Here is a 53,374-nt window from a genome sequence, read left to right as displayed (position 1 = left end):
CCAACCTGCCCGCCATCTTAAGGAGCCGGGGCATCGCGGCGGCGATCTTCACGCGTGGCCCCGGCCCGGAGGTCTCGGCGCTCGGCGATTTGTTCTGCTGGCGTGCTCCTGGCGGCGAGGAAATCACCGCGCACCGCCAGCCCATCGGTTACGGCCTGACCCTCTCGCCCGACCCGGAAGCGGCCCGTTCGCAACTCCGGACGGCGCTGGAAGAACTTCAGGCCGAAGCCAACAGCCACGAGTTCCTGCTGCAACTCGGCTCGGACCACAGCCGCCCGCAGCCGTTCGTGCCGGACCTCATCAGCGAGGTCGGTGCTCCGTTCGTCTTCTCGGACCACGACGCTTACCTGGGGGCGGTGCAGGCTGAGCACTTGACGCTGCTGAGCTACCAGGGCGAGCTTCGCAGCGGGCAGAGCCATCCGCTGCTGAGCGGCACCCTCTCGGCGCGGCTGTACCTCAAGCAGCGCAACTACGCGCTGGACGACCGATTGCGTTTCACGATCGAGCCGCTACTGGCCCTGGCCCGGCCCTACGGCGCGGCCCCGCCGGAAACGTATCTGCGCCGCGCCTGGACGCTGCTGATCCGCAACCACCCGCACGACAGCATCTGCGGGTGCAGCATCGACGAGGTGCACGACGAGATGGATGTGCGCTCCCAGCAGGCCGAGAGTGTGGCCGAGGAACTCGGGCGTGACGCGCTGGAGAGGCTCGGTCAGAGCGCCTTCGCGGGCTGCTTGCTGGTACTCAGTCCGCAGGAGGGGGATCGCCGCCTCACCACCGAGTTGCTGCTGGCCCGGCACGAGGTCACGGCGGGTGCCTTAAGGCTCGGCGCTCAGCCGGCCCAGTTCCGGGTGCTCCGCTCGGCCCTGGTCAGCACGCTGGCCGGCCTGGTCGCCGAATTGCCCCAATGGCTCGAGCAGCTTGGGGACCGTCACCCGATTCGTTTTCTGAGTTGGACCGTGCGGGACACGCATCTGGAAGGCGAAGTGGATGAGGGAGCGCGCGCGCCCGACTGCCCCCCGCCGGACACCCTGATCGCCGAGGCCATCGCTGCTGGCGTGCAGACAGTGGAGCTGCGGGTCTACCAGACTCTGGTGCAGCTCTCTGTAGACCACCTTCCCGAAGGAGAGGTGGCGGCGCTAAAGTTGCAGGTGGCCGAAGCCGGCGTCCAGTCACCTCCAGAGCAAGTGCCCGGCCTCGCCAACGGTCAGCTCTCGGTGGAGGTCAACCGTGAAGACGGCACCCTGAGCGTCACCGAGCACGCCTCGGGACAGACCTGGACGGGTCTGCACGCGCTACGCGATGTGGGTGACCGGGGCGACACCTACACCTTCAGCGCCGTGCCGGGAGCGCCAATCAAATCGCGACTGCTCAGGACCGAGCCCGGCGAGCCCGGCCCGGCATTCGGCAGCCTAAACCTTACCTACGAACTGACCTTGCCCCGGCAGCTCACCCCGGGGCGTGACGCCCGCAGCCCCGACACGGTGACAATGCTGATCCAGACGCGGGTGGTGCTGTGGAATTCGGCGCGGCATCTGGAATTTCAGACCACCTTCACCAACACGGCGCTCGACCACCGCCTACGCGTGGGATTTCCCGGCGATGGGGCTGGCAGCTTGGCCGACAGCGCGGGCGTTACGGTCATCCGGCCCGAGTTGCGGCCCGGCCCTGAAACGGCAAACTGGGCGGAGCAACCCGCTGATGCCCACCCGCTGAACCACTGGGCCGCGAAGCAGAGCCCGGCGGGCGTCTGGGGAGTGGCGTCGCGGGGGCTGAGTGAGTACGGTCAGGAAAGCGGTCTGAGCCTAACGCTGGTGCGCTCGGTCGGCTGGCTCTCCCGCGACGACCTGCCGGAGCGCCCCAGCCAGGCCGGTCCCCCCTATCCGGTGCCCGGTGCCCAGTGCCAGCGGATAATCCAGGCCGAGTACGCCTGGTTCGCCGCCTATCAGACGGCCGAACAGCTCGGCGCGGCGGCGCTGGCCTACGTGCATCCGCCGCGTGGCTGGCTGGTTCCCACTTCACCGCAATCCCCGAGCGCAGAGGGCTGACCCGAGTGCCCCCGCCTGTACGCACGCCGTGAGCCGCAGCGAAGCAGACTTCCTCAACGCCCCATTCCTTGGCTTACGCGAAACTCAGGGATGGATTACTTCTTGATCTGCGAGAGCTGGTCAGCCAGGATGGTGTTGGCCGTTTTATTGAGAGTGTCGAGCGTGGTCTTGACCGCCGCGCCATTCATGATGGCCGTCATGCTCTTCTCAATTTCAGCACGTACTGCGTCGTAGCCGGGCACAGCAGGTTCAGCCTGGGCGTAGCGCAGCAGCGCGAAACCGTTTTTAGAGGCAGGGTTAGCAGTAAAATAATCGTTCATCTTGGCAGCCACGCTCTTGCGGGTGGGAAAGTAGTTGGTGCCCTTGGCCCACTGCGCCTGTACATCGGGACTGGACCAGTACTTGACGAACAGCCAGGCGGCCAGCTCACGCTTGGCGTCACCCGTATCCACCAAACTGACGCTCGCGCCGTAGAGGTCGGCGGTGGGCTTGGTGGTGGTGTGCGGCAACGCGGCCACGTTCCAGGTAAAGGCCGCTCCCTTATCCACGGCATCCTTGTAAAACGGTAGGCCGCTGCTTGAGCCAATGGAAAACAGTAGCTTGCCCGCGCCGAAGTCGGTCTGATCGCCGTAGTTTTCGCTGACGATCTTGGCACAGCCGTCTTTGAACAGGCCCTGCAAAAAGGTCATGGCCTGCACTGAGCCGGGGTTATTAAGGGTAAACCTGCTGTCTTTCTCGTCGTAAATATCGCCACCGAAGGCAAAGCTCCACGAAGCGAAGCGCGAAGCGTCCACGCTCAGCTCGTAGCCGATGCTGGAGCCTTTGGCCTTGCTAAACGGGGTCTTGGAGGCTTTGCAGGCCGCCGACTTAAACTGTTCGGGGCTGCTGGGCGCGGACTTGATGCCGAGTTCCTTGAGCCAGGCCGAGTTGTAATACATCACTTCCGCTGAGCGCTGCACCGGAAAGCCGAGCCGCTGCCCCCCGAACACCGGAAACACGTCGGCTTTGTAGATGCCAGGGTAAAAGTCGTTGATCTCCACCGGACTTAGCCCCCACTTGCGGCTCTTAATCAGCGGGTTGAGGTCAACCAACGCGTCGGCGAGTTGGTAGGTGGCGGCCTGGTTACTATAAGCCACCGTCAGATCCGGCAACGCCGGGGTGCCCAGAAGCGGCACAATTTTCTGGTAAATCTGTGTGTAATTGCCCTGAAACTGGCCCTTGACGGTGATGCCGTAGGGATTGGTCTTGTTGAAGCTGGCGATGAGCTGATCCATCACCTTGACACTGTTGCCGGTGAGCTGGTGCCAGAAGTTGATGGTCTGGCCTTTGGGACTCACCGCGTCCCAGTTGGTGCTCTGGGCAGCAGCCACTGGCAGGACAGAGCCAGCGCTGAGAAGAGAGACGGTTAGGGCAAGGCGTGCAAGTTTGGTCTGGGTCATGGAGACTCCTGGAAAGCAGCGAGAAGGCGTCGGAACTGGCTTCAGCTCAGCGCGGGAGTGTCAGGGCCAAGTCATCCCTTCAGCCCGCTGGTGGCCACGCCCTCGGTGAACTGGCGCTGGGTGAGGAGGTAGATGATCAATACCGGCACGATGGCAATCACCGATCCGGCCATTAGCAGTTGGGTTTGTGGCCCGGCCTCGCTGATAAAGCTCCACAGCCCCACCGTCAGGGGCCGCCACCTGGGCGTGAAGGTGACCAGCAAAGGCCACAGAAACGAGTTCCACGAAGCCACGAAGGTCAGCAGCACCACCGTCAGCACGGCTGAGCGGCTCAGCGGCATCACGATCCGGGTCAGAAAGCGCAGGTGGCCCGCGCCGTCAAGCTGCGCAGCGTCCCAGAGTTCATTCGGAATGCGGGCGAAGAACTGGCGCAGCAAAAAGATGCTGAAGGCGTTGGCCATGAACGGCACCGTCAGGGCAGGCAACATATCCAGCCAAGTGCCGCCGGGCAACGGCACGATGCTGCCGCGCATGATCAAGAAGTTCGGAATAAACGTCACGGTTTCGGGAATCATCAGTGTCGCCAGCAAGACCACGAACAGCGCATCACGCCCAGGAAAGCGCATCCGGGCAAAGGCGTAGGCGGCCAGCGACGAGGTGGCCACCAGCCCCACAATGGTTAAAGCGCTGATCAGCACACTGTTGACAAAGTAGCGGTCAAAGCCGCCCTGCACCCAGGCCTGAGTGTAGTTATCAAACTGCGGTGAGGCAGGCAGCCACTGGCGGTTGATGGTTTCACCCAGGGTCATCAGCGAGGTCGTGATCATGTACAAAAAGGGCGTCAGCGCGAAGAGTGCGCCGACCGTCAGGAAGAAGTAGATCGGCAGGTGGCTGACATGAAAGATGTAACCTCCAGTCTGCACCCGTCCGGCATCGGTACCTTGCGCCGTCAAGGGATCAGCCATAAAACACCTTGCGCCCAAAGAAGCGGAACTGAAAGAGGGTGATCACCAGAATCAGGAAAAACAGCACGAACGACTGCGCGGCGGCCAGACCATAGTTGTTGGCCTGGTAGAAAGTGTCAAAAATGGTGATGCTGGCGGTGTCCAGCGTGCCCTGCGCCGAGGGAACCCGCATCACGTAGAGGTGATTAAAAGCTTGCAGCGCTCCGATGAAGCCCACCAGCGCCACGTAAAAGATGACTGGTGACAGCAGCGGCACAGTGATGTAGAAAAACTGCGGCACTGGCCCCGCGCCGTCAATCTCGGCGGCTTCGTAGAGGTCTTTGGGGATGCCGGTCAGTCCTGCCAGAAAGATCACGACGTTGTAGCCGACAAAGGTCCAGATGCCGAACAGCGCCACGGTGAAAAGGGCCATACTCGGCCCGGCCCACAGACCCGGCAACTGCCAGCCGAACATCACCTGACTGAGCGGACGCGGATCAAACAGCCACTGCTGCGGCGCGATATGCAGCCAGCCCAGCACGGTATTGGCCAAACTGCTCTCACGCGGGCTGAAGATGGCCCGGAACACGGCGGCCGTGGCGACGACCGGCATCACGTAGGGCAAAAAATACACTGAGCGGAAAAACCCCTGACCTTTGAGTCTGCGAAACAGGAAGGCGGCCAGAATCAGCGCCAGCACGATCTGAAGGGGAATGCTGAGCACGGCGTAGTACATAGTGACGACCAGCGATTTGAGGAACACCGGGTCACCGCTGCGGGTCATCATGCCCCAGCCGAGTGAGAGGGTCACCCCTGCACCCATCAAGGCCAGTGCGCCGAGCAGCCGCAGCCAGCCGAGCCGCGACTGTGACGCACCTGTCCACAGCCAGTGGGCCACCAGAATCAGAACCAGACCACCTAAAAAGGCCAGTGGGCCGCCTACATTTCCCAGCAACTGATGATAATTGGCCAGGCCCACAAAATCGCCCTGCCTGACCCGCCAGTTGTAGAGGCTCATATAAAGCGAGTAGGCAATCGGAAATAAACCGAAGAGGCCGATCAGCAGCAGTGCGGGCAGGATGAAAAGGTAAGCGGTGCCCGCCTCACCTAACTGGGCCAGCCATTTTTTGTGTGCTGGGCGGACACTGCGCGGCGGAGTGACAGCACTCATGCGTGATGATCCAGGAGAACATCTTCGAAGACTGGCGTTCGCACCTGGTCAGCATAAGGCGATCTTGTCAGAGGAAGATGGATCTTGACCAGCGCCATTTTTCGGTGTGGTCCGGTTTGTGATGCCGGCGGGTCACACTGGTCAGGTGCTGCTCGGCGTACTCGACATGCTGCTGACTTGATGGCGGATATTCGTGAACTCCTTTGTTCCAGGAGTCGACCCGAAATTGATGTTGATATGGCATTCTAAATATGAATGAGGTCGTGAGGGTTGTGTTGCCTTAGCTGGGCCCGCAGCAAACGGCAGCAGCGGTTGCAGGAGGTTGGCCTGCCCGATGAACAGGACTTCGATGAGTTCAAGCACTTCAGCCTGGACAGCGTCGAATGCCTCTTTGGGCACGCGCTGACGACCGTTTGATTGCATGCCGGTGAGGAGCATCAGAACATGTGGAACCCGGTTCTCAACAAACAGGTCGAAAATCGTTTCGAGCCTTCCCAGCTCCTGCGCCGAAATGAGCAGGCGGGACTTCAAGGGCTTCAGAGCGCCGCCGGGGTCGCTACTCACCATCCTCCCACCCCCAGCACGCGGTCGTCACGTAGGCTGCTGAGTCGCGCGCCCGGCATAAGCTGATCGACCTCGGCCACCCGGGCGTAGAGGCTCTTCTCAATCCAGACGTTGTTGGTTTCGAGCAGGATCAGCGTTTTTCCGGCCGTGATGAACGCGCCTCGTGAGGCATCCGGGTCGATGTGGATCATCCGGTCGAGAACCTGGGGCAGCTCAAGCTGAGTGACCTTTTGCAAGGCAATGGCGGCCTGCGCGGATACCCCATACCGTCTCTCGGCCTTCAGGCGCAGCGGCGTCGGCAGAAGAATGCGGCCCCCCAGGTGCGCGGCCAGCGTCTCGTTGTGCATCCGGAAGGTTTCCGGCCCCGTGAAACTCCATTGCGCCCGCAATTCCTTGTCCACGCCCGACCGCTGGATGAAGATGTGGCCCAGCTCATGGGCAAGCTTCTGGCGCTCTTCTTCCCTGCTCAGGCCGTAAGGAAGGGTGATGATCGACGGCGGTCCCTTCGTCCCACCTGGCGTTTGCCCGTAAACGATTCTGACCCTGATGTCCTGAGCGAGTCGGCGGGGGGCCGGGTAACCCAATTCATCCAGGCGGCGCTCAGTTGAGTGGATCAGGTCCTGAATCGGATCGTCGCTGCTCACTCTTCTCCGGGCCTGACATTGGACTGCTTCAAAGTCAAGAACAGTTCGGCCCAGCCCTCCGGCGAAAGATCATTACCGTCGTAGAAGTCAAAGGTATTCAGGTAGTCGCGCCAGTGCGGTGTCGCCATCTCCCGGTACCGTGCCCGGTCCCCGTACTCCTCAATCGCCAGCGCCAGATTCGGCCACAGCTCCCGAGCAGGCTGGGCGGGCTTAGGGTCAAGGATGAGTGGCGAATCGCCTGCAAGCAGCGTACCTTCAAAAAGATCCATATCGATCAGCAACTCATCTCGGCTTGACCAGCCCAGTGCTTTGGCAAAAGTATCCAGCGTGGCAGGCTGATCAATCAGCATTCTGCGAAGCGTTTTCCGGGGGTCAGCAAATAACTCCTGGCTTGCCCAAGCCCGGCTTTTACCAAATATTCGAGCGGCATCAGCTTGGCTGAGCTTATTGCTGTGCAAACGACGGCGAAGCAAGACCCCAGGCTCTTCTTTGGCGTTATCGAAGCTTCCCATGTTCACCAGAACTGTACTACGTTCAAGAATCATAGACAAATTATAGCCAGAAATGGTTGACAAGACCCTTGCTGGATCCCATAATGTTCAGCAGAGGTGAACGCATGAAGCCAAGCTTAGGGCGGCGTATCGCAATGGCGCGGGTAGGAGCTGGAATGACTATGCAAGCCCTTTCAGATGCACTTTCACGCGCGAAATCCACGATCAGCCACTGGGAGAACGATCTTGCCGAGCCTTCTTTAGAGGACATAAGCCGTATCTCATCTACCCTCTATGTAAACCAGAACTGGCTAGCATTCGGAGAGGGATTGATACATTCTGCACCCACCCATGCAGTCCGACCCGCGTCCACCGAAGCCCTTGAGGTGCAGCCCGCATGACCCTCCGCCTCGCCTACACCTACGACGAAGCCGCCGAGCTGCTCGGTGTGGGCAAGTTGCTCATTCGCTCGCTGGTGGACAGCGGTGAGCTGATCGCCATTTGCATCAGTAGCCACGAAGACGCCCGCAGCAAGCGCATCAGCCACCACGAACTCACCCGCTTTATTGCCGCCCGCGAAGCGTTGCAGCGCCACAAATTCGCGGGCCTGACCCTCGGCGGCGTAAGCCAGAGCGCCTGACAGCAAAACCCCCCACGAGTTCAGCCGACGAAGCGACTCAGTGGGGGGCAAAGGAGACCCCAATATGTTACAGCCGATTCCCACGCAAACCAAGCCCCACCTCCTCAAAGCCCACGCCGAGCGGTGTCGCCACTGTGGCCGCGCCCTGACCCACCCCGGTACCGTCATTCCCTTCGTCGGCGTGGTTGGCCCGGAGTGCCGCCACAAGTTCGGTTCGCTGCTGGCCCTGGTGGCCGACGTGGAAATGCTCCAGTTCGACATTGACGATCAGGGCAGCCAGCGCCTGGCGAGCAGCATCTGCGCCACGTTGCGTCAGATCGGCTTCGAGGTGCAGAAGAACGTCAACCTGAACACGCGCGTGCTGTGGCTGGAAATCGGCAGCCGCCGGGTGACGCGGCGCGGCGACGCCATGATTAAGACCTGGGAGCAGGTGCGCGCCGAGTTCGAGACTCGCCTCAAGCTGGCCGCCGCTGAGCGCGATGAGGCCGCCCCTTACGTCCCCACCGAGCCGGTTCACAGGTGGGGCATTTCCCGCTTCCGGGGCCAGCTGAAGTTCCTGACCGGGCGCGGGCTGATCGACGAGGCCAATGCGCTGAGCGCTGCCTACCTCAACGGAGGCGCGGCGTGAGCAGCATCTACGCGAGTCCGCCCGCCGAAGTCCTGCGCCTCGAAAGCGACCCCTACGCCGAGATGCACCAGCCTGATCGCCCTTTCCGCATCGCGCTGTTCGCCCCGGAGATGAACGTGCTGGATGAAGACGTCAGCCGCGCCGTCATCAACCTGAGCCGCGCCGAGCTGTTCAAGCTGCACGTGATCAGCGGTGAGCTGCTGACCAACAGCGCCGAAGAAGCCGGTGAGCGCGGATGAGGGTGATCTTGTTTGAAAGCGAATGCGGCACCCTGCGGATTGAGCCGTCCACAGAAGGCCTCGTCAAGGTCACGACATTCGCTGCCAACGGCACTGAGGGCGAACAGCTCTGGTTTTCTGGTGATGAGATTAGCGAGGTCGCTGCCGCCTTGCAGGAATGCGCCGACACAGCCGCGCTTCTTGACGCTGAAGCGGGTGAGCGCGGATGAAGCCTCTGCACCTGGTCACGCACCGCGCCCAGCGCCGCCTGTGCCTCTCCCTGGCCCGCCTTTCCCGCGACCTCAGCCGCCGCAATACCCAACCCCGCTGCTGGAGCTGCCGCAACCAAGTGGCGGCCAGCAGCGTCCAGTGCGCCGGATGCTCGGTGCGAGCGGAACTGCCATGACACGACTGCTCCCGGCCATCGGTTCCGGCTATCACCCCACCGCCTGGTGCGCCAACTGCGGTGACCCGTACCCCGTCGAGAGTGTCTGCCCCTGCGTACTCGAAGACGAGGCCAAAGCCAGCATCACCCATTTCATTCACGACCTGCTCAACGCGGCCAATATCCGCCGCCGCACCCTGGCGCTGCTGGCCGAGCGCTACGGCCCGAAATGCACAGACTGTGGCCAGCCTGCCGCATTCAACATCTGCGCTTCCTGCCTGGGGAAACGGGTGTGAAGTGGCTCCTGCTCCTCGCCGCCTACCTGCTGGGCCTGCTGGTGTTCCGGCAATGCTGCGACCTCCTCACGTTTGAGCAGGCCATCGCCGTCTCAGTGCTCCAGGCCGTCCTGATGCTGGCCGTCGTCTGCGCCTTCTTCAAGCCACATTCCACTGAGGTCGACCATGAAATTGAGTGATGTCTCCAAGCGCTTCCAGGCTCCGCTTCCTGCCAGGGAGATTCACTGGAAACCGGCCAGCTTCAACCGCGAGCGCACCCGCGCGCTGCTGCTGGCCCACATCGACGCCCGCGCCGTGCAGGACCGGCTCGATACCGTCTGCCCCGATGACTGGCATTTCGAGATGGAGATCGTTACCGGCGCAGCGCGGCCCACCGTCAAGGGCCGCCTGGTCATCCTCGGCGTGGTCCGCGAGGACATCGGCGAGGCGGGCGAACCGGGCACCTTCAAAGCGGCGGCAAGTGACGCGCTCAAGCGGTGCGCGGTGCAGTTCGGCATCGGGCGCTACCTCTACGACCTGCCCAAAACCTGGGACGAATGGGACGACACCAAACGCGCCCCGGTCCGGATACCCGAATTGCCCCAGTGGGCCTTGCCGGACCATGAGCGCAGTCCCGGTGGGATGCACCTGGTGCAGGCCCTTGAGCAGCTCAAGTACGAGTTGCCCGACGACATGGGGGTGCAGAGAGAAATCTACAAACACCTGAAGGCCGCGCTTCAGAGTCTGCACCCGGTGGCCAGCCATGGCTGACCCTCTCCAAGCCGAGCGAACCCACACGTGCATGTCCTGCTTCGGCACCTTCACCTCTTCGCGCCCGGCCTATGCCTGCCACGGGGGCAGTGCGTGTCCATTCGACGAGCCGGATAACTGGGAGAGCTACGAGCCGGACCCAGTGGCTGACTGGGGACCATATGGAGCTGATCCCAATCCAGTGGCGATCTGGGACGACTTGCTATGAAGGCTGATGAATTATCTGCTCTGACCGAGCTGCTCGCGGAGATGTTCGCCGAAGCAGCGGGTGGCCCGCCTGCCCGCCGGGTCGTGGCACGCGGCCTGCACCTGAAAGCCTCGGTGCGGGAGAGTGGCCGCCGCGAGTTGCTGATCTGGCGCAAGGCCGGCCTGCCCAGCAAGAAGGAGTGGGACGTGGTGGCGCGTGACGCCGGGTTTGTCGAGCCGAAGTTCCAGCCCTGGACGTGCGAGGGCAAGGACGGCTTCCACGTCCACGATCTGGCCGACTGGCAGCACCTCTGCACGCATGCGTGGGACGGAGTGATGTTCCTGAGCGGGCGCACAGAAGGCGGCACCTCGCGGAGTTGTAAGCGCTGCGGGACGACCGCCACGGTGATGCACAAGAAGCGGGCCAAGCACAGTACCTTCCTGTACAACGAACACGAAGTCAGCGAGGCGGTGTATGCCCTCATCACGGTGGCCGGACCGATGCCCAGCAACCTCGACGCTGAGGCCCGTGCGGCACTGCTCAGCGAGATGGCCGAGCAGGTGGTGACGGTGAACAGCCGCCTGGCACTCCACGGCGCGGTATGCGGCCTGTGCAGGCACGGGGAACCGGACTGGGACCTGGTGGCCTGCACGCTCGGCTGGGAAGGCCACGAACGGCCCATCACCTCCCATCCCGGCGTGCCGTTGCCGCTGCTCTCCCCGCGCTGCCGGTGCATGGCGCTCACGGACCGCTGGACGCCCAGGAAGGCCGCATGAGCCTTTACGCCACCAGGTGGGCCTACGCCCAGGACGTCAAGCCTGCCGGACGCAAATTCGTGCTCGTGGCCATCGCCGACTTCGCCGATGCCGAAGGCCGGGCCTTCCCCGGTGCCAGCACCATTGCAGAGATGACCGGCCAGGACGAGCGCAGCGTACGCCGCCACATCGACAGCCTGCAGCAGGACGGATTCATCAAGTCCGCCCCCGCCGCCGCCGAGACGGTTCACGAACGACTGACGAGATCTGGCTTCAAGCTCCGGAGGAAGCGCTCAGGCCAGCCCATGCCGGGCAATCGGTGCGGAAGGCCAAGCAACCGGACAGAATGCCCGGTAGTCAACCGGACAATTTGACAGGGCTTACCGGACAATCTGACAGGCCCAACCGGACAATCTGTCCGCCCTTACCGGACAATTTGACAGGGCATGATCCGTTAGTTGTCCGTCACTTAGATCCGTCAGTAGTAGTGATCGTTGGCGAGGACGCCACTTCGCAGACGACGGCGACTTCACCTCAGGAGACGAACACCGAAAACGGCAGCGACGCAAGCGCCGAACCGCGAATGGCCTCGGTCACTGTCCAGGGTGATACTCAGGCACACCCAGAACTTGAAGCGAGCCAGACCACGAGCAACAGAAATGTTCCGGGCGCGGCGGCGCGGGCGGCACTGCGGCGCGGTTTTAGCGAAACGTTCCTGGTGCAGCTGCTGGGCGAATTCGAGGACCGGCTGGCGTGGCTGGACCTGCCGCCACCACGGATCGACGAGCTGCTCAGAGACGCGCGAATGGCGCAGGGCAGCAACTACAAAACCTCGCTGATCGCCGCGCTGGATGACGACGTGCGGGCCAGCAAGGCGCGCGCCTCACCGAAGGTGGCGGCGGCCGTGCCGGTGAAGCCGAAAGTCTCCGCCCGCGTCCTCGAAGCACTCAAGGGAGGTTCAGCATGACGATGACCGATCAACCCAGCCCGGAAGTAATGAGCCTGGCCAGACGCCTGATGGACCATCCCAACGCCCTCAAAGGCATACACAACACCGAAGCGCGGGTGCAAGAACAGCGGGAAGCGGCCAGAACGAAGACGGTCCACGTCTGCCCGTACTGCGGAACGGAGGGCGTGCCGATCCGGGTCGGCGAGTACCAGTTCACCCGGCGGCGCGACGATTGCTGCCAGCAGGCCATTTTCGATGCCGCCAAAGTCGCCCTCTACTACAGCACCGACGAGAACAATCCTGAAGACGCGTCGCTGCAACAGGCCCGCTTCTTCGCGGTGCTCAAGGCGCAACTGACTGATCTGAACTTGCGGCGTGAACTGGCCACCCACGAGTACCGGCGTGCAGGCGATTGAGCGCGTGAAGATGCAAGGTTTCAGATGAACCGCAAACAGGGCACCCTGCTGAACTCTTCCCGGGGCCGCGCCCTGGTGCATGCCCTGACGCTTGAAGCCGTCAGCGGGCCGAAGGTGTTTCAACGGGCGGGCCTGCGCGACGCCGTAAACTCCGACGGCTGGCACCAGAACTACCGCGTCCTGAGCACCCTGGTCAGTCTGGGCCTGGCCAGCAAGACCGGTCCGGACGGTTCCCGGTCGTATGCCCTCACCCGCGCAGGCCTGGACCGGTGTGTGGCCACCCGCACACCCGACATCTGGCCCGCTGGCCCTGTCTGCCGTCTGTGCGGGCGTGCTGGTGGGCACTGGAGCGGCTGCCTGCTGTGGAAGGCCGTGCCGCTGGAGTTGCCCATCTGAGTAACACCAAGCTGATCCGCAATTACAAACGTCGGCACCCCCACCTCGCGGCGCGGGTGCCTGACCTGTTGCCAGCGTTGAAGCAGGCCGAGGCCGAAGGGGACATCAACACCGTACTGGCGCGTCAGTTGGATCACGCTGGCGTGAAATATATTGAGGAACACCGCTTCCACCCTCCACGAAGATGGAGGCTTGACTTTTACTTTCCTGTCTGGCGGCTGGCTGTTGAGATCGAAGGCCTCAACCACCGGAAACGCGACCGTTATGGGCGCGATCTGGAGAAATACAACACCCTGAGCGCGGACGCCGTCTTTCTGCTGCGCTTCACCGCCCCGCAGGTCCATGACGAGACGGCCCTGCACGAAATCCTCGCTTATCTGGAGGCCCACCCATGAGCCGCCGTGCCGTGAATGCCCGCCGCGCCCTGATCGCCCACCACACTGCCCGCCCCGTCCCACCCGAGGAGCTGCCCACCATGCCTGACCCCTCTGCCAGCCGCCGCGCGCCGACCGAGCGCAGCCAGAATCACAAGCATGACCCGCTGCGCCGCGAGTCATCGATTGCAGAAGTCTCGTTCGTGAGCCTGCGCCTGCTCGAAGCGCTGACCCGCCGCGAAGGTGTAGACGCCTGGACGATGACGAATGTCGACCGAAGTCTTGAAGTGGCCGTGCGCATCCTGCGAGGACAATGACCGTTCACCCTCACAGCATCTATCCCGATGAGTACCGCTTCCTGTCGGTGCTCTGCGGTCTGCCGACCGCACCGGTCCGGGCGCTGCTGCTCGCGGAGTTGATCGACGACCCCGGACGGCGCGGCCCGGTCATTCGCCTCTCGGACGCGCACCGCAGTCTGCTGAGGCTGTGCACCCGCGAGCACGGCACGGCGCGGGACACCGGCGGTGCCACTGGCGGCCTGGTGCTGACGGAGTTAGGGGAAACCAAGCTGGAGGATTTCGCTCGTCAGTACGGCGTGATTCCCAGAACGGCACGGCAGGCGGCGGAAGCGGCCGCTCGCCGCAAGGCGCGTACCGAACCGACCGACGAACAGGAGCGCCGAGCGGACCTGCGGTACCTCGCCTGGATCGAAACGCAGATCCGCAACGCCGAGCGCTCCCCGGTACCGGACGCCAAGCGCGTGGCCACGCTCAAACAAGACGCCGAGCTGCTCAGAAAGAAGCGGGAATGAACCACCTCAGGCATGGCCGCGTCCCAGGGCAAGCCCTCGAACGGTCAGCGCAGGACACCACCGGCACCCGCTTCGCACCCTACCTGGAAGCGCAGCGGCTGGAAGCCCGGCAAGAGGAGGTGCAGCGCCAGCAGTGCAAAGTGATCGTCAGCCGCCTCGACGTCGGCGCAAAAGTCCTCTACGCTCCGAGGCCCGGTTACGGCGACGTGCTGCACGCCGGGCAATCCTGCGAAGTGGTGCGGCCCGGCAAGCCCGGCGCGCAGCACCCCACTGTGCGGGTGAGATTCCAGGACGGCCACGAGTTGACGGTGCGGCCCGGCCTGCTCGAACGCAGTACCACCGCCTTCAAGGCACGCCCCGCGCCGACACCTATGCATCCGGTCGTCGAGGCGCTACGCGAGCGGGCCAGCTACAAAGTGCTCCTGCACCTGGCCGCTGCTGAGCTGCAAGAAGACGCCGACGAGTCCACCCGTGTCGAGACCCGCGCGCAGGCCCTGAAGATGGTGCGCGGCCACCTCAAGGCGTACCCGCAAGAAGCGGATCTGATGGTGTTGGTGAGCGAGCTGCTCGACCTGGTATGGCGAGAAGCGGCGCTGCGCTTTGACCGGCGTGCCCGGCGGCAACGAACCGCCGAACCGGCCCCCGAGCGCCCTCAGTCCCTGCTGAGCGTGACGGCGGCGCACCTGAGCCGGCTGCAGCGCCAGGAAGCCAACCTCATCGCGGCGGCCATCCTGGAAGGGGACGTGATTCACCACAAGCGGCCTGATGATGACCTCACTCCGCCGCGCGGCCCAGCGGCCCAGCCGAGCCGTGCTGGGGACGTGGGCGAGTACGAAGTCACCTACCGGGAGATGCACTACAACGCCATGCTGTGCGTCAGATACAGCCTCAGCAATGCTCCCAGCCTCGCGTACCACCACGCCACGCTCGCCGATGACGCCCGGCTGCGCTACGAGACCCTGACCGCGCACCTGGCAGCCCAACGCACCGATCACTGGAGCGGGCGCTACCACGACGGCGACCGGTACCGGGTGGACCTGCCGGTGAATGAAGACCAGACCATCGGCCTTGAAGACGCTGAGCGGCGGGAGGCCTACACCTTCGAGTTGGTGATCGTCTGGGCCGAAGACGGATGCAGCCTCGACGTCGCCAACGGAGTGGAGATCGAAGCCGCGTCCGGAGTGTGGGTCGGTGACGAAGGATGGACTTCCCTTTGCCGGTGGCTAGAACACCACGATGACCGGCTCAATCGAGGAACTCAGCGTGGGCGGCAGTTCGAAGATCACGGAGACCTGATCTGGCGCGTGCGGAGCGAGGGGGACGGTTACCGTCTCCGCACCAATATCGCTGAATCTTATCCAGGAATTGAACGTGCCCTCGAGGCAGTGCGCTGCCTGGCGCGGCTGGAAAACCGGGAGCAGTTCAGACTCTGAAGACCTTCAGGCGGCGCGAATTGGTCTGTAAGACTTCTCTGTCTATGATCGGCCAATGCGGCAAACGACACTGCTGGCGCTCCTGCTCACTGCGAGCGCACAGGCACAGACCTGGACTGTTTCTGGCTCATTTACGAATCAATTTCTCGGCTGTGTACGAACCCCAGGCGGTTCGGTGCAGTGCACGATGACATCCACCTATATAGGTGCACAGACTCAAGCTGCGGCATACTTCTTCGCGTCTTCGACAAAAGCTTTCACGCCTGACGGTCAAGCTATCGAGGCGTCTTCCAGCTCCGTAGCGGGTAAACCCAGTAGTGCTTTTTCCACCAACGTCTCCTACAAGGATGTTCCTGTCAAAGTGGTTTACACCTTCCCCTATCCCCATGCGCTGAATACCATCAGCATGTTGATGATCGATACAGGCACCATTCGGAACGTGGCAATCACTCCATCCTCCCCAACTGCTGCGTCTAGCAGTGCTGCTTTGCCTGCCATCCAGCTCGGAACAACACAGGCAGTAGTCGGAGGTAAGGCGTACACCATTAGCTTGACGAATTGCAAACTCAACAGCGGAAATTACACCTGTACATCTACTTTGGTCCCGTTGCACTGACTGGCGTTTGGCCGTGAGGACTTGACCTTCGGTCACAAATGCCTATGATGAGCATCAAGCTGCGCTTCGTGTATTCCAATCAATCCGTGCGCTGAATTAGCCCTCGCCCACGGGGGCTTTTTCGTGTGACACGGGCGTCACAATCTGCCGCTACACTGATGTTATCCAAACAATCAGCCGAGTGAAGTTGATGGTATCCCCCGCCCACGCGGGGGCTTTTTCATGCCGTTGCCTCGCCCCAGGAGCCACCCTTGAAAATCCTGAACCAGAAGACCGAGCAGGTCTCACCTGACCGACTCCTCCCCCACCCCAGGAATCCGAACGTCGGCAGAACCGATGTCATCCAGGCCAGCATCGAGGAACTGGGCTTCTACGGCGCGATCGTCGCGCAGCAGTCCACCCGCCACATCCTCGTCGGCCACCACCGCCACCAGGCCGCCGTGCAGGCCGGAGCCGAGAAGGTGCCGGTCATCTGAGTCGATGTCTCCGACGCGGTGGCGCTGAAGATCCTGCTCGTCGACAACCGCACCGCCGAGCTGGGCCAGCGTGACGAGGAGGCCGTGGCGGCGCTCCTTCAGGAGATGCTCGGCAGCGGTGACGGCCTGATCGGCACCGGGTATGACGCGGGCGACTTGGACCAGCTGCTCGCCAGTCTGCAAGGCGACGCCCCACCGCTTGTAGACGACGAGGAACCCGCCAGCGCCACTGAACTTGAAGTCGCCCAGGAGAAATGGACGGTCCAGCCCGGTGACATCTGGGAGATCAGCAGCTCCAGTGTTCCAGGCCGGTCTCACCGCGTCCTGTGCGGCGACGGCCTGGTCCCCGGCGCGCTGGAGAGCCTGCTGCAAGGTGCTCAGCCGGACGTGATCCACTGTGACCCGCCCTACGGCATCAGCATCGTGAACACCGGCGGCCAGATCGGCAGCGGCCAGGTCTACCGCCCCGTCATCGGCGACGACAGCACCAACACTGCCGTGCGCGCCTACCAACTGACCGCCGAGCGTTTCCCCAAGGCCCTCCATGTCTGGTGGGGCGGCAACTATTACGCCGACCACCTGCCGCCGAGCATGGGCTGGCTGGTGTGGGACAAGCAAAACGACGGCCTGAGCTTTGCCGACGTCGAACTGGCCTGGACCAACCAGCACCGCGCCGCGCGGATGTTCCGCCACATGTGGAGCGGCGGCGCGCGGGCCAGCGAGACCGACGAGCGCCGCACAGTGGGCAGTTTTACGACTAGGCCAGCGCCGCTCCCAGGACTTGCCGCACTTCCGAGAGGTTGCGGCGCAAATTGGTTTCCCAGAGCCGGACAACGCGGTAGCCGCAAACCCGCATGTAGGCATCCTGGGAGGCGTCCAACCGCTGCCGCTTGCGCTGCCGGGCATCCGGTTCTGGAAACTTTTCGGGGTGCGCGTGCCAGTAATCGCCGTCAAACTGGATAACCACACCCTGGGCAGGCGCGAAAGCGTCCACACAAAACTTGTCACCGATGACGTGCTGTGGCAGGTATTCCACGCCCATTTCGTCTAGCAGCGCGTACCCGATGCGCTCAATCTCCGTTTGGTGGCCGCGCTGCTGATCGGCGTTCATCTCAATCAATCGGGCGCGTACTTCCGGGTCAGCGTCTCGGCAGGCAGGGGAGCAGTAGAGAACGCGTCCGAACTTTTCAAAGGAGGCCGATTTGCGAAACGCCTTGCCGCACGTTTTGCACTGATACTCGACTTTATTCCGGCCCTGCCACTCCTTAGCGTGCTGGACAGAGCAGGTGTAAAACTCTTTGCCCAGCCGGTTGCGCGGAATGTACAAGTCAACGCCGCAAACCACGCAGGGATATGTCTCCCCAGTTTTGCGGCTAGGCCGGGGCGCAACATCGGCACATGCTTTAGAGCAGTATTTCCGGCCCGGAAAAAGCCGCCCGGTCACTGTCTGCCCACAGCCGGGGCATTTGAGTGTGCGGACAGCGTAATCAGTGCTGCGGCTACGGGCGGTCATAAGGAATTATAGCCCAAAAGACGGCTATCCAGAAGCCCATCGCCTTGGGTGTTTGGGTGCTCGAACAGCTCGCCACGCCTGGTGCCGTGGTGCTCGACCTCTTCCTGGGCAGTGGCATGACCCTGCTGGCCGCCGAGCAGCAGCGCAGCGTCTGTTACGCCGCCGAGATCGAGCCGCTTTACGTCGCGGGTGTGCTCGAACGTGCCGCGCGGCGGGGCTTGAGCTGCACGCGCCAAGTGTCTGCGGCGCGCGCTTAAAGCGCGCCGCGAAGCCACACGCTGCCTGCCCGTGCTGCAGCGCTACGACCCAGGCCTGAGGAGGTGAAGCGTGACTCGACTCGAACAGCAGCCATACTTGACTATGATGAAACGCCTCCTGTTGCCCCTCTGCCTGCTGGTGGCCTGTGGGTCTATGCCGCCAGACCCACCACCCCACCTAACGCTTCGGGCAGCCCTGGATCTTTTGCCCTTCCAGATGTTTGCTTCAAGCACCGACACTCAGGCACCTGGTATGCCGTTAAAAGCCATCTGGGGCGTCGGAAGCGTGACTCCCCAGGAAGTCGTGGACACCTTGAAGCTTGCCGGAATGAACCTCAAGTTGGAAAACGTCGAAATGATAGGAGCGCCGACTTTACCGCCTCCGCTCCCCACGACGAGTCCGCTCCGTGCAGAACTCAGTGCAACAGCGACTGGCAACAGCGGTGAAGCCTACGCGTTCACCGTCAAGTTGATCAACACCACCACCCAAACCTTGAACTTGACCTACGGCTTGGATGTCTTAAATGCCGTCATTGAGGACAACACGGGGAAAGCCGTGTTCTGGGCGACCCAAGGGATTGTTCCGGCTCTTGCGGTTCTCAACGCTTGCCTCCCAGAGCAAGCCTGTGACAAAGAACTGAACCTGAGCGTTCAGCTGAGCCAGTTTCAGCCGAAGTTTCCGCTGCTGGCTGGGGAGTACACACTAAAGGTCCTTGTCAATTCGCTTGAAGTTTCAACAGGTGAGACCTCGCAGGAACTGAAGTTTTCACTCCCACCTCAAAAGCTGACGGTACGTCCATGACGCTCTGAGGCAGCGTCCATAAAGAATGAAACGCGCTCAGCCCCAGCTTTCGCGACTGCAAAGCTGGGGCTTTGACGTGTCAAAAGGAGGTGAAGCGTGACTGATCCCAAACCCAAGAAAGAAAGTCGTCGCCGCAGTCGCGCGAAGCGCGAGTCGAACCCCACACAAGGGCCACCGAAATACGACTGGGCAGCCATCCGCCGCGCCTACATCCGGGGCGAGGACAGCGTGACCCTCGACAGCCTAGGTCACGACGCCGGTGCACCGAAGCCAGGCACGATTAAAAACCGTGCAGCACGCGAGGACTGGACGGATCTGCGGGCACAATTTCGTGAACAAGTCGTGATCAAGACGCGCGAGATCGACCTGGACCTCAAAGCGGAGGTGCGGGGCCGTCACGCGAAGGTGGGCAAGGCGCTGATCACCCTGGGCGTGCGTGGGCTGGCGCATCAGCAGCCGGAGAAGCTGGAGCCGGTGGACGTGGTCCGGCTGCTGAAGATCGGCACGGACATCGAGCGCAAGGCCCTGGGGATGGAAGAGGTCAACGTCCGGGTGGGCCGCATCAAGAATCCCGACGACCTCGACAAGCTGAGTGAAGCCGAGCTGTGGCAGATCGCCGGGGTTTTGCCGCCGGAGGAAGGCGACGATGACGAGTTCTAAATTCCCGGAGTGGATGAGCCGCCAGCTCGTCCTGCAGGCCATCGCCCGCAAGCGCCTGCGCGCCAGTGGCAAACTGCCGGAGCGTACCAGAGGGAGCGAGCAGGAACGCTGGAACAAATACCAACACAACCTCATTGGTTACTGCGAACGTGTGCTCGGCATGACGCCCTGGCGCGGCGTCAACGGTTATCAGGGACAGCGCGACATCCTTGAAGACATTCAGGACAGCGTCAACCGCCAACTGGCCGGGGACACCGAAGCGCCTTACATCTTCGTGGTGGAGGCCGCTCACTCCATCGGCAAAACCTACGGCATCGAAGCCCCGGTCGCCACCTGGTTCTACCGCTGCTTCGCACCCTCAGTGATCATCACCACTGCCCCCACCGACTTCCAGGTGACCCGCCTGCTCTGGAAAGACATCCGCACCCACGTCCAGAACGCCCGCAACCGGGGCCGCGACGTGATGCCGGGGCTGCTGCCGAAGAAGAACCTCGCTGAACGCAACGGTGCCCACTTCGCCCTCGGCATGACCACCAGTGACGCGGGCGGCAAAGGCTCTGAACGTGCCCAGGGGCAGCACAACGAATACCAGCTGGTGGTCTTCGATGAGGCCGAGGGCGTGCCCGACTTCATGTACGACGGCGTCTCTCGCCAGTTCACCGGCAACACCGTCCGGATCTGGTTATTGCTGGCCAACCCCAAGACGGATAACTCAACCTTCCAGGGGATGAAGGAACACCCACGTGCCAGGGTCTACCGTCTGAGTCACCTGGGGTTTCCGAACGTCTGGGACGGGACCAACGAAGTGCCGGGCGGGATGCACCGCAGCACCTTCAATGACTGGATCGAAGACCACAAGCGCTTCGGCTGCGATGTGGTCGGTGAAATGGACGAGAGCGCCTACACCTTCACGCTGCCCTGGGACGTTCCCGGTAGTGGTGATCATGTCCACCAAGCCGGGACCATCTTCCGGCCCAAGCGCGGTTTCCTGTACGGCGCACTGGGCATCCCACCGAGCGGCAGCATGGGCGACACCGTGATCGGTGGCGGGCGCATCGACGCGGCCCTCAAGCGCCAGGTCGAAGACGACACGCCCGACATCCTCCAGGTCGGTATTGACTGCGGACGGTACGGCGACGACTCCGGCATGCTCTACAGCCTCCAGGCCCGGCGGCTGCGCTACGAGATGGCCATCCAGGGCGGGCAGGAAGCCGACACCTTCACCCGCACCGACCGGTATGTGCAAGAAGCCCTCAAGGTGCTCCGGGCCGGGCATCAGCGCGGCGCGAGGCGGGCCAGCGTGCGGGTGGATGGCAGCGGCGGCTACGGCGGCGGCATCCTAGACGGACTGCGTAAGCAGGTGGACTTGCAGGCCCTTTTCCTGGAGGGCTTCGAGGTCCACGAAGTGCAATTCGGGAGCAAGCCCAGCGACCAGACCGAGTACGCCGATGCGGTCACGGAGATGTACTTCCAGACCGACGAGGTGCTCAGCGTGACCCGCATCGAAGTGAGCGGCGTGGCGCTGCGCCGTGACCTGACCGACCGGCGTTACGGCTACGTCAACATCGGCGACCGCGAGGTCAAGAAGCTCGAGCAGAAGAAAGTCTTTAAGAAGCGTCACAAAGGTCAGTCGCCGGACGACGGTGACGCGGCTGTCCTGGCCTGTGCGCCGGAACGGCTCTTCAAGCGCGTCAGCAACGCCGACGCTATCGCCGCCCTGGAGGAATTCAGGGACCTCGGCTGGGACGAATGAAGGAGGTGAACCATGTTGTACGGCCCTGATGGTCAACTGCTCGAAGACTCCGGCGACGGCGAGTGGCGTGAAGGCACGCCCTGGAGTACCGGCGGCAGCCTCGACCCACGCATCTACGGTGTGGACCGCACGGCGGTACGCCAGCGCACGCGCACCGCTTTCTTTAAGAACCCGCTGTTTGGGGCCGCCATCGAGATCGCCGCCGCGCTGCTGATCGGTGACGAGTTCACCTACGGTCAGCTCAACGCCGACAAGACGGCCAGGGGCGCGCTCGACGATCTGTGGACCGCCAATAACCTCGGCCAGTTGGTCAGTTCCAGACTGGTGATCGAGTACCTGCTCGACGGTGAGCTGTGCGGCGTGATGTCCCAGGGCGAGATTGGCAGCGACGTGCCTGCCCGCTTCGCCCACCTCGACATGGGCATCGGCGTCACCCTGGACGCCGACACCATCAACGGCATCACCGCCGTCAAGGCCAATGGTGCAGATAACAAACCCATCGTCTGGCAGGCTGGGCAGTTCGTCTTCACCGCCCACAATGCCCTCTGGAACGACCCGCGCGGCTGGCCGGTCGCCATGCGCGCCGTCGATCCAGCCCAGGCCCACTACAACCTGCTCGGGCACCGCCTCAACAACCATGAGTTGCAGGGCCGCCTGATCGGGGTGCAGAAGGTCTTCGTCGATCGAGGAGATCCCAACAGCCGCGAGCTGTTCCGCGAGAAGTCCCAAGCCTACCGGCGACTCCCCAGGCGCGGCGGGATCGTCACTCTGGCCATCGTGGAGGGCAAGGACGGCAAGCCGATCAGCGACGACCTGACCTTCACCAAACCGGGCGGCGGCGCAGCGGACGCCGAGAAGGATCTCAAGGCTTTCGTGCGGCTGGTAGCCCTGAATGTCATCGGCATGCCCGAGCACTACCTCGGCGAGGGCGGCGGCGTGACCCGCACCACGGCCATCAGCATGACCCTCCCGGCCATCCGCAGCGTCAAGCGGATTCAGGGCGCGATCCGCAGCCACCTCGATGGCCTGTACCGGGCCGATTTGAAGCGCCGCTACGGCAGTGACCGCAAGTACAAGGTCACGGTCTACGAGGTGGCCAAGGACGGCAAGACCCGCACCCAGCGTGCCAGGTGGGTGACCGCCGATCAGATCGAGGTGCCGTGGGTGTTCCCGGCCATCACGCAGGAGAACCTGGCCGACCTGATCAGCCGCGCCGAAGCTGCCAGCGGGCTGGGCCTGGCCAGCCCGCAGACCATCAGTGGTTCGCTCGGCTTTGACCCGAGTGCCGAGGCCGAGCTGATGGCCACCGTGGGGCTGACGTTCGGCCAGACCTCGACGCCTGTCCCGCCGCCACTGCCTATGCCCGCACCATCAGGGCCGCCAGCTGATGGAGGAGGGAAGTAAGTGGGAAAGGTTGCACCGCGTCCGCCCAGGCCACCGCCTCATGACCCAACGGGTGGACCGACGCGGCCTGCACCGGAATACGTGTACGTCCACAACGCCGCGTCAGACAGAGAGGATGACCGGCCACCCAAGGACTTCCACTGGGACCTGTGCGGGGAGCTTGACGCGCCGGTGCGGCCACCCCAGCCACAGGACGGCCCCCACGCGAGCGTCGGAGACTGCCCCGCGCCGCGAGCCACCGCCCCCACCGCCGAAAGATCACTACGTGCCCAGCCGATCTCGCCGCAAGCTGGAAGTGCCGCCCAAGATGTACGGGACAGCCTCGGATTCAGACGAGCGCGGGCCGCTACAAACGCTGTACGAGGATGCCCTGAGTGACGTGGGGCGCTTCATCGGCACCTGCTTGGGGCTGTGGTGGCAAGCTGGAGGCGCAGCACTGGTACTCGGGGTGTTCGTGTATCTGATGGTGTGGAGCACGCCCTTCGGGTCTACCCCGATCCCCGAATTCCCGGCACTGGACTTCCGCCTATGGCCGTTCATCATCGCGGTGTTCGCTGCACTGCTCGTGTGCCTTCTCTACTGCCTGCCGCAGATGCTGAGGCGTCGTGACGCCGTCAACCAACGCCGAACCCAACACGCCGCTCTTGCAGCGGAAAGGAGTGCCAATGTCACAGCCCAGACCCCTCAGTGAGCAGGAACGCCAACGCCAGCGCCAGGAGGTGGAACGCAAAGTCAAGGTCGGCGAGTTGACCAAGCAGGCAGGCGACAAGCTGCTCGAATCGCTCAAGAGTCCCAGCGTCATTCGCGGATAACTGACCCACCGATTCGGCCCGCCCATCCCGGCGGGCTTCTTTCATTCAGAGGAGAACCTCATGACCCAGACCATCCGTTCGCCCTGCACTTGTGCCCTCACCCATCAGGTCCTACAAGAAAGCGTGCAGGAACGGGCCGAGCACGACCTCAGCCTGCGCGAGGTGCGCGTGCCCGAGCGGGCCAACCTGCGCGTCCACAAAGAAGCACGCGGCGACACCACCGTCACGCTCATCGATGTCACCGTGGCAACCGCTGGCAAGGTCAACCGCAACAACCGCCTCTACCCCCGTGCGGTGTGGAAAGCGGCCGTGGCTGCCGCCCAGCCGATGCTCGCGGCGGGCGAACTGTGGGGCTTGCTCGAACACCCCGAGGACTGGTACGACCCGCTCAAGGGCCGACTGGCGGCCATCTGCATCAAGTACGAGACGTTGACGATGGACGGCGACGTGGTCAGCGCCACCGGCGTGCTGGTCGAGACTGCGGCCGGACAGGACCTCAAGGCGCTGCTCGAAAGCGGCATCGCGGTGGGCATCAGCAGCAACGGCACCGGCTCAGCCAGGTACCTGCCCGCTTCGGAAGTCGCGCCGGACTACCCGGACCCGAGTGCCTACATCGGCGTCATCCAGGACGACTTCCGTCTGCTGACGATCGACGCCGTTTCGGACCCTGCCGATCTCAGTGGGTCCGCCCGGAAGAAAGAACACCTGCGCGGTAAGCCACCGCCACTGCCCAAGGAGGCAAGCCATATGAACAAGCACCTGAAAGTGTTGCTGGACAAGTACCAGGGCCGCACCCTGGAGCAGATCAAGGTCGATCACCCCAGCGAGTACACCGAGACCCTGGAGCTGATCGCCCGCGAGAGTGTGAACCCCATCCCGGCCCCAGTCGAACCCGGCAATGTCAGCCTGGCGGATTACCGCGCGCTGGAAAACACCGTGGTTGAACTGCGCGGTACCGTCGGCAACCTCACCACCCAGAACCACAACGCCACCCGCGACGGCATCGCCCTGACCGCCCTGGAAAGCGCTCGCCTGCCCAGTGCCGGGACGGTCAAGAACGGCGAGAGCGAGATCGACCTCGACGCCAGCTTCCGTGCCGAGCTGACCGGCCTTGCCCGGACCGCCGAGAGCGACGAGGCCGCCCGCACGGCAGTGGCCAGCAAGATCACCGAGCGCCGGGGTCTGCTGGAGAAGCGCACGACCGAGGGCAAGAAGCCCGGCGTCAACGGTGTGAACCTGCCGCTGGGCGACAACAGCCGCAGCAAGACGGACGCCGAGCGCCAGCAGGCTGGAGACACCAGCACCCGGCAGCTCGAGCAGGTGCGCAGCCGCAACGGCCTGCTGTACTGATCGCCGCCATTCATTCCCGACCCCTTCCGCCGCCTGAAAAGGCGGCGTGCTGCTGGAGGAACCACTGATGAAAAACGTAAAGCATAGAGCACATACCGGCGGCGCAGTCACCCCGGCCCTGATGGTCGTGGCCGGAGTCAAGAGCGGCGACCTGGTCCCGCTCGGCGCAGCTGGCCTGTACGGCGTGGCCACCACGGACCGTGCCACCACCGCCAACATCAATGTTGGACTGAGTGCCCAGGGCCTCATCGACGGCCAGGCCGCCCTGATTCTCCCTGGCATCATCCTGACCCTGGCCGTCCCAGCTGCTTCGCTGAGCGCCTTCGCCGATTACGCCAAGGTTTACCGCAGCGCCGCTGGAGCGTACACCGCCGTCAACACCGATCTGTGGGTGGGCTACCGCCTGAACGCCACCACCCTCGCGCTGCGCTCGAACTAAACGCCGACCTCACGCCCACGCCCCGCGCTTGTTCAGGTGGGGCCTTCTCAGCTCAACAGGAGTCGCCATGAGCCGTAAAGACATTCAGCATGCGTTCACCCGCCTCGCAGACAGAGGCCTGATCGCCGAGAACCGCGTGGTTCCCCTCACCCTCCAGATGATTCTGGAAAGCGCCCAGCAGCACTTCCACCTCGCCTACTACGGCGCGTTCCTCGACAAGGAAATCGAGAATGTCCGGGCAATGGACCACAGCGCCAAGGAAGCGGCCCTGCTGCGGATGGAAGCCTTCATCACCGACATGGAGAAGACCCGCCGCGCCCACAAGGAAGTCCTGACCACCAGCGACTTCCCGCTGGCGCTGGCCAACGTCCGCCTGGCCGCGCAGCGCCCGGCCTACACCTACCCGGAATCGGACCTGCCAAAGTTCGCCGCCAAGCGCACCGCGCCGAACTTCAAGGTGCTCAAAGGCCACCGCCCCGGCGTGATCGGTCACAAGTTCCTGCCAGTCCGGCCTGAGACCACCAACGTCGAATACACCAAGTTCTACACCAGCGAGGACGGCTACTCGGTGGCCAACTTCGAGCTGGGCCTGCCTTACACCTGGGAAGCCTGGATCAACGACGAACTGGGCGACTTCACCGCCGCCGCTGCCGATCTGGGCAACGTGGCCCGTCGGACCCGCGCGATGGTGCTGATGGACGCCATTCTCCGCAGCGCCCCGCGCATCCCGCTGACCGACGGCGAGTTCGGCCCCACGCCCGATAACCTCGACCAGATCGCGCAGTACATGAGCACCCAGACCAACGCTGATGGTCGCCGGGTGGGCCGACGCGTGAGTGACCTGTTCGTGCCGACGCTGTGGGAGCGCAAAGCCAACGCCAGCATGGCCAGCGAGATCCTGGTGGCGACCGGCGGAGCCAGTGGGCCGCTGGCGCTGGTGACCGGGCGTAACCCGGCCTACCAGCTGGCGACCACGCACGTAGACGACATCATCGCCGACCTGCTCAGCGAGTACCCGGACCGCTACACGGCCAAGAACATCTCCGCGAACGACTACATCGTCATGGATGGCCGCAGCCAGCCGCTGGAGCTGGCGACGCTGGCCGGGTACGAGGGCGGGCCAAAGACCTTTACCCGCGTTCCGAACGTGGTCGAGGACGACATGGAAGGCGACTTCGAGAACCACACCATCGCCATGAAGGTGTCGGACAACGTCGGCGCGGGCGTGCGTGACCCCTACGCCATCGCCGTCGCTCAGGGCAACTGAGCCTCATCCAGTAGACCTCAAGACCCCGATTTAAGAAGGAGCACCATGAAGAAACTCATTGCGCTGACGGCCCTCTACATCCTGGGCCAGTGGCTCCAGCCAGGCACAGAGGTACCCGGCGACGTGCCCGGCTTCGATTACGCCAAGGCCTACCGGAAGGGCATGCTGGAAGCCGAGGACGGTTCCGAGGTGGAAAACCCGCTGCCGCCCGGTCAGGCAGCCCCAGTCAGCCCCGAGCCGGACAGCCAGTTCGTCACCCAGAGCCTGGAACTGCTCAAGCAGCACGGCGAGTTGCAACAAGAGCTGGCCACTGCCCGTCAGCAGCTGATCCAGCAGGGTTCGCTGAACGAGCAACTCACTGTTGCCCGCGAGCAGCTCGCCGACTACCAGAGCGGCGCGGTAGTGGCCCAGCAGGAGCAAGCCAAGCTTCAGGCCCAGCTGGATCAGTCGGCAGTGACATTGGCCGAGGCTCAGGCGAAGGTCGCGAGCCTCGAGGCCCGCCCGGCGCTCCCGGACGATGCACCGACCCGCATCAATGCCGTGAAGGGGGTCGGCGATACGCTGGCCGCCAGTATCCTGGCCGCGCTGACCAAGGCTGACTGATGCCGCTCGGCGCTCAGGCACGGCTGGAAGCGGAGCTGGGCGTCACCGCAGACGACCTGGGCTTGAGCGACGCCCAATACGTCTCGCGCGTTCAGGCCTGGCAAACCCTAGCTGAGGAAACCCAGCCAGACGAGCTCCGCCGCTACTTCACCGTCAAGGCATACCTGCTGCGGACCTGGATCACGGCCCTGACCCGCAAGGCCGACAAGTTTCGGGCAGAAGGGGATGTGACCGTCGAGCGGAACATGATGGCCCGCGTCGCCCTGCTCAAAGCGGATCTGGACGTGGCGCTGGCCCTGACACTGTCTCCAGAACCCACCAGCGACCCGGCTGATGCGGCCTTCGGACCGCTGATCGGTGAATGGGGGGTGGGCCCGTGAACGAACTGGACGCCCTTCGGGCCGATGCCCGGTCAGAACTGCGGGCCAATGCGGAACTGATTTACCGTCACTCGGCCACCTGGAGCGACGGCACCACGTGCCGTTTCAGCGTGCAGGACCCCAGCAAGGTGGACGGCAACCTGGCCCGCAGCCTCCGGAGTCGTCCCGACGCCGCCGATCTGCGGATTCTCAAGGTCCACCAGGATGATTCTCGCCCCGCCTTGGCGGCCCGCACCCCGTTTGACAGCGGCGGTGTGCTGTTCGTCGAGCGCTACCCGCAACAATCGGACTTCCTGGACAGCGGCCTCGCAGTCTGCCGACTGGTGCGCCCTGAGCGCTCCGTGGCTTACGCCCTTGTCTTCCCAACAGCCAGTGGTCAGGGCCGGGACAGCAAGGGAAACCCAGTGGTCGTGAGAGGCGACCCGCAGATCATTCCGGCACGCCTGGAAGCCAGCACCGACCCGAGTGTTCGGGAATCGGTTGGGGCAGCCGCGGCCACCGTGGTGCTCTTTGGACGCTGGGGCACGGCGGGCAACCCACTGCCGAACCCCCCCGGAATCGGCTGGGGCAGCAGCAGTGTGCTGGAAATGCAAGGCCAGGTGGGCAGCCTGGTCGTCAAACTCGCCTGGCCTGACGCTGACCCAATTCAGAGTCAGATCTTCGGCGAGCCGTTTATCGCCACTTGGAGGGCAGGAAAATGATGAACAAGAAAACAGACAAACCAACGATTGAAGCCAAAGCGGACGCGCAGGAAACCAAGCCCGCCGCCAAGAAGACCGCCGCACCAGCCACCCAGCAGTTCCAGGTCTGGTACGGCGGCCTCCAGCTCGACGTGACCGCCCAGCGCACCGAAGGGGACGTGACCTACCTTCAGTGCAGCGCGGCCCGCCAGGCCTACCCCGAGGCGGCCTACCCCAGCGCGGAGCTTGAGAGTGCCGGGGAGGTGACGCCCGCTGCCCCCACCGACGATCAGACTGATCCCCCAGCGACTGACCCAGAAAGCTGATGAGGCACTGCGCCGCACCGTAGATAAGCTGGGCGACGCCATTCAAGACGGCTTCGGGCAGACCGACTATGCCTGGCTGGGCGTCACCAAGCGCCGCAGCGGCGGCACAGCGGGCACCACCCGCGACGTGATCGACCTCGGCACGTTGCAGGCCAGCCAGAGCGCCCCTGAGCGCGTCAAGTACGGGCACTACCGCATCACCTGGGACGCCGACTACGCCGCTGCCACCTTCCTGGGCGCAGTGTTCAAGAAGCGGCGCGGCTCGCTCCCGGCCCGCAACGTGCCCATGAACGTGCTGCGCGAGTTCGATTTCTCCACCGTATTCGCCCAGGAGTGGAAATGAGCACCCATCTGGAATTCCGCGAGACGCTGCTCGCCACCCTGGCCGATCACGGCGTCAGCCTCGGCACCTACCACGTGCCCGAACTCGGAGACCAGCCTGCCCTGTGGGTGGGTGACCCTCCCGAAGGCACCACCATCGACAGCGGTCTGGAAGTCCTGATCGGCAACACCAAGCGTCCGGAACTGGTGAGCACCTTCGGCGGGAACGTCAAGCTCGAATACTGGCAGCTCCGGATCGTCAATCACGGCGACGGCGACCTCGAAGGCGCGATGGACGCGGTCGACGACGCCTTCAGCCCCGAGACGCCCAAATACATTCCCGAGGTCGGCGACATCGCTGAGCAGGTGCTGTTCAGCATCCTCGACGATCCTGAAAACTAAACCCTTCGCCCTCTTCCGCACTGCCTTCAGGAGGCAACCCCACATGGCCAAATACACGCTCGGCAAGTCCGCTGTGCTGCAAATCGCTCTCGTCGCTTCCCAGACGCCCGACACCCCACCCTCCACCCCTGCCGACTGGAAAACCCTGGTCGTCACCAACGAGATCAAGATCGGCCTGGATACCAAAACGATCACCTTCGAGGACTTCGAGACCGGCGGCGGCGACTTCGAGATTCCGGTGGGCCTGACGCCCTCGCTGGCGATCGGTGAAGCCCAGTGGACCGAAGACGACGTGCCGCTCGGCATGATGGAAACTGCCATCCGCAACGGCGACGACCTCTGGTACACCGCTTACCCCAAGGGCATCGTCAACGGCAAGGGCTACCGGGGCAAGCTGAAGGTCAAGAAGTGGGAAATGACCATGCCCAGCGGCGGCCTGATCACCGTGGCCCACGACCTCAGCCCGCAGGGTGTGCCCGACAAGATCGTTCCCACGCCGTAAGCGTGATCTGGCGCGATACCTGGCGCGGTAAGCCCGAGGTCGTCATCATCGCGCCGGATGACGTGCAGGGCGGGGTGATCCGGGCGGCCATCGTGCTGCTCGACGCACCCCGCCGTGATCCTCACCTCACCGTCTCGGACGGGCTGGGGCGGCGCTACAACGTGGCCCTGCCCCGGCACCTGCTGAGCGAAACCGAACAGTACTCCGTCGAAACCCACTGCACCCTGAGAGCACAAAGGAAGCCATGACCCAGACCAGCAACCCCCGCAGCCCCGACAACCTTCCCCTCAACCCGGTCCACCGCAAGTTCGGCGCTCGCGTGAGCACCATCGTGCCGACTTTCGAGGTGGGCGACGCGACCTTCGAGACCCGCGTGCTGGTCGTCGGCGAGGACCGCCAGATCACCACTATCCAGCGCTCGCTGCCGCAGGCCGAAAAGGACGAGGCGGGCCAGGATAAGGACCTGACGCCCGAGCAGCAGGACGCCACCCTGGTGGGCATGGTGGACATCATGGTCAAGGTGCTCCAGCCGCGCTTCCTGAGCAGCGAGAATCCCGAGCTGACCAAAGAGAACATCACTGAGGCGTGGATGTTCGACAACCTCACCAGCAACGACATCGGCCCGCTGCTCTACCTGCTCCGGAAGGGCACCTACCAGCCGGAGGAGCCTGAAGACGAAGGCGCTGAAAGCCCAAACGCCGACCAGTAACCGACGAGGACTGGCTGGACTGGATGTGCGAGGTCTGCGGAGCCTACCCGCACTACTCCATGGAGGACATCGAGGACCTGCCCAGCCTGGACTTCACCACCCTCTACAGCCGCCTGTCGGTGCTGGAGTATCGTCGCCACCTGCCCAGCGCGATGCTGATGGCCTATATCGCCAACGCGCTGGGTGGGAAGGGCGACAGCAAGGCCCTGGCGAGCCACAAGCGCTACGAGGCCGAGGAGTTCCTGCCCGGCTTCGCCCGTCCGCCAATGCTGACCCGTGACCTGCCCCTGACGCCCGCGCAGTGCAAGGCCGTGATGGAAGGCGTCGGTGCGCGCGAACTGCCCAGCTGGGCCGTGCAGCTGCTGCACCAGATCATGCCGATGGGCCAGATCATGCGCCATGGCGGCACGTCAGCTGTGTCAGAGGAAGACGAATGGGAGCGGCAGTTGGAAAGCGCCGAGCGGTGGACGAACGACTGAGCAGAGCCATCGAGTTCTTCCCCGCCTCCATCTGGCGAGTCAATCTGGGCGGCTCCTGCCGCCGCCCACCAAAACAAGAGCGCCCCCAGCGGGGCTTTTTTCATTTCCCAGGAGTTTCCCATGACCTCTCTAGGCTCCGCTTCCCTCGAGTTCAACGTCCTCGTCGCTCCGGCCCTGCGCCAGCTCGATACCTTTACCAAGACTGCCAAGTCGATGCTGACCCAGGCCCAGAACGTCGCGAAGATCGAACTGAAGGTGGACGGCCAGAAGGCCCTGAAGGATATCGACCGGATCGTCAAGCAGATCAAACAGCGCCTCGACGCCTCGGTGACCCTGAACCTGTCGAGCCTGACCCTGCTGGTGGGCAAGGTCACCGAACTGAAGAATGACCTGAGCAAGATCGCCGCCGACATGCGGAGTGCGGGGGCCAGCCTGCGGGGTGGGGCCGGTGGCGGCTCGCGGAACGGGGCCGGTGCCGGTGGCGGGAGTCCTGGAGCTGGGAACGCCGACGCGCAGGCCGCCGCCGCTTACCGTCAGACCCTCGCCCTGAACACCCGGCTGGCCCGCGAGGCCGCTGCCCAGCAGACTGCGGCCCAGCGCCAGGCCCGCCAGCAGCAACAGGCCGCCGATCAGCAGGCCGCTGCCGCCTACCGCCAGTCCCTGGCCCTCAACACCCGTCTGGCGCGCGAGGCTGCTGCTCAGCAGGCTGCTGCGGCCCGGCAAGGTGCCCAGGCCAGCGCTGATGCTGCCCGCGCCGCCTCCCAGGCTGCCCGTGATGCGGCGACCCAGCAGCGCGCCGCCGATCAGCAAGCCGCTGCGGCTTACCGTCAGACCCTGGCCCTGAATGCCCGGCTGGCCCGCGACGCGGCGGCACAACAGACCGCTGCGGCCCGCCAGGCCTCACAGGCTGCTGCTGCGGCTGCCAAGGCCACTGCCGATGCGGCCCGCGCCTCAGCGGCCGCCCAGACGGAAAGTGTCAGCAAATTGGGGCGCGAGCTGGCTCTCGCCAACAGCAAGTTCAGTCAGGGAACGGTCAGGGCACGCGAGTATCTGCGCGAGATCGACCGCATCAAGACGGCGGCCACAGCCCTGCAGCCCAGCCTCCAGGCCGGAAGCCGCGACGCGCTGAACCTCAGCCGCACGCTGCAAGGCATCGGTGGGGCCGGGGCGAAGATCAACGCCACCAGTATCACCAACGTCCGCACCGAACTGGCCCGCGCCCGCACTGCTTACGAGCAGGCCATCAGCGCCGCCGGGTCGAGCTGGCGTAAACAGCAAGACGCTGCTGCTCAGTACCAGCGCGTCCTGGGCCAGGTGGACACCAAGATCCAGCAGATCGGGCGCAGGCCCACGGTCACCCCGCAGCAGACCCAGGCTCTCGCGCAGCTCCAGCAGAAGCTCGCCAGTCAGCAGAACGCCCTACAAGGCTCAGCTTCACCGCTGAGCTTCGGTGGAGCACTGTCGGCTGGCCTGAAATCCCTGATGCCCGCGTTGAGTGGCCTCAGCCCAGCCCTCGGCGCGGCCTCCTCGCAGGCCGGTCAGCTCGGTGGCGCGCTGGGCGGGGTGGCCGAAGCGGCTGGTCCCATCGGCGGCCTCATCGCCGGGATCACCGTGGTTCTGGTGGCCCTGTCGGCGGCCATTGTGGCGAGCGTCAAGACCGCCACCCAGTTCCAGGCGATCTTCGCCGATATCAAGGCGCTGACCCAGCCGACCATCGCTGAGTTTCAGAAGCTCCAGGCTGCGACGTTTGACCTCGGGAAACCGCTGGGCGTCGGAGCACGTGAAGCTGCCGGGGCCGTTCTCGAACTCAACAAAGCGGGCCTGAGTGCTGCTGATGTGATCGGGGGCGGGCTGAAAGGCGCGCTCGACCTGGCCGGTGCCGCTGGTCTGACCGCTGCGGAGGGCGGGGTCACCGCCACCGCAGCCATGACCGCCTTCGGGCTGGCCGCCAAAGACATTCCGTCGATCGCCGACACCTTCGCCAACTTCGCCAACAAGACCTTCCTGGGCGCTTCGGACCTGACCCAGGGCATCGCCGCCGTGGGGCCGGTCGCTCGGTCTTCGGGCATCGACATGCAGCAGTTCGCAGGCATCCTGGCCACCCTGGCGCAGGGCGGATTCAAGAACATGTCCGACGCGGGCACGTCGCTCAAGACGATGCTGCTCTCGCTGGCCTCACCCACCGATGCGGGCCAGAAATACCTCAAGAAGCTCGGCGTCTCGGCTTACGACGCCAGCGGCAACATGAAGCCGTTTACCAGCATCATTGGCGACCTGCGCGAGAAGCTGATCAAGCTCACGCCCCAGGCCCAGAACCAGATCCTCAAGCAGATCTTCGGGACCGACGCCATCCGCGCCGCCCAGATCCTGCTGCGCGAAGGGCCAAAAGCCCTCGACGCCAACACCAAGGCGATGGGCAAACAGGGTGAAGCCGCCCGCGTCGCCAAGGAACGCCTCGATTCGCTGGCCGGAAGCGGCAAGAAATTCGGCGCAGTCTTCGAGGAACTGAAGATCGTCATCGGCACGCCGTTCCTGGGCGCACTGAAGACGATTGTGGACGTGGCGATCACGGTCACCCAGAGCCTGGTCGATCTGGTCAAGCAGGCCCAGGCCGGGAAGGGCGCGCTCGGGGACATGTCGGCAGGCGGCCAGCAAGCCATGCAGGCGCTCTACAGCGTGCTGGCCCCGATCTTCAAGGCCATCGCCTCACTGTGGGAGAACATTCTCAAGCCCGCGCTGGTGGCGCTGTACCAGATCTTCACCGTCATCGTCACGGTAGTGACCACCGCGCTGGGAATCGTGTTCAGCGTGGCCAGTGCTGTGTTCAGCGGCGTGGTCGGTCTGATCGGAGGGCTGCTGTCGGCCTTCACCGGCGGCGGCAACGGCATCAAGATCAGCCTCGCCGGGGTGGCTGACACCATCACGCGCTGGGCTGGAGTCGCGCGGGCCTACATCGTCGCGGTGGGCAAGGTGGCCGGTGACCTGCCGGTGGCCTTCAGCAGCGCCGGTCAGGGCATCGGGCGGATCTTCGCAGGTATCGGCAAGATCTTCGCAGGCTTCGCGCAGATCGCCTACCAGCGTCTGGTGGTACCGATCCTACCGGTGGTCGCGGCCATCAAGAGTTCTTTCCTGAGCGTGGCCAACGTCATCGGAACGACCCTGAGCAACCTGCTCAACTTCGTGGCTGACAAGTTTCGCCCCCTGATCAGCTTCCTTCAGACCATCGGGATCGGGATCGGGGACGCGCTGGCCAGCATCGTGTCGAGCATCGGCAGCAACCTGCGCGCCCTGACTGGCGGCAGCGCCGACGAGTTCCAGAAGCAAGCCGAAGCTCAGGCCGCAGCGGCACAGGCCCAGGCCGCCAAGATCGCCGAGGGCAACAAACTGGTCGCCGATGGCCTGAGCGATATCAAATCAGGCTACGACCAGACCAAAACGGCGGCTTCCGACTTCGGGAAAAATGCCAACACCGTCTTTGCTCAGACCGGAAAGGATCTGGCAGCCGCGAATGCAGAAGCGGCCAGGCTCAAGAAGACCCTCTCTGCGCCACTACCCAAGGTCAAGATGCCAGTGGCCACGGTGCCGACCCAGCTCGCCAGCGGTACCGGAACGCTGGCCGATCTGGGGCTGGGGCCGAAGGGCAAGAAGTCCAAGGCCCCGCCGATCACCGCCGCCGACCTGGCCGCCCAGGACACCTACAAGAAGGGCCTGCGCGACCTCACCGACGCCGAACTCGCCAACGCGAAAGCAACGGCCATTCGAACCAACAACAAGAAGCAGCTCAGCGCGATCCTGGCCGAGGAGGGCCGCCGTCAGCGTGAAGTGACCTCCGAAACCAAGGCCCAGGAATCGGCCTCGAAGAAAGCAGCTGCTGCTTCGGAGCGGGACGCGGCCACCCGCGCCAACCTGGTGCGCGAGATCCGCCAGAGTATCCAGTCCTACCAGCTGCTGGCCAGCCAGCACAAGATCACCGAGAAGTCCCAGCTCAGCTTCAACCAGCGGATTGAGGACTTCCGCGCCAGCGTGGCCAAGCTGCCGCCTGAACTTCAGAACGGCGTCACTGCGCTGCTCGACCAGGCGTCCGCCCTCTCGAAGAGCACCGACGGTCAGGCCCAGGCGACGAAGGCCACCAAGCTCAGCGGGATCGCGCTCTCAGACTTCAAAGAGGCGCTGAAAGGTTCCACCGCCGCCCGCCTGAAGCAGCTGGAGGCCGAGTCGCGGGCCAGCAAGAACGACGTGGTTCACGCGGCTGTGGTGGCCGAGCAGACCCGCCGCGAGGGTGCGCTCACTGCACAGCGCAAAAAAGCAACCTCGGAGCAGGAAGCCCAGAGCAAGCGCGACGCAAGGACCCTCGCAGCCCAGCAGAAGGCCGCCGACAGCCTGGGGCGCGGCCTTACCAACCTGATCGCTGATTTCCGCCTCCAGACCCAGCAGGGGAAGACGACGGCAGAGAGCCTCCAGAATTTCCAGCAGCGGCTGGAAGGTGCGAGCGAACAGGCCAAGCGCCTGCCGCCCGCTCTACGCGAGAACATCACCACCCTGCTCAATCAGGGATCTGCGCTGGCCAAAACCGGGCAAGGGGTCGTCGATTACCGGGGACAGATCGAGACCCTCAAGGGAGAAGTCGACAAGTACACCCTGTCCGAGCTGGAAGCGGCCCGCGCCAAGGCCCTGGCAGCAGGCAACCAGAGCGCCATTGTCAAGCTGCTGGACAAGGAGATTGCCAGCCGCAAAACCCTCTCGGCGACCCAGCTCGACCAGGCCGATTCCGAGAGCCGACTCGCACAGGTATCGGCCAGCAGCGACAACGTCGAAGGCGAATACCAGAACCGCCAGGCGCTTGCGAAGGGCAATCTGGCGACCCTCTACCAGCTGGAGCTGCAATACGGCCAGCGGGTCCAGGACGCCCGCGACGCCCGCGCCCGCGAGGAAAGTGCCAACGAAGACCGCCAGATCAACGACAAATACGACAAGCTCGGCAAGCTCGAGGGCATTACTGACGCCCAGCAGCGCCGCCTTGACGCCGACCGCACCGCTGAACTCAGCGCCAATGCCCAGAAGCTGACCAATACCCTGGCGGCGAACTCGACCAGCCGCGCGGCCAGCGAACTCAGCGCCAAGACCGCGCTCGACGCGGCCCTGCTGACGGTGGATCGTCAGACCCGCGACACCATCCGGAAGAACAACCTCACCCTGCTCTCGGCCCAGACTGGCGATCTGGAGGCCCAGCAGCAGGAAGCCCTCGACGTCGAGGGCTTGACCCAGCAGCAAACCCTGGAGATCCGCCGCCGCTTCCAGCCGCTGCTGATCGCCCAGAAGCAAAGAGAGGTCGAGACCAGCCGCACCATCGAGCAGCAGGCCGAAACAGACCGCTACAACGATGCGGTGGACGCGGCCACGCTCAACGGCACCCTGAACCAGAAGCGCCTCCAGCAGGACGGCTCTTACCTCACGGTGTCCGAGGCGCTCAGCAAAGAGCACATCTCGAACGTCGCGCTGATCGAGAAGAACGGCGCGGACGCGGTGCGGGACTACGCCCTGAGCGTCAAACGTGCGACTGGCAAGCAGCTGGTGGCCGACGACAAGGCCACGTCCGACGAGCTGGTGGCGGTGGCGAAAAGCCGCATTGACGATCAGCTTCAGGGCCTGTCGGAAATGGACGGCAAGCAGCGCGATGTGGCCAGGGCGGCCCTGGGCTTCTGGCGGCAGGTCTACGCCGCGATGGGCGAAGCAGGCAAGGCCAGTCTGGCCGAGGTCGACGACGCCATCAAAAAGCTGGGGCAAGCTGGCGACGTCGCTCGCAGCAAGGCCAGCGCCGTCCTGGCCGAGTTGCCCACCCCCACAGCAGGCAGCTTTGCCCGTGATCTGAATGCCGTGGGCAAGACGGAAGATGCCGGAGACGCCCGTGACAGCGCTGAGAAGCAGTACGACAGCTTGCTGAAGACCTACCAAGGCTATCTCGACAAGGCGCGGGTGGCCTTCCAGCAGTTTGCCGACGCCCGCGACGAGGATCTCACCCCAGCAGACCGCCAGATTCGTGACGGGTTGCTGGGCACCATGCGGCTTTACGACGATCTGATCAGTCAGATCACTGTGGCCGCCGCTGAGGCCGGAGACAAGGCGGCCTCAGCCTTCACCCTGGCGCAGAACGACAAGCTCGCCGAAGGGAACCTCTCGCTGATCGAAGCCCAGCACGCCCTGGCCGATCAGGAAGGGCGCGACGACGGCCCCGCCTACCGCGCTGGATTGGGGGCGGCGCTGGCCTACTGGAAGGCCCGCAAAACGGGGCTGACCGAGGGGACACCGGAATACCTGGCTGCCCTGCAAAAGGTCACCGAACTGGAAACCAAGCTCGATGCCGCGAGCGCCCAGGTGCGGGCCGACAAGGACCAGGAGAGTGCTCTGGCCCTGGTGGAGGCCCGCTACGCCCTGGAGCAGGCGCTGGGTCAGGACGGCGGTCCCAGTTACCTGGCCGGGCTGAAAGCCTCCCTGGCCTACTGGCAGGGCCGCCTGACTGAACTCAAGGAGGGAACGCCGGAATACCTGGCGGCCCTGCAAAAAGTCGCCGATCTCGAAGGGAAGGTCCGAAGTCAGCCGGACAAGGCGGCTGAAGGTCGGCTGTCGTATGTCGAGGCCCAGTACGCCTTGGCCCAGATGGAAGGCCGCGACGGCGGGCCAGCCTACACAGCGGGGCTGAATGCTGCCCTGGCTTACTGGCGCGGTCGTCTGAAGGAGCTGAACGAGGGAACGCCCGAGTACATCGCGGCGCTGCAGAAGATCACCGACCTGGAGGGCAAGGTCCGCAGTCAACCGGACAAGAACGCAGAAGGGGCGTTTGCGCTGGCTGAAGCCCAGTACGCCCTCGCGCAGGTGGAGGGGCGCGACGGCGGACCCGCTTACCTGGCGGGTCTGAATGCCTCACTGGCCTACTGGCGGGGCCGTCTCAAGGAACTGAACGAAGGGACACCCGAGTACATCGCAGCGCTGCAAAAAATCGCCGACCTGGAAGGCAAGGTCAAATCGGTGCCGGACGCCAACGCCGAAGGTGCGCTGGCCCTGGTGGAAGCCGAACACGCCCTGGCTGAGCTGCAGAAGCGCGACGACGGCCCCGCTTACCAGGCAGGGCTGAACGCGGCCCTGAGCTACTGGCGCGCCAGACTCGCCAACTTGACCAGGGGTACACCTGAATACCTGGCGGCGCTGCAAAAAGTAACCGATCTGGAAGGCAAGCTTCATGACAGCGGTGCCCAGGTCCTTGCTGACAAAGATCAGGAAAATGCCCTGGCGCTGATCGAGGCCCGGCACGCGCTGGCCGAGCAGGAAGGCAAGAACGATGGACCAGAGTACCGCATCGGACTGCGGGCCTCGCTGAATTACTGGAAGGGGCGCTTAACCGGCCTCAAGGAGGGAACGCCTGAATACCTGGCGGCCCTGCAAAAGATCACCGACCTGGCAGGAAAAATCAAGGCCGCTGACCCTGGCCAGAAGCTGGCTGAGTCGTTCGCCACCGGGGCTGCGGCCATTGGCACGGGCGGCAAGCTTCAGAGTGCCCTCTCGGCAGGCCTGAGCGGACTGGGGGCCTTCTTCTCGGCAGGCGGCGTGGCAGGTAAGGGCGGGGCCATCCTGGGCGGCGCGGCAGCCCTGGTGGGTGGCTTGAAAGACGTCTTCGTCACCGGGAACGAGGACATCGACAACGTGACTGCGGCCTTAGTGGACGGGGTGCAGGGAACCCTTGGAGCCCTGGCCAAGGGCGACTGGGTGGGGGCCATCATCGCGGCGGTCGCCACTGTCGTGAACACGGTCCTGAATATCATTCAGGGCGCAAAACGTTCGCTGTCCAAGGCGAAATCTGAGATCCAGGCTTCGACCCAGGACGTCAAATTCTTTGACCTCGGCAAGTACGCCGTGGTGCAGACGTACAAGGGCGGCTTCCTGGGCCTGCAAACGCTGAGTCGCAGCGTGATCGACCAGCAGGCGATCGACATCGCCAAGAGCCTCGGGGACGCCATCTACGAGGGCATCAGCACCGGGCTGCTCAACGGTATCAAGGCCGGGAAGGCCAGCTTCGGTGACCTGGGCATCGATCTGAAGAAGACCCTCGGGAACCAGATCCTGCAAGGGCTCATTGACGGCTTCCTGCGGGGCGCGGCCATGACGGCCATCCTGCAACCCTTCCTCGACGCCTACGTCACCGCGATGAAAGCTGGAGACGCCAACGGCATGGCGGCCGCCGCCGAAGGCATCCAGAACGCGGCGGCGGCCGCCAACACGCAACTCCAGGCCTTCTATCAGAACGTGCTGGTGCCGACCAGCAAGCGCCTCGGGCTGTTCGGCAGCGAAGCGGACACCAACTCCAAAGACCCTGCCCTCTCCAGCGGCCTCTCCGGACCTTCTGAGGTCAGCTTTGGCGGCGGGGACCAGAGCAGCAACGTCACCACCGAGGGCAGCAGCCTCAGCGCCGGGCAGATCACGGTGTTCACCGACGCCCTGACGGCCGGAGCCGGACAGATCGTCGGCGCGGCGCAGCAGCAGCAGGCCGCCAGCACGGAGTTCGGTGGGCACGTCGGCCGCTTCGGCCAGTTCGTGACGCAATTCGGTCAGTACGTCTCACGCGGCCCCAGCACCAACTGGGCCGGTTACAACCCGCAGTAAGGGGGATCTTTTGACCAGAACAGTCAAGAAAGCGGGGCAGGGCTACCAGCTCTGGGCAGTCAGTCGGCTCTATGTGGAGCTGTACAGCACCTGGCCGTCGAGCACTCCCACCGAAATCTGGGACAAGCAGGTGCTGAGTTACGACCTGCCGCTGAGCGCCCTGAACACCTGCATCGACGGCCAGCTCGAGATTGGCGTCGACCCAGCGCAGTTGCCGGACGGATTCGTGACTACCAGCTTGCCCGGCAATCCAGTGACCTGCACCCTGACGCCCGGCAGCCGCCTGGTGCGGGTCGTCGCGGTGCTCCCCAACCAAGATGAGGTGGTGATCTACACCGGCCTGCTGGGGTTGCCCAAGCGTTCGGGCATCAAGCGCTGGACCATGCCCCTGATTGATCCGGCGCAGATGGGCCTGCCGAGGTATGTGCCGCAGCCCAGAAATTATTCCAACCCGGTCGCGCCGAGCGCGTCGCCCCTCCAGGCAGCCAGCACAGCGCGAATCTACGGAAGTTACAGTGTCGGGCCCTCGTCTTACACCCCGCACATGACCTACGCCGAGTACTGGCAGGAGGCCCTTCAGGGCGATCCAGACGCCACCTTTGGGGCGGGACCGGACCTGGTATTCACGGCGGGCCGCCAGGACCAGGGCGCGGCGTACGCGGGGTACACCGTTGATCAGCGGGCGCTGAATCTGGAACCCGAAGGGCGGGAGATCACGGACTACCTGACCCAGACCCGCGCCTGGGCACAGGGCGACGGCACCTACCAACCGGCCTACCAGGACAGCTTCAGCAACGTCGCCCGGCCTGCCTTCCTGCCGCCGCGCGTGGCGGACGTGGGCGGCTCGGTGACCAGCAGCGTGATCGAATCGAACGTGGGTCTGAGCGCGTCGGGCGGCGGCAGTATCAGTGTCAGCGGCATCAACATCGGTACGGCAGAAGTGCGGGTGAGCATCCCGGCCCGCTCATCGGGGGTGCGGCTTCAGAACATGAGCCTGGTGTGCAGCCTGTCAGCCAACACCGTCATCGGGCGCTGCCGGATGTACATGATCGCCCAGGGCCACCAGGCGTCAGGTTATTTCAAGACGCTCGCTAAAGAGCAGCCGGAACTCACCGCTCCCGCCAGCAGGACATACAAGTTCGAGCCGACGGCCGACGCACTTTCAGACGTGGACTACATCGTGGTGATTCTGGGCCTGGAGGGACTGGATACCGGATCAGCCATCTCCGGCGAGGCTTTCGCCATCAGCGCCAGTGGTCGCCTGGAGCAGAACTCGTACTCAGTCGCCTACGAGGCCCCGCCAACCGGGCTGTCATCGCCCATCGTGACGGACGAGGCGTGGACCTTCGCGCTGCCAGGAATCCACGCCGGGCTGCGGGTGGCTGGACTGCCGGGCGGCGGATCTCGTCCGGCGACCACACGGATTCAGGTGGCGCGTCAGGGCGGGGTCCGCAGTGTGGTCCGGGCCGGGCCGCTGCCGTTTCAGGGCAGCCCGGCGCTGGGCTTCGGCTCGACACTGAACTGGGACCGGGGGAAGGCGTGAGCGAGTTCTATCAGTTGCTGATCGCTCCAGGGACGCGGGTGGCGCTGCCGCGAAGCTGCCGCCCGACCAGCCACCTGCGCGCCCCACCCCAGCCGCAACTGGAACGCGCCTACGGTTACCCGGACGTGCTGGACCTCTCGCCAGACGGCTACGGCGAGCCGCAGGTCCTGGAATACAGCTACAGCGTGATCATGCCCGACGAGACGGCGCTGGCCAGTCTGCTCAGTCAGCACCAGCGCTGGGCAGCGGCGGCGCTGGCCATTGAGCGCTGGGTGACGCCTACGGTTATGCGCCGCAGCGACGGTGTACGCGGCGGCTGGATCGAGGACAAGCCGATCGACGGCGGCACGTCGCGGGTGGCCACGGTGACCCTCAAGCTCAAGCCGCTCCAGGTACCGAATCCGACCTCGCTCGCTCCACGTTTCTAGGAGATTTATGGACGAACTCAGTAAAGTCAGGGCCGATCTTCAGTCGCTCGAATCGCGGCTCAGCCTGGTCGAGCAACTTCGCGGGCCGACATCTGGACCAGTACCGCGTGCGGCACCGCCGCCGCCAGGGCTGAAAAAACGAGTCGACGAGCTGCATGCCGAACTCTCCCGTCTCTCGCAAGGGGTGGACCGGCTGGCCGCGCTGGAAGCCGAGGTCGCCAGCTTGAAGGCAGCGAAATGAGCTGGCTCAAAGTGACCGGCATGATCCCGGCGGAAACAGACAACGCCTGGGTCAGCGGCACGGTCACCGCCACGCCCGCACGGTCCGATGACGAGGGCTGGGCAGACGGGACCCGGCGGGCCGTCTGGCCGATCGAGGGGGTGCTGGCCGGGGGCGGAACGCGGGTGCAGGCACGTCAGGGTGGAGATTTCTACCTGCCCGGCGCGGACATCGGTGAGAGTGCCGACCCGCCCTGCATCGAGCTACTGGCCGAGCTGACCGATCAGCAGGGTCGGGTGCGCCGCTTCAAGTCAGTGGGGAAGGTCGCCGCCTCGGCACCGGGCGAATGGAGCCTGAACGCGCCGCTGGGCAGCCTGGTGGTTAAGGGTCTTAACTCGGGCCCGAACTCCTGGCTGGAGACGACGGTGGCAGACGTGGTGGCGGCGGCCGCAGATGCAAGGGCAGCGACAGCGGCGCAGGCGCAGCAGATGGTGCAGAGTGAGCAGCTCCAGCAACAACTTCAGGACCTCGATGTCTCCGGCGCTCAGGCTGCGGCTGCCGCCAAACCGGATGCGCTGGCCGCCGCTGCTGCCAAGCCGGACGCCCTGATCGCGGCGGCGGCAAAGACTGACGCCCTGGCCGCCGCTGCCGCCAAACCGGACGCGCTGGCGGCGGCAGTAGCAAAACCGGATGCCCTGGCCGCTGCGGCGGCAAAACCGGATGCTCTGGCTGCCGCTGCCTTGTTGCCGACGCTCGCAGCGGGACAGGGCCAGCTCGCCAGTGCTTTGTCTGCCGCTGCGGCGATGACAACAGGTCCAGCAGGCCCACAGGGACCGGCGGGTCCGACTGGCGCTGGCGTGGCTGGACCCGCAGGACCACAAGGACCAGCAGGCCCGCCAGGAGCCACCGGGCCAACGGGCGCTGGTGTGGCTGGGCCACAGGGACCACAAGGGGCGACGGGTCCGGCGGGTCCGACTGGCGCAACCGGCTCGGCAGGCACAGACGGCGCGAGCGCAGGCGATCACCGATTCCAGTTCATCGGCAGCAACTCAACGTCACAAGGTCTAAGCGGAGGCTTGAATGCAGCGCTCAGCCTGCCAGTTTCTATGGAGACTTGGGACACGGACAACTATCACAGCTCAGGCGCGTTGACGCGCATCACGATCCCGGCTGGACTCGGCGGCATCTACGTTCTGAGCGTGACTTCACCAAGTCTGACGAACGTCAACTGGCTTCTCAAGAAAAACGGCTCGCTTAACCTCTATACGAACAGCCTTGCGGGACAGTCGCTCATCGTTCCTTATGTCGAAATCATGTTGAACGCTGGCGACTATCTCGAACTTTGGGCAAATAATCAGAGCGGCTCGCCGGTTACGCTGTCGGCCCTAAGCACAAACTTCACGCTGCGAAAAGTCAACTAATCTTCGAGGCAGTCTCCGCGCCTGCCGCCTGACCTAACCCAGGCCGCAGCCCCCGGCCTACGCGGGAGCCTTCGCGCCGCGCCCCGTTGCCAGGGGTACTAACGGCAGCGATCAGCTACCCAACACAGAGTTTTTCTATACTGCAAGCTGATGCCCCCCGCCTGGAAATCACACGTTGTCCTCAGGGATTCGATCGAGCACGCGCTGCTGGCAAGCGCCTTGGTTGACACGCCAAGAACGCGTCGGCAGTTGCTCGTCATCGCCATCCGCGATGGCTTGAGGCTCTACGATGACCCGACGGTTACAACAGCCCTGAGACGTTTAAAGGTGAGTGGGTTATTCAAGTCAGGTCGGAGCGATGGATACTTACTCCATTACCATCTAACACCGCAAGGCGAGCAGATGCTGAAAGCCTTCACTGAAAGTCCGGCTTGATTCTTCGTAGCTATCGGCCACCCGACACAGCGTTTTTCTATACTGGAAGCCGATGTCCTCCCACTTCAAATCACACGTGGTCCTCAAGGGTTCAATCGAGCACGCGCTGCTGGCAAGCGCCTCGATGGACCTGCAGAGGACACGTCAGCAGTTGCTGGCCATCGCCATTCAGCATGGCTTAAGGCTCTACGACGATGAAACGGTTGTGACAGCCCTAAAGCGTTTGAACGCCAATGGATCGCTCTATGTGAGCCTTGGCAATGGAAGGCTCCGCATTTACCGTCTGACAGCGCGAGGCGAGCAGGTACTGCAAGCCTTCGCCGAAAGTCCAGCCTGATTCTCAGCCACCCAACACACATCACAGCCCGCCTCAGCGCGGGCTTTTCGCTGCCTCGCCCAGGTGTCAGGGGCGTGGCGAAACTCTAACCATGACCCCGGAGGCCACTTGAAGCTCACCTTCCTGCTGTTCGGACCGCTCCTGCTCTTCCCGGCAGCGGTCCTCACCCGGCCCGCGCCCTGCGCCATCACCCTCTCGCCGGATCAGGTGCGGGGCGTGGCCTACCATGTGCGGCTGATCGTCTCGCCGGGTTGCCCGGCCAGCACCGTGTTCCGTGTTCGCAAATCCAGCACCCTGAACGTCAAGCGCAAGGGTGCGCCGTACCAGCCGATCAAGCCGCTACAAGGGGCGTGGGAGATCGGCAAAGCCCGAAATACCGTGCCTGACGCTGAGCTGTGGACCTCAATCACCTGGCGCTGGGAGCTGTACGACGCTGAGAAGTTCAACGTCCTCACCGACGAACTGGGCGCGTGGCGCGGCATTCCCGTGGAGCATGGGCCATGAGTGACCAAGTGGATTTGCAGCAGCTCAACGCCACACTCCAGACGCTTCAGAAGGCCCTGGAACGACTTGAGCGCAGCGTGTCGGGCGACAGGGACAACAACGTGCCGAGCATCCGAGAGTTTGTCAGGGACGCCGTTGCCGAGTTGCGCCTAGACATCAACAAAATCAAAAGCGACCTCAACAGCGTGGACACCGCCGCGTCTGATCGACTGGACGCCATTGAACAACTCAGCCGAGTTCAAGCGGCGCGGCAGGAGGGGCAGATGACCGTTATCAAGTACCTCGGCGGCGGCTCGCTCGTCTCTCTCGTTGGCTTGATCGTGACCGTCTTCAAGCTCACTGGGAGCCACCCGTGAGTCCGCACATTGCTCGCGTGATGCCTGGCTGGGTCGCACCGTTTCTGGGCGTATTCGGCGCGTGTGTGGCCGTGCTGCTGGGCCTGCTGGCCTCGCAGCTTTACAGCAGCATCTGGCGGCCCTCGCCGTTCAGCTACACCGCTGAGGTGTACCTGCCAATCAAACCGGAGGTGTGCCCCGGCGGGGTGGTGACGTGGCAGCCGCGCCTGATCGTCAACAAAACCCCGACGCTCCTGATGGTGGTGCGAACCCTGTGGGACGCCTCGGAGGGCCGCACGCTCAAGCCGGATACCGAGCCGAAATACTTCATCTGGACCCAGGCGCAGCAGGGGCAGACACTCAACAGCGCCTTCGGCAAATACCCGCTGCCCGCTGATCTGGAGCCGGGGTTTTACGAGATTCGCAGTGCGGCCACGTCGCCCAATTCAGATGCGGCGGCCTATCGGGTGCCGTTCGTGATTCCAGAGAGCTGTTTTAAAAGGGGAGGGAAATAGATGTTTGACTTCAAAGCTGCCAGCGCGGCGCGTCCCAGCGGCGAAACCACCGCTGCACTCCTGGCGACCTACGGCAATCCCGAAGGTTCAGGCGCTGGACCGAGCAAGCAGGGCGGGGCATGGTTCGAGCCGTCGCCTGCCTGGAAGCAGGACAACCTGGTGAAGGTCAACCTCTCCGATCTGCCGGGCTTTCCACAGTATCCCGGCGCGAAGATCACCGGCGTCAGCGTCCACCGGATCGTCGCACCGATCCTGGTGGCGACCTGGGTGGAGCTGCACCGGCGCGGCTTGAATACCAGGCTTCGCACTTTCAATGGCTCATTCGCGGCCCGGCACATGGGCCATGACCGGACCCGCCCGCTGAGCGTCCATGCCTTCGGCGCGGCGATTGATTTTGACGCCGAGTGGAACGGGTACGGCTCACCGATGGGCAGGATGCAGATTGACCGCGACGTGGGGCGGGAGATGGTCGAGTCCCTACGAAGATGGGATGCATTTTCAGTGGACCGACCCACTCAGGGGCACACCGCTGGCGGAATGGCAGGATGCACTCGGCAGATCCGCAGCCCCCGCGCCCACGCCGCTCTACCTCTACTCGCAGAACCGAGATCCAGACGGCAAGCTGCGCCTGGACTGGACCAGCATCGCGGTCGACGCCCAGGGCCGGGTGCTGCTGGGAGCCGACAAGCATCCACGCACCGTGTACGTGCCGCCTGAACTGGCGGCGGCGAAAGGGCTGAAATAATGGAACTTCTTGTGCCCTACCTGGGGCAGCTCGGCCTGGCAGGCATCGTGTTCGTGGTGCTGCTGGCCCTGACACAGCTCGGATTGACCCAGTTCTTCAAGCTGCTGGCCCAGACGATCCTGAAGAACAGCACATTCGACTTCACGGGCCTGTGGGTGCTGGGCCTCTCGCTGGTGCTGGGCGGGCTGCTCGGGGCGGTGATGCTCTCCAGGGTGGCGGCGCTGCTCGACATCCAGTTGCCTCAACCCTGGGGCGGTGTACTGGCCGGAGTGATCCTGGCGGCCATCGTGAGCGGGCTGGTGAGCTACCAGCAGCAGCGCAGCAGCGAGAAGGCCGCCAGCAAGGTGGATGCAATCACGGCGGTGCTCGGGCAGCTGAGCGCGGCACAGGCGACAGCAGTACCAGCTGCCACGCCACAGCCGGTTCCTGACGCCCTCCCCGCCGAAACCCTGACGCCGATCACGCCGGACGAGGCCGCCAGCCTGACCCGCACTGACTGGCCTGCACTGCACCAGCCGGACGACGCGCCGCTGGTGACAGATCGACCCGGTTCCAATCAGCCTTACTAGGCCCGTTCCGACTTGAGACGGGCTTATTCCGTCCCATTCGGTCCCAATCCACCCTCTTGCGGCCCTTGCCACGTGCAGGGGCCGCGCTCGTTTGTACAGGAGCACCGTGAATGCACTGACCCTGAATACCCTGAAGCTGCACCTCAAACTCCTTGCTCTCAAGGCCTTACCTGAGATCGAGCGCCAGGCCGTCGCCGTCGCGCAGGCGGGCATCACGCTGGCCAGTGCGGCCAAGCGTGCCCAGGGGACCGAATACATCGTCACCCAGTACGCCAAGGCCACCGCAAATGTGCCGGGCTTGAAAGACACCCTGGTGGACGACCAGCTGGTCCGCGAGCATGCGGGCGAGGCCATCGACTGGGCCTTCGGTCAGATCGGCGGTCTCCTCAACGGCCTGGTGCATGCGCCGGTCACCGATGACGGCACCCTGCCCCAGGGCGGTCTAAAGTGAAGCGCAGCTTGCTGATGCTGATGGGCGTCATCGCCCTGGCCAGTTGCGCGCCGGTCCAGCTCTCTCTCCCTGCCGTGCCTGACCCTGGCAGCGCCGCACTGACCATCGATCGCCAGGACAGCCAGGCGGTGGTGACGTTCGCAGCAGGCAGTCTGGACGCTCAGGCGGTGCAGGTGACGCTGAGCGGCGTGAACCTGGCCGTCAACGATCCGAACTGCAAGGCCGAGGGCGCTCAACTGGTCTGCACCCTCGGCACAGTGCCTGCTGGCCGGATGTACGTCCTGCCGGGTCGTGGGGTACTGGTGGCCGAGGCGGCGTACCAGCGGCCTGATGGCGCTTCGTATTCGCTGATTTCGGAGGGCGCGGCCCCACCGAATGTCACGGGCGGATCGCGCTAAACACCACAAGTCCGCAAGCCAGAGCCCTCCTGCATCCGCTTCGGCGCTCGTGCAGGGGGGCTTTTTCGTTACCAGAGGGGCTAGGCAATCAGGATTTCATTCTGGTGCGGCCTGACATGGGCCATCTGGTGCTTAGTAAGAGTGGACACAGAGGTGATCCGAACCAAAGCTGGCATGTTAAATTGAATATCTCATGAAGACGCTTGTGGTTCCCGCGAGCTCCACGACATGAATCGTCCATTTCGCCTGATGCTGATCGACGACAACTACGCGGATTGTCTACTGGCCGAAGAAGCGTTGAACTACCCTGGTCTGGACTGTGAATTCACCTTCAGCGAATCTGGCCCAGCGGTCCTCGAGAGCTTCAAGGCGGGCGCTCGGCTCCCTGATCTCCTGCTCTTGGATATCAACATGCCCGCGATGAACGGCTTTGAGATACTGAAGGTGATCAAGACGACCTCCGAACTACGCCACCTGCCAGTAGGGATACTGAGCACGTCGCGAAAGCCGGAAGACATCACTGCGGCGTACGATCTCCAGGCCAATTTTTATATCGTGAAGCCGGTCGAGTTTTCAGGGTTCCAGGCGCAGTTGTCTGGACTCTTAAGCTTCTGGCGCAACGCCATGTTGGCCGCGTGGTCGTAAACGCCAAGTCCGCAACTCAACGCCTCCGCCCTGGCTGATCCTGGGAGCGGAGGCGTTTTTTGTTGTCGACGCTCGCAGCATTCACGCTAGATCAGTTCATAGTACTGGGCGTACAGCGTATCCATACTCTGCTGGAGCAATTCCTCGGAAACGCGGATCTGATTCAGATCATGCTGAAAGTGCTCGAGCATCTGAAGCCGTGCGGTTTGATGGGGTCCAGCTTCCACCAGCAAGCTCTCAACGATACCGACAGCCGTTTCCATGTCCCGATGAAGTCCAGTCAGGGACGCTTCAAGATGCTCCCAGCCTTGTATGGCACTCTTGATGTTCTGGGCCACATCACGCGCGCCGAAGTGCGGCATGCGGGCATCCTCAATAACGGAGAGTACATCCCTTAACCGGTTTTCGTGTATCTCCAATGACATGTCCCACCTTACCTCTCCAGGGGAAACGCGGAACGCTTACCTTCAGGTTTGGCATACGCCGATGAGCGTTGGACTGGATGTCAAAGGAATCTGCAGCGCAGGTATTCAAGTTGCTCACTGACCAGCAGGGCCTCGCGGGCGGACTGGCTGCCTCGGACGATCACAGGAATGTCAACGCAACAAAAAGCCCCCTGCACCCGTTTCGGCGGGTATGCAGGGGGCTTTTTGTTGTGGGCCGTCCTCAGCCGGGTGAGGGGCACGCCCAGGTCATGCCGGTGATCCCACAGGTCTGTCTCAGGCTAGGTGCTCGACCAAGAGCGGCGCATCCCGCAAGTGGCCTAAGCCGTCGCGCTGCCTTCGGGTGGGTCGGCCTCAACGTGATACACCTCATCGTCTTCCTGCGTGACCCACAGACCATCTGGGCTGTATCCCCAAACCAAGAAGTGCTCCGCGTGCTTACCACAGGCGCTGCGGGCCTGGTGGGCCGTCTCGAACCACCCCAGATCTTCCAGAATCTCCCCGGTGTGCGCGTTGATGCGCTGCGCGCGCGGCATCAGACGGCCTGCGCCTCACCAGGTGCCACCGGGCGGCCCACATTCGAGGTCAAGTTCACGTCCAGGTGGGCACCCAACGCCTCCGCCAGCCGCCGCAGCATGGCGAGCGAGTGGCCCCAGTAAAACGGGTTGGCCAGCCGGAACAGGGCCGCGTGCCCAGTCCCCAGCCGTCTGGCCAACTCGCGGTAGCTCAGGCCGCTCTCGTCGATGACCCGTGCGACCTGGAGACTGACCGGGTTGACTGGCGCGGGAGTCACGCGCAGAAGGGTCACGTCCAGTTCAGCGTAATCCTCCTGCACCAGCTCGCTCAGGTCCGAGAGGCGCTGCGCCACCGGGGCGGGTGCGTTCGGCGCGTCCAGCAGGTAGAGCGCTACCGCTTCGGCCAGCGTGGTCTTCAGAGCGTCGAGCGTATCTTCCGTCGCCAGAATGGTCTGCAATTCAGGGACGTTGCCCGCGTAGCCGTCTGCCGTTTTCGTTACGAGTGCCAGGTAGTCCATCGTGTCTCCATCTGTCAGGGGTGGGGTGGGGGCCGGGGCCCCCGGTGCGTCTATTTGAGTCCGAGTCTGCGGAGCACCGCGTTCTGTTGCCCTTTGTCCGATTCTCGACTGGAATTTCCGCTCAGGATGATGAATCCCTCTTCGTTTTCTTTCGTCCATTTCCGGTGGTTGGTGCCTCCTCTGATCTGTTCAGTCCACCCGTGCTTGGTCAGCATTGCTTCGAGTTCTCGTACTTTCAATCCCAACCTCCCTGACTGCCCACATTGTAACATATTTGTTACCACATGTAGGGAAGTATCAGGCGTACACCCGACACAAAAAAGCCCACCCGATCAAGGTGGGCAAGGTGCTCGGCAGCGATTACCTTCGCGCGTCGATCACGAACCCCAATCCCGCTTCTGCCTCACTGCTCAGCCCCAGCACCACCGCGTCCAGCCGCCCAAAGAAATGTGCCTGCGCCTGCCGCCGGGCCTGCACATCTTCATCGGTCGGCACCAGCACGATCGGTCCGGAGAGTGGATGGCACAGAGGTCATCAGGCCCAGCAGCAAGTCTGAGTCGGTGCTCGCGTGCTGGGCTGGCCCTACCGGATATCGAGGAGTTGAGGGTCGCTCTACCAGCCCAGAAGGGACCTTGTACCCAAAATAGAGAGGTCTGGATATGGTTCGAGTGGTGGTATTAATCCACTCCGTAGGATGCCTACACTTGGTTATGACGTCCGTACCGATTACTCAACATCAGGCGTTCGCCGCTCCAATCCACCTGAAGAGTTCAGATACGTTCCTTGAACACATTCTGAGTGACGTGACGGTCATGCTCTCTCCCTCCTCCAGATCTCGTTTACTGTGGCCTGATGCCCACATCGATCTGGTCATCCAAGTCGGTCAGGATGCTGCACCATTCGTTTTTTCCCCTGGCCTTCAGTGGAGTCCCGAGCGCGCTCCATCGCTGTCTGGCCCAGCGATTCGTCTACGCTTCTTTCCCTGGATGCTGCCGCAGGTCACTGCCTTGACTGTTGGCACTGCTTCAGTTCCAGCCTCAGTGCTGGCCGCTTTGACAAGTCATGACGCCGTGGGGGCGATGGAGACCACATGCACTTGGCTTGCAGAGACATGCGCGGCGTGGAAACCGGACCCACTTGCCCTGGCTGGGATCGCTCTCCTGACTGCGTCCGGCCGTGTTCCATCAGCGGCACTCGAAGACTTGGCGCAGACCTCTGAGCGTGCTCTTCAGCGTCTTTGCCGCTCAAATCTCGGGTGCAGCCTCACTGGACTGCAGCGGTTAATCCGCTTTGAACGTACTCTTCTGGCGCTCTTTGCGCATCCTGTCCCTCTCCTCGCCCTACTCGCAGTGGAGTTGGGCTTTGCTGATCAAGCCCACTTGTCTCGGGAAGTGCGCCGCTTCACTGGTCGCACGCCGCTGGCCTTGTGGCGTGAAATCCATTCGCCGGAATTCTTCAAGACACCCGCACCTCACTCTGTCATCCTCAATGCATGACCCAGCGTGAACCTGCCGTGTTTCTACGTAATGTCAACCTGCTCGTCCGTGATGTTGATTATGCAAGGCGCTTCTATGAAGAAACCCTGGGCTTGATCTTGGATGAGCGACGCTCAGCTCTACCTGCAATGCTGATCTTGCAAACTCCAGGCGGCTGTACGCTCAGTCTGAAAGATGCCACGACCGAAGAGCCTGGAAAGGTTACCGGTCCTGGAGACGTCGAGTTGGGCTTTGAAACAAAAGCGCTCGACGAAGTCCACGCAGCGATGACCTCCTTCGGTGTGAAAGTTACTGCCATCGTGGAGCAGGGGTTTGGCCGAACCTTTGATGGTCTAGATCCGGATGGCCATCACTTGGTGGTGTACACGCTGCGGCAGGAGAACCGCTAGGACCACTGCCCTAACCTCCGCTTCCCTTCTCTCAACGTATCCGATGCCTGTAACCACCTCGGAATTGTGCAACCCGTAAAAGGCCGGGCTCAGATACTCAATGTCCACACCCACCGCCGCTTGCAGGGCCTCCAGGTGGTTATCAAACTCGATCGGCAGCTCGCGCTCCTCGCGCTGGCCACTCGGGTGCAGGATGATGATCTTCATTCTTCTTCCCTCCAGGCCCGTAGCAGCAGCCCCCTGGCCTCATCGATCTCCACGTTGATGGTGCCACCCATGACTTCGCGCAGCAGCCGCGCCTCGCGCACACCCGCCACAGCATCGACGACCGCCACCAGTTCCAGTGTCCGGCCGCCCGTCTTCGCGTTAGGGATCACCTCGCAGGCGTAGGGCACCTCCCACTCGCTGGTGATGACAATGTCCTCGACGTCGAGCAACGTGCGAACGGCGGCGTCGAGGTTCGGCAGATCAGCGCGCTTGATCACCACCAACCCGGCAGCCTCCAGCTGGCCCAGGATGGTTTCCGCACCCCTTCCTAACGTCGTCGTCGCCGCGAGCCGCGCAGCGGGGAGGTCGAAGCGCAGCATTAGCGCACGTCTTGGATCAACCGGCACGTCAGCTCCGTGGCCTCGTCGTAGCGCGCGGCGTTGGACCCCTCGGGCAGGTGGGCTAACAGCTCGCGCCATAGCTCCGTCTGCACGTCCACGCCCGCTTCAAATGAGGCTTGCCACGTCTGCGCTGCCTGAGCGCGGCACTGGGCGGCCACCGGGTCACCGGGGCAGATCCGCTTGGTCGGCCCTGCCAGTAGCAGCAGTGCCGCGCGGTTGGCGAAGCGGCGAACGGTCTCCCGGCCCACCTCGGTCTGCGCCAGCTTGCGGATCTGCACGTTCACGCTGTCGCTGCTGCCTGAGACCGGCAGGGCCTGAAGCACCTTGACCAGGCCCGTCATCTCGACAGGCACCACGGTGTAGGCGCTCATGCAGCCACCGTCCCCGTGGGCAGGCTGAGCTGGCCGTAGGCGAAGCTGCGGGTGATGACGGCTTCCTCGACGGTCAGAGTGGCCAGGCTGGTCACGTCCCTACCCAGCACCGCAGCGGCGACCTCGTAGTGGCTGGCGCTGGTGCGGTACCCCAGGCGGCCCAGCTCGATGTGGAGCAGGCGGGCGGCAGGCTTGCCGATCACCGGCAGCAGCACCTCGTCGAGCAGCCACACCCGCTCAGCCTGCCTCAGCAGCCGCACAGCGCGCTCAAGCTCGGCAGACTGGCCGTTGATCTGCGCGCTCAGGCCCGCGTCCGTGCGGGTGAGGTTGATGATGGCGTACTCGACGTCTGTGGTGACGCCACACTCGCGGGTGACGCTCAGGACGTTGAAGGTCCGGCTCTGTGCGCGGGTGCCGGTGTTCGGGGTGAAGGTGTTATCGTTCATAGCGGGTCTCCGGTAACTCAGGGATTTCAGGAAGCGCCACATTCTTCGCGGGAGGAGGCGCTTTTCTGATGCCTAGATAGTATCAGAGTATTGCTATGCT

73 protein-coding genes (1 of these 73 cut by a window edge) are annotated in these 53,374 nt (G+C 63.9%); 58 read left to right on the top strand and 15 right to left on the bottom strand.

What is annotated here, in order from left to right; translation table 11 throughout:
• Positions 1–2,048: the 3' portion of a glycoside hydrolase family 38 N-terminal domain-containing protein gene (locus N0D28_RS03795; protein ID WP_260561057.1), read on the top strand. 382 nt of this gene lie to the left of the window's left edge; only the last 2,048 of its 2,430 coding nucleotides appear in the window; its start codon lies off the left edge, out of view; its stop codon occupies positions 2,046–2,048.
• 95 nt (positions 2,049–2,143) lie between these two features.
• Here N0D28_RS03795 and N0D28_RS03790 read toward each other — a convergent pair whose 3' ends face one another.
• The 6 genes from N0D28_RS03790 to N0D28_RS03765 all read right to left on the bottom strand — a co-directional run bounded on the left by N0D28_RS03790 (position 2,144) and on the right by N0D28_RS03765 (position 7,355).
• A complete protein-coding gene (locus N0D28_RS03790) occupies positions 2,144–3,487 on the bottom strand; it encodes an ABC transporter substrate-binding protein (protein ID WP_260561056.1) in 1,344 nt (447 codons plus the stop codon).
• Positions 3,488–3,558: 71 nt separating this feature from the next.
• Positions 3,559–4,452, bottom strand: a complete 894-nt coding sequence (locus tag N0D28_RS03785; RefSeq protein ID WP_260561055.1) for a carbohydrate ABC transporter permease — start codon at positions 4,450–4,452, stop codon at positions 3,559–3,561.
• Entirely contained in the window at positions 4,445–5,602 is a 1,158-nt protein-coding gene (locus N0D28_RS03780; RefSeq protein WP_260561054.1) for a carbohydrate ABC transporter permease, read from the bottom strand. Before N0D28_RS03780 ends, N0D28_RS03785 begins: the two co-directional genes overlap by 8 nt.
• A 141-nt stretch (positions 5,603–5,743) precedes the next feature.
• Positions 5,744–6,169 carry a hypothetical protein gene (locus tag N0D28_RS03775; protein ID WP_260561053.1) on the bottom strand — a complete coding sequence of 142 codons (426 nt, stop codon included), beginning with the start codon at positions 6,167–6,169 and terminating at the stop codon, positions 5,744–5,746.
• Complete coding sequence (locus tag N0D28_RS03770; protein WP_260561052.1) at positions 6,163–6,810, bottom strand: ImmA/IrrE family metallo-endopeptidase; 648 nt, start codon at positions 6,808–6,810, stop codon at positions 6,163–6,165. Before N0D28_RS03770 ends, N0D28_RS03775 begins: the two co-directional genes overlap by 7 nt.
• Entirely contained in the window at positions 6,807–7,355 is a 549-nt protein-coding gene (locus tag N0D28_RS03765; protein WP_260561051.1) for a hypothetical protein, read from the bottom strand. Before N0D28_RS03765 ends, N0D28_RS03770 begins: the two co-directional genes overlap by 4 nt.
• A 50-nt stretch (positions 7,356–7,405) precedes the next feature.
• Here N0D28_RS03765 and N0D28_RS15635 point away from each other — a divergent pair, with 50 nt between their 5' ends.
• The 19 genes from N0D28_RS15635 (at position 7,406) to N0D28_RS03675 (ending at position 16,155) form a co-directional block, all read left to right on the top strand.
• The gene (locus N0D28_RS15635) at positions 7,406–7,702 is read left to right on the top strand and encodes a helix-turn-helix transcriptional regulator (RefSeq protein WP_376777664.1); all 297 of its coding nucleotides are present in this window, start codon (positions 7,406–7,408) and stop codon (positions 7,700–7,702) included.
• On the top strand, positions 7,699–7,941 hold the full coding sequence (locus N0D28_RS03760) for an excisionase family DNA-binding protein (RefSeq protein ID WP_260561050.1): 243 nt from the start codon (positions 7,699–7,701) through the stop codon (positions 7,939–7,941). Before N0D28_RS15635 ends, N0D28_RS03760 begins: the two co-directional genes overlap by 4 nt.
• A gap of 64 nt (positions 7,942–8,005) precedes the next feature.
• Complete coding sequence (locus N0D28_RS03755) at positions 8,006–8,569, top strand: hypothetical protein (protein WP_260561049.1); 564 nt, start codon at positions 8,006–8,008, stop codon at positions 8,567–8,569.
• The gene (locus N0D28_RS03750; RefSeq protein WP_260561048.1) at positions 8,566–8,808 is read left to right on the top strand and encodes a hypothetical protein; all 243 of its coding nucleotides are present in this window, start codon (positions 8,566–8,568) and stop codon (positions 8,806–8,808) included. The genes N0D28_RS03755 and N0D28_RS03750 overlap by 4 nt, the downstream gene beginning before the upstream one ends.
• Positions 8,805–9,017, top strand: coding sequence for a hypothetical protein (locus N0D28_RS03745; protein ID WP_260561047.1), 213 nt, complete (start codon positions 8,805–8,807; stop codon positions 9,015–9,017). The genes N0D28_RS03750 and N0D28_RS03745 overlap by 4 nt, the downstream gene beginning before the upstream one ends.
• Entirely contained in the window at positions 9,014–9,193 is a 180-nt protein-coding gene (locus N0D28_RS03740) for a hypothetical protein (RefSeq protein ID WP_260561046.1), read from the top strand. Before N0D28_RS03745 ends, N0D28_RS03740 begins: the two co-directional genes overlap by 4 nt.
• Positions 9,190–9,468 (top strand): hypothetical protein, encoded by a 279-nt coding sequence (locus N0D28_RS03735; RefSeq protein ID WP_260561045.1) that lies wholly within the window; start codon positions 9,190–9,192, stop codon positions 9,466–9,468. Before N0D28_RS03740 ends, N0D28_RS03735 begins: the two co-directional genes overlap by 4 nt.
• Positions 9,465–9,647, top strand: a complete 183-nt coding sequence (locus N0D28_RS03730) for a hypothetical protein (RefSeq protein ID WP_260561044.1) — start codon at positions 9,465–9,467, stop codon at positions 9,645–9,647. The genes N0D28_RS03735 and N0D28_RS03730 overlap by 4 nt, the downstream gene beginning before the upstream one ends.
• A complete protein-coding gene (locus tag N0D28_RS03725) occupies positions 9,634–10,218 on the top strand; it encodes a Rad52/Rad22 family DNA repair protein (protein WP_260561043.1) in 585 nt (194 codons plus the stop codon). Before N0D28_RS03730 ends, N0D28_RS03725 begins: the two co-directional genes overlap by 14 nt.
• Before the next feature lie 204 nt (positions 10,219–10,422).
• On the top strand, positions 10,423–11,181 hold the full coding sequence (locus N0D28_RS03720; RefSeq protein ID WP_260561042.1) for a hypothetical protein: 759 nt from the start codon (positions 10,423–10,425) through the stop codon (positions 11,179–11,181).
• Positions 11,178–11,534, top strand: a complete 357-nt coding sequence (locus N0D28_RS03715) for a helix-turn-helix domain-containing protein (RefSeq protein WP_260561041.1) — start codon at positions 11,178–11,180, stop codon at positions 11,532–11,534. The genes N0D28_RS03720 and N0D28_RS03715 overlap by 4 nt, the downstream gene beginning before the upstream one ends.
• 113 nt (positions 11,535–11,647) lie before the next feature.
• Positions 11,648–12,127, top strand: a complete 480-nt coding sequence (locus tag N0D28_RS03710) for a hypothetical protein (protein ID WP_260561040.1) — start codon at positions 11,648–11,650, stop codon at positions 12,125–12,127.
• Complete coding sequence (locus N0D28_RS03705) at positions 12,124–12,525, top strand: hypothetical protein (protein WP_260561039.1); 402 nt, start codon at positions 12,124–12,126, stop codon at positions 12,523–12,525. Before N0D28_RS03710 ends, N0D28_RS03705 begins: the two co-directional genes overlap by 4 nt.
• A gap of 24 nt (positions 12,526–12,549) precedes the next feature.
• The gene (locus N0D28_RS03700) at positions 12,550–12,921 is read left to right on the top strand and encodes a hypothetical protein (RefSeq protein ID WP_260561038.1); all 372 of its coding nucleotides are present in this window, start codon (positions 12,550–12,552) and stop codon (positions 12,919–12,921) included.
• A gap of 56 nt (positions 12,922–12,977) precedes the next feature.
• A complete protein-coding gene (locus tag N0D28_RS03695; RefSeq protein WP_260561037.1) occupies positions 12,978–13,316 on the top strand; it encodes a DUF559 domain-containing protein in 339 nt (112 codons plus the stop codon).
• The gene (locus N0D28_RS03690) at positions 13,313–13,612 is read left to right on the top strand and encodes a hypothetical protein (protein WP_260561036.1); all 300 of its coding nucleotides are present in this window, start codon (positions 13,313–13,315) and stop codon (positions 13,610–13,612) included. Before N0D28_RS03695 ends, N0D28_RS03690 begins: the two co-directional genes overlap by 4 nt.
• Positions 13,609–14,106, top strand: coding sequence for a hypothetical protein (locus tag N0D28_RS03685; protein WP_260561035.1), 498 nt, complete (start codon positions 13,609–13,611; stop codon positions 14,104–14,106). Before N0D28_RS03690 ends, N0D28_RS03685 begins: the two co-directional genes overlap by 4 nt.
• Complete coding sequence (locus N0D28_RS03680; protein ID WP_260561034.1) at positions 14,103–15,539, top strand: hypothetical protein; 1,437 nt, start codon at positions 14,103–14,105, stop codon at positions 15,537–15,539. The genes N0D28_RS03685 and N0D28_RS03680 overlap by 4 nt, the downstream gene beginning before the upstream one ends.
• A 55-nt stretch (positions 15,540–15,594) precedes the next feature.
• A complete protein-coding gene (locus N0D28_RS03675) occupies positions 15,595–16,155 on the top strand; it encodes a hypothetical protein (protein ID WP_260561033.1) in 561 nt (186 codons plus the stop codon).
• A 284-nt stretch (positions 16,156–16,439) separates the two neighbouring features.
• Here N0D28_RS03675 and N0D28_RS15730 read toward each other — a convergent pair whose 3' ends face one another.
• Together N0D28_RS15730 and N0D28_RS15630 are read right to left on the bottom strand one after the other, a co-directional pair.
• Positions 16,440–17,324, bottom strand: a complete 885-nt coding sequence (locus tag N0D28_RS15730) for a hypothetical protein (protein ID WP_446681964.1) — start codon at positions 17,322–17,324, stop codon at positions 16,440–16,442.
• 64 nt (positions 17,325–17,388) lie between these two features.
• The gene (locus N0D28_RS15630) at positions 17,389–17,742 is read right to left on the bottom strand and encodes a DUF559 domain-containing protein (protein ID WP_376777653.1); all 354 of its coding nucleotides are present in this window, start codon (positions 17,740–17,742) and stop codon (positions 17,389–17,391) included.
• Between the two features lie 446 nt (positions 17,743–18,188).
• Here N0D28_RS15630 and N0D28_RS03660 point away from each other — a divergent pair, with 446 nt between their 5' ends.
• The 36 genes from N0D28_RS03660 to N0D28_RS03485 all read left to right on the top strand — a co-directional run bounded on the left by N0D28_RS03660 (position 18,189) and on the right by N0D28_RS03485 (position 48,886).
• Positions 18,189–18,401 (top strand): DNA methyltransferase, encoded by a 213-nt coding sequence (locus tag N0D28_RS03660; RefSeq protein ID WP_260561030.1) that lies wholly within the window; start codon positions 18,189–18,191, stop codon positions 18,399–18,401.
• A 106-nt stretch (positions 18,402–18,507) separates the two neighbouring features.
• Positions 18,508–19,203, top strand: a complete 696-nt coding sequence (locus N0D28_RS03655) for a hypothetical protein (RefSeq protein WP_260561029.1) — start codon at positions 18,508–18,510, stop codon at positions 19,201–19,203.
• 96 nt (positions 19,204–19,299) lie between these two features.
• The gene (locus N0D28_RS03650) at positions 19,300–19,863 is read left to right on the top strand and encodes a hypothetical protein (RefSeq protein ID WP_260561028.1); all 564 of its coding nucleotides are present in this window, start codon (positions 19,300–19,302) and stop codon (positions 19,861–19,863) included.
• Entirely contained in the window at positions 19,850–21,616 is a 1,767-nt protein-coding gene (locus N0D28_RS03645) for a hypothetical protein (protein WP_260561027.1), read from the top strand. Before N0D28_RS03650 ends, N0D28_RS03645 begins: the two co-directional genes overlap by 14 nt.
• Positions 21,617–21,628: 12 nt before the next feature.
• The gene (locus N0D28_RS03640; RefSeq protein ID WP_260561026.1) at positions 21,629–23,020 is read left to right on the top strand and encodes a hypothetical protein; all 1,392 of its coding nucleotides are present in this window, start codon (positions 21,629–21,631) and stop codon (positions 23,018–23,020) included.
• A gap of 265 nt (positions 23,021–23,285) precedes the next feature.
• The gene (locus N0D28_RS03635) at positions 23,286–23,711 is read left to right on the top strand and encodes a hypothetical protein (RefSeq protein ID WP_260561025.1); all 426 of its coding nucleotides are present in this window, start codon (positions 23,286–23,288) and stop codon (positions 23,709–23,711) included.
• Complete coding sequence (locus N0D28_RS03630; protein ID WP_260561024.1) at positions 23,686–23,832, top strand: hypothetical protein; 147 nt, start codon at positions 23,686–23,688, stop codon at positions 23,830–23,832. The genes N0D28_RS03635 and N0D28_RS03630 overlap by 26 nt, the downstream gene beginning before the upstream one ends.
• A gap of 60 nt (positions 23,833–23,892) precedes the next feature.
• Positions 23,893–25,182, top strand: a complete 1,290-nt coding sequence (locus N0D28_RS03625) for a hypothetical protein (RefSeq protein ID WP_260561023.1) — start codon at positions 23,893–23,895, stop codon at positions 25,180–25,182.
• 67 nt (positions 25,183–25,249) lie between these two features.
• Complete coding sequence (locus tag N0D28_RS03620) at positions 25,250–25,621, top strand: hypothetical protein (RefSeq protein WP_260561022.1); 372 nt, start codon at positions 25,250–25,252, stop codon at positions 25,619–25,621.
• A 67-nt stretch (positions 25,622–25,688) separates the two neighbouring features.
• Entirely contained in the window at positions 25,689–26,888 is a 1,200-nt protein-coding gene (locus N0D28_RS03615) for a phage major capsid protein (RefSeq protein ID WP_260561021.1), read from the top strand.
• 45 nt (positions 26,889–26,933) lie between these two features.
• A complete protein-coding gene (locus tag N0D28_RS03610) occupies positions 26,934–27,491 on the top strand; it encodes a hypothetical protein (protein ID WP_260561020.1) in 558 nt (185 codons plus the stop codon).
• Positions 27,491–27,871, top strand: coding sequence for a hypothetical protein (locus N0D28_RS03605; RefSeq protein WP_260561019.1), 381 nt, complete (start codon positions 27,491–27,493; stop codon positions 27,869–27,871). The genes N0D28_RS03610 and N0D28_RS03605 overlap by 1 nt, the downstream gene beginning before the upstream one ends.
• On the top strand, positions 27,868–28,572 hold the full coding sequence (locus N0D28_RS03600; RefSeq protein WP_260561018.1) for a hypothetical protein: 705 nt from the start codon (positions 27,868–27,870) through the stop codon (positions 28,570–28,572). The genes N0D28_RS03605 and N0D28_RS03600 overlap by 4 nt, the downstream gene beginning before the upstream one ends.
• Positions 28,572–28,877, top strand: a complete 306-nt coding sequence (locus N0D28_RS03595) for a hypothetical protein (protein ID WP_260561017.1) — start codon at positions 28,572–28,574, stop codon at positions 28,875–28,877. Before N0D28_RS03600 ends, N0D28_RS03595 begins: the two co-directional genes overlap by 1 nt.
• A 127-nt stretch (positions 28,878–29,004) precedes the next feature.
• Entirely contained in the window at positions 29,005–29,220 is a 216-nt protein-coding gene (locus N0D28_RS03590) for a hypothetical protein (RefSeq protein WP_260561016.1), read from the top strand.
• Positions 29,217–29,600, top strand: a complete 384-nt coding sequence (locus N0D28_RS03585; RefSeq protein ID WP_260561015.1) for a hypothetical protein — start codon at positions 29,217–29,219, stop codon at positions 29,598–29,600. The genes N0D28_RS03590 and N0D28_RS03585 overlap by 4 nt, the downstream gene beginning before the upstream one ends.
• Positions 29,601–29,643: 43 nt before the next feature.
• On the top strand, positions 29,644–30,102 hold the full coding sequence (locus N0D28_RS03580) for a hypothetical protein (protein ID WP_260561014.1): 459 nt from the start codon (positions 29,644–29,646) through the stop codon (positions 30,100–30,102).
• Between the two features lie 2 nt (positions 30,103–30,104).
• Positions 30,105–30,350 carry a hypothetical protein gene (locus tag N0D28_RS03575; protein ID WP_260561013.1) on the top strand — a complete coding sequence of 82 codons (246 nt, stop codon included), beginning with the start codon at positions 30,105–30,107 and terminating at the stop codon, positions 30,348–30,350.
• Positions 30,347–30,811 (top strand): hypothetical protein, encoded by a 465-nt coding sequence (locus N0D28_RS03570; protein WP_260561012.1) that lies wholly within the window; start codon positions 30,347–30,349, stop codon positions 30,809–30,811. The genes N0D28_RS03575 and N0D28_RS03570 overlap by 4 nt, the downstream gene beginning before the upstream one ends.
• A 23-nt stretch (positions 30,812–30,834) precedes the next feature.
• A complete protein-coding gene (locus N0D28_RS03565; protein ID WP_260561011.1) occupies positions 30,835–31,290 on the top strand; it encodes a hypothetical protein in 456 nt (151 codons plus the stop codon).
• 120 nt (positions 31,291–31,410) lie between these two features.
• Positions 31,411–39,942 (top strand): phage tail tape measure protein, encoded by an 8,532-nt coding sequence (locus N0D28_RS03560; protein ID WP_260561010.1) that lies wholly within the window; start codon positions 31,411–31,413, stop codon positions 39,940–39,942.
• 10 nt (positions 39,943–39,952) lie between these two features.
• Positions 39,953–41,485, top strand: a complete 1,533-nt coding sequence (locus tag N0D28_RS03555) for a hypothetical protein (RefSeq protein WP_260561009.1) — start codon at positions 39,953–39,955, stop codon at positions 41,483–41,485.
• Positions 41,482–41,913: a hypothetical protein gene (locus N0D28_RS03550; protein ID WP_260561008.1), complete on the top strand. Its 432-nt coding sequence runs from the start codon at positions 41,482–41,484 to the stop codon at positions 41,911–41,913. The genes N0D28_RS03555 and N0D28_RS03550 overlap by 4 nt, the downstream gene beginning before the upstream one ends.
• 7 nt (positions 41,914–41,920) lie before the next feature.
• Positions 41,921–42,154: a hypothetical protein gene (locus N0D28_RS03545; protein ID WP_260561007.1), complete on the top strand. Its 234-nt coding sequence runs from the start codon at positions 41,921–41,923 to the stop codon at positions 42,152–42,154.
• Positions 42,151–43,554: a collagen-like protein gene (locus N0D28_RS03540; protein WP_260561006.1), complete on the top strand. Its 1,404-nt coding sequence runs from the start codon at positions 42,151–42,153 to the stop codon at positions 43,552–43,554. The genes N0D28_RS03545 and N0D28_RS03540 overlap by 4 nt, the downstream gene beginning before the upstream one ends.
• Before the next feature lie 150 nt (positions 43,555–43,704).
• Positions 43,705–43,989 carry a hypothetical protein gene (locus N0D28_RS03535; protein ID WP_260561005.1) on the top strand — a complete coding sequence of 95 codons (285 nt, stop codon included), beginning with the start codon at positions 43,705–43,707 and terminating at the stop codon, positions 43,987–43,989.
• Positions 43,990–44,041: 52 nt separating this feature from the next.
• The gene (locus tag N0D28_RS03530; RefSeq protein WP_260561004.1) at positions 44,042–44,326 is read left to right on the top strand and encodes a hypothetical protein; all 285 of its coding nucleotides are present in this window, start codon (positions 44,042–44,044) and stop codon (positions 44,324–44,326) included.
• A gap of 108 nt (positions 44,327–44,434) precedes the next feature.
• Positions 44,435–44,830, top strand: coding sequence for a hypothetical protein (locus N0D28_RS03525; RefSeq protein ID WP_260561003.1), 396 nt, complete (start codon positions 44,435–44,437; stop codon positions 44,828–44,830).
• Positions 44,827–45,186: a hypothetical protein gene (locus N0D28_RS03520; protein ID WP_260561002.1), complete on the top strand. Its 360-nt coding sequence runs from the start codon at positions 44,827–44,829 to the stop codon at positions 45,184–45,186. The genes N0D28_RS03525 and N0D28_RS03520 overlap by 4 nt, the downstream gene beginning before the upstream one ends.
• Complete coding sequence (locus N0D28_RS03515; protein ID WP_260561001.1) at positions 45,183–45,680, top strand: hypothetical protein; 498 nt, start codon at positions 45,183–45,185, stop codon at positions 45,678–45,680. The genes N0D28_RS03520 and N0D28_RS03515 overlap by 4 nt, the downstream gene beginning before the upstream one ends.
• Positions 45,681–46,397, top strand: coding sequence for a hypothetical protein (locus tag N0D28_RS03510; protein WP_260561000.1), 717 nt, complete (start codon positions 45,681–45,683; stop codon positions 46,395–46,397).
• Between the two features lie 27 nt (positions 46,398–46,424).
• Entirely contained in the window at positions 46,425–46,994 is a 570-nt protein-coding gene (locus N0D28_RS03505) for a hypothetical protein (RefSeq protein ID WP_260560999.1), read from the top strand.
• A 106-nt stretch (positions 46,995–47,100) separates the two neighbouring features.
• Positions 47,101–47,445, top strand: coding sequence for a hypothetical protein (locus tag N0D28_RS03500; RefSeq protein WP_260560998.1), 345 nt, complete (start codon positions 47,101–47,103; stop codon positions 47,443–47,445).
• Positions 47,442–47,843, top strand: coding sequence for a hypothetical protein (locus N0D28_RS03495; protein ID WP_260560997.1), 402 nt, complete (start codon positions 47,442–47,444; stop codon positions 47,841–47,843). Before N0D28_RS03500 ends, N0D28_RS03495 begins: the two co-directional genes overlap by 4 nt.
• Before the next feature lie 249 nt (positions 47,844–48,092).
• Entirely contained in the window at positions 48,093–48,488 is a 396-nt protein-coding gene (locus N0D28_RS03490) for a response regulator (protein WP_260560996.1), read from the top strand.
• A gap of 59 nt (positions 48,489–48,547) precedes the next feature.
• Positions 48,548–48,886 (top strand): hypothetical protein, encoded by a 339-nt coding sequence (locus tag N0D28_RS03485; RefSeq protein WP_260560995.1) that lies wholly within the window; start codon positions 48,548–48,550, stop codon positions 48,884–48,886.
• 365 nt (positions 48,887–49,251) lie between these two features.
• On the opposite strand, the gene N0D28_RS03480 is transcribed toward N0D28_RS03485, so the two are convergent.
• From N0D28_RS03480 to N0D28_RS03470, 4 genes are all read right to left on the bottom strand, one after another.
• Complete coding sequence (locus N0D28_RS03480; RefSeq protein WP_260560994.1) at positions 49,252–49,467, bottom strand: hypothetical protein; 216 nt, start codon at positions 49,465–49,467, stop codon at positions 49,252–49,254.
• Positions 49,467–49,964 carry a type II toxin-antitoxin system HicB family antitoxin gene (locus N0D28_RS03475; RefSeq protein ID WP_260560993.1) on the bottom strand — a complete coding sequence of 166 codons (498 nt, stop codon included), beginning with the start codon at positions 49,962–49,964 and terminating at the stop codon, positions 49,467–49,469. Before N0D28_RS03475 ends, N0D28_RS03480 begins: the two co-directional genes overlap by 1 nt.
• A gap of 50 nt (positions 49,965–50,014) precedes the next feature.
• Positions 50,015–50,179, bottom strand: coding sequence for a type II toxin-antitoxin system HicA family toxin (locus N0D28_RS15625; RefSeq protein WP_376777652.1), 165 nt, complete (start codon positions 50,177–50,179; stop codon positions 50,015–50,017).
• Between the two features lie 145 nt (positions 50,180–50,324).
• Positions 50,325–50,465, bottom strand: a complete 141-nt coding sequence (locus N0D28_RS03470; RefSeq protein WP_260560992.1) for a hypothetical protein — start codon at positions 50,463–50,465, stop codon at positions 50,325–50,327.
• Positions 50,466–50,674: 209 nt separating this feature from the next.
• Between N0D28_RS03470 and N0D28_RS03465 the strand changes: the two genes are divergently transcribed.
• Both N0D28_RS03465 and N0D28_RS03460 read left to right on the top strand, forming a co-directional pair.
• The gene (locus tag N0D28_RS03465) at positions 50,675–51,460 is read left to right on the top strand and encodes an AraC family transcriptional regulator (RefSeq protein ID WP_260560991.1); all 786 of its coding nucleotides are present in this window, start codon (positions 50,675–50,677) and stop codon (positions 51,458–51,460) included.
• Positions 51,457–51,849, top strand: coding sequence for a VOC family protein (locus N0D28_RS03460; protein WP_260560990.1), 393 nt, complete (start codon positions 51,457–51,459; stop codon positions 51,847–51,849). The genes N0D28_RS03465 and N0D28_RS03460 overlap by 4 nt, the downstream gene beginning before the upstream one ends.
• 203 nt (positions 51,850–52,052) lie before the next feature.
• On the opposite strand, the gene N0D28_RS03455 is transcribed toward N0D28_RS03460, so the two are convergent.
• Genes N0D28_RS03455 through N0D28_RS03445 form a run of 3 tightly spaced genes read right to left on the bottom strand, consistent with a single transcriptional unit; the run spans position 52,053 to position 53,274 of the window.
• Positions 52,053–52,436, bottom strand: coding sequence for a hypothetical protein (locus N0D28_RS03455; protein WP_260560989.1), 384 nt, complete (start codon positions 52,434–52,436; stop codon positions 52,053–52,055).
• A complete protein-coding gene (locus N0D28_RS03450; protein WP_260560988.1) occupies positions 52,436–52,828 on the bottom strand; it encodes a hypothetical protein in 393 nt (130 codons plus the stop codon). Before N0D28_RS03450 ends, N0D28_RS03455 begins: the two co-directional genes overlap by 1 nt.
• The gene (locus N0D28_RS03445; RefSeq protein ID WP_260560987.1) at positions 52,825–53,274 is read right to left on the bottom strand and encodes a hypothetical protein; all 450 of its coding nucleotides are present in this window, start codon (positions 53,272–53,274) and stop codon (positions 52,825–52,827) included. Before N0D28_RS03445 ends, N0D28_RS03450 begins: the two co-directional genes overlap by 4 nt.
• Positions 53,275–53,374: the final 100 nt, after the last annotated feature.

Origin of the sequence: Deinococcus rubellus, assembly GCF_025244745.1 — a bacterium.
Taxonomy (GTDB): domain Bacteria; phylum Deinococcota; class Deinococci; order Deinococcales; family Deinococcaceae; genus Deinococcus; species Deinococcus rubellus.
Note: the sequence above shows the minus strand (reverse complement) of the source record. Positions and strands in the feature narration are given on the sequence as shown.

Excerpts from the sequence above, each read along its gene's own strand:
- N0D28_RS03790 (WP_260561056.1), bottom strand. The coding sequence starts at position 3,487 with ATGACCCAGACCAAACTTGCACGCCTTGCCCTAACCGTCTCTCTTCTC.
- N0D28_RS03785 (WP_260561055.1), bottom strand. The coding sequence starts at position 4,452 with ATGGCTGATCCCTTGACGGCGCAAGGTACCGATGCCGGACGGGTGCAG.
- N0D28_RS03780 (WP_260561054.1), bottom strand. The coding sequence starts at position 5,602 with ATGAGTGCTGTCACTCCGCCGCGCAGTGTCCGCCCAGCACACAAAAAA.
- N0D28_RS03775 (WP_260561053.1), bottom strand. The coding sequence starts at position 6,169 with ATGGTGAGTAGCGACCCCGGCGGCGCTCTGAAGCCCTTGAAGTCCCGC.
- N0D28_RS03765 (WP_260561051.1), bottom strand. The coding sequence starts at position 7,355 with ATGATTCTTGAACGTAGTACAGTTCTGGTGAACATGGGAAGCTTCGAT.
- N0D28_RS15635 (WP_376777664.1), top strand. The coding sequence starts at position 7,406 with ATGTTCAGCAGAGGTGAACGCATGAAGCCAAGCTTAGGGCGGCGTATC.
- N0D28_RS03760 (WP_260561050.1), top strand. The coding sequence starts at position 7,699 with ATGACCCTCCGCCTCGCCTACACCTACGACGAAGCCGCCGAGCTGCTC.
- N0D28_RS03755 (WP_260561049.1), top strand. The coding sequence starts at position 8,006 with ATGTTACAGCCGATTCCCACGCAAACCAAGCCCCACCTCCTCAAAGCC.
- N0D28_RS03745 (WP_260561047.1), top strand. The coding sequence starts at position 8,805 with ATGAGGGTGATCTTGTTTGAAAGCGAATGCGGCACCCTGCGGATTGAG.
- N0D28_RS03740 (WP_260561046.1), top strand. The coding sequence starts at position 9,014 with ATGAAGCCTCTGCACCTGGTCACGCACCGCGCCCAGCGCCGCCTGTGC.
- N0D28_RS03735 (WP_260561045.1), top strand. The coding sequence starts at position 9,190 with ATGACACGACTGCTCCCGGCCATCGGTTCCGGCTATCACCCCACCGCC.
- N0D28_RS03725 (WP_260561043.1), top strand. The coding sequence starts at position 9,634 with ATGAAATTGAGTGATGTCTCCAAGCGCTTCCAGGCTCCGCTTCCTGCC.
- N0D28_RS03720 (WP_260561042.1), top strand. The coding sequence starts at position 10,423 with ATGAAGGCTGATGAATTATCTGCTCTGACCGAGCTGCTCGCGGAGATG.
- N0D28_RS03715 (WP_260561041.1), top strand. The coding sequence starts at position 11,178 with ATGAGCCTTTACGCCACCAGGTGGGCCTACGCCCAGGACGTCAAGCCT.
- N0D28_RS03705 (WP_260561039.1), top strand. The coding sequence starts at position 12,124 with ATGACGATGACCGATCAACCCAGCCCGGAAGTAATGAGCCTGGCCAGA.
- N0D28_RS03700 (WP_260561038.1), top strand. The coding sequence starts at position 12,550 with ATGAACCGCAAACAGGGCACCCTGCTGAACTCTTCCCGGGGCCGCGCC.
- N0D28_RS03690 (WP_260561036.1), top strand. The coding sequence starts at position 13,313 with ATGAGCCGCCGTGCCGTGAATGCCCGCCGCGCCCTGATCGCCCACCAC.
- N0D28_RS03685 (WP_260561035.1), top strand. The coding sequence starts at position 13,609 with ATGACCGTTCACCCTCACAGCATCTATCCCGATGAGTACCGCTTCCTG.
- N0D28_RS03680 (WP_260561034.1), top strand. The coding sequence starts at position 14,103 with ATGAACCACCTCAGGCATGGCCGCGTCCCAGGGCAAGCCCTCGAACGG.
- N0D28_RS03675 (WP_260561033.1), top strand. The coding sequence starts at position 15,595 with ATGCGGCAAACGACACTGCTGGCGCTCCTGCTCACTGCGAGCGCACAG.
- N0D28_RS15630 (WP_376777653.1), bottom strand. The coding sequence starts at position 17,742 with ATGAACGCCGATCAGCAGCGCGGCCACCAAACGGAGATTGAGCGCATC.
- N0D28_RS03655 (WP_260561029.1), top strand. The coding sequence starts at position 18,508 with ATGAAACGCCTCCTGTTGCCCCTCTGCCTGCTGGTGGCCTGTGGGTCT.
- N0D28_RS03645 (WP_260561027.1), top strand. The coding sequence starts at position 19,850 with ATGACGAGTTCTAAATTCCCGGAGTGGATGAGCCGCCAGCTCGTCCTG.
- N0D28_RS03640 (WP_260561026.1), top strand. The coding sequence starts at position 21,629 with ATGTTGTACGGCCCTGATGGTCAACTGCTCGAAGACTCCGGCGACGGC.
- N0D28_RS03630 (WP_260561024.1), top strand. The coding sequence starts at position 23,686 with ATGTCACAGCCCAGACCCCTCAGTGAGCAGGAACGCCAACGCCAGCGC.
- N0D28_RS03625 (WP_260561023.1), top strand. The coding sequence starts at position 23,893 with ATGACCCAGACCATCCGTTCGCCCTGCACTTGTGCCCTCACCCATCAG.
- N0D28_RS03620 (WP_260561022.1), top strand. The coding sequence starts at position 25,250 with ATGAAAAACGTAAAGCATAGAGCACATACCGGCGGCGCAGTCACCCCG.
- N0D28_RS03615 (WP_260561021.1), top strand. The coding sequence starts at position 25,689 with ATGAGCCGTAAAGACATTCAGCATGCGTTCACCCGCCTCGCAGACAGA.
- N0D28_RS03610 (WP_260561020.1), top strand. The coding sequence starts at position 26,934 with ATGAAGAAACTCATTGCGCTGACGGCCCTCTACATCCTGGGCCAGTGG.
- N0D28_RS03605 (WP_260561019.1), top strand. The coding sequence starts at position 27,491 with ATGCCGCTCGGCGCTCAGGCACGGCTGGAAGCGGAGCTGGGCGTCACC.
- N0D28_RS03595 (WP_260561017.1), top strand. The coding sequence starts at position 28,572 with ATGAACAAGAAAACAGACAAACCAACGATTGAAGCCAAAGCGGACGCG.
- N0D28_RS03585 (WP_260561015.1), top strand. The coding sequence starts at position 29,217 with ATGAGCACCCATCTGGAATTCCGCGAGACGCTGCTCGCCACCCTGGCC.
- N0D28_RS03580 (WP_260561014.1), top strand. The coding sequence starts at position 29,644 with ATGGCCAAATACACGCTCGGCAAGTCCGCTGTGCTGCAAATCGCTCTC.
- N0D28_RS03570 (WP_260561012.1), top strand. The coding sequence starts at position 30,347 with ATGACCCAGACCAGCAACCCCCGCAGCCCCGACAACCTTCCCCTCAAC.
- N0D28_RS03565 (WP_260561011.1), top strand. The coding sequence starts at position 30,835 with ATGTGCGAGGTCTGCGGAGCCTACCCGCACTACTCCATGGAGGACATC.
- N0D28_RS03560 (WP_260561010.1), top strand. The coding sequence starts at position 31,411 with ATGACCTCTCTAGGCTCCGCTTCCCTCGAGTTCAACGTCCTCGTCGCT.
- N0D28_RS03545 (WP_260561007.1), top strand. The coding sequence starts at position 41,921 with ATGGACGAACTCAGTAAAGTCAGGGCCGATCTTCAGTCGCTCGAATCG.
- N0D28_RS03540 (WP_260561006.1), top strand. The coding sequence starts at position 42,151 with ATGAGCTGGCTCAAAGTGACCGGCATGATCCCGGCGGAAACAGACAAC.
- N0D28_RS03535 (WP_260561005.1), top strand. The coding sequence starts at position 43,705 with ATGCCCCCCGCCTGGAAATCACACGTTGTCCTCAGGGATTCGATCGAG.
- N0D28_RS03530 (WP_260561004.1), top strand. The coding sequence starts at position 44,042 with ATGTCCTCCCACTTCAAATCACACGTGGTCCTCAAGGGTTCAATCGAG.
- N0D28_RS03520 (WP_260561002.1), top strand. The coding sequence starts at position 44,827 with ATGAGTGACCAAGTGGATTTGCAGCAGCTCAACGCCACACTCCAGACG.
- N0D28_RS03510 (WP_260561000.1), top strand. The coding sequence starts at position 45,681 with ATGTTTGACTTCAAAGCTGCCAGCGCGGCGCGTCCCAGCGGCGAAACC.
- N0D28_RS03505 (WP_260560999.1), top strand. The coding sequence starts at position 46,425 with ATGGAACTTCTTGTGCCCTACCTGGGGCAGCTCGGCCTGGCAGGCATC.
- N0D28_RS03490 (WP_260560996.1), top strand. The coding sequence starts at position 48,093 with ATGCTGATCGACGACAACTACGCGGATTGTCTACTGGCCGAAGAAGCG.
- N0D28_RS03480 (WP_260560994.1), bottom strand. The coding sequence starts at position 49,467 with ATGCCGCGCGCGCAGCGCATCAACGCGCACACCGGGGAGATTCTGGAA.
- N0D28_RS03475 (WP_260560993.1), bottom strand. The coding sequence starts at position 49,964 with ATGGACTACCTGGCACTCGTAACGAAAACGGCAGACGGCTACGCGGGC.
- N0D28_RS15625 (WP_376777652.1), bottom strand. The coding sequence starts at position 50,179 with ATGCTGACCAAGCACGGGTGGACTGAACAGATCAGAGGAGGCACCAAC.
- N0D28_RS03465 (WP_260560991.1), top strand. The coding sequence starts at position 50,675 with ATGACGTCCGTACCGATTACTCAACATCAGGCGTTCGCCGCTCCAATC.
- N0D28_RS03460 (WP_260560990.1), top strand. The coding sequence starts at position 51,457 with ATGACCCAGCGTGAACCTGCCGTGTTTCTACGTAATGTCAACCTGCTC.
- N0D28_RS03455 (WP_260560989.1), bottom strand. The coding sequence starts at position 52,436 with ATGCTGCGCTTCGACCTCCCCGCTGCGCGGCTCGCGGCGACGACGACG.
- N0D28_RS03450 (WP_260560988.1), bottom strand. The coding sequence starts at position 52,828 with ATGAGCGCCTACACCGTGGTGCCTGTCGAGATGACGGGCCTGGTCAAG.
- N0D28_RS03445 (WP_260560987.1), bottom strand. The coding sequence starts at position 53,274 with ATGAACGATAACACCTTCACCCCGAACACCGGCACCCGCGCACAGAGC.